Genomic DNA, 57,475 nt, shown 5'->3' on the forward strand with positions numbered 1-57,475 from the left:
AACATCCGCACCCGTTTATCGTGACGAATCCTGGGACGTGACGTCCTTTTACCGCGCCACCGCCCCCTCTTAAGCCACGAGAGGGGCGTCCGCACGTTTACCTGTTGTCAACCTTAATGCGCCCGAGCAGGGTGGCATAGGGCTGGAGCTGTGCTATTGTGCAGCGCACAACACGCGTCAACAATTGAGCAAGAGGAGAGGATAATGAGCAGCACCCCGAATTACGAGGTTCCCGCCGAGATGCGTGATTTCGCCGAGAAGAGCGTCGATCAGGCGCGCAAGGCGTTCGACACATTCATCAGCGCCGCCCGGCGCACCGCCGATACCGTGCAGGGCTCCGCCGAGATGGCGCGCACGAATGCGCAGGACGTGTCCGCCCGCGGCTTCGAATTCGCCGAGCAGAACGTCACGGCCGCCTTCGACCTCGCGCAGAAGCTGGTCCGCTCGCGCGACCTGCAGGAAGCGATGCAGCATCAGGCCGAGTTCGTGCGCAGCCAGTTCGCCGCGATCCAGGCCCAGGCCAAGGAATTCGGCGGTCTCGCCCAGTCGGCGATCCAGCAGAGCGCCGAGAAGGCCAAGGGCGCCATGCAGGAGAGCGCCGAGCACGCCCGCAAGGCGATGGAGCAGGGCACCGAGGCGGCCCGCAAGGCCGGCACCGATGCCGAGCAGGCCATGCGGAACGCGACCAACTCCTAATCCGTCATAGATCGGCGCCCACGCGGCGCCCCTCCGCAGCCCGCTCGGTTCCAGACCGAGCGGGCTGTTCTCGTTAGGGGTCCGGGAACGCGCTCGGACTTGCCGAGAGGACTTGCCGAGAGCACTGCCGGTAGGACTTGCCGAGGGCGGGCGGGTCTCCTAACCCTTACCGCCGCAGCGTGCCCGAGCTTCCCGGCACGCGGCGTCAACCAGGGCGTGAGACCATGCGACGTATCTCCCGAGGCAGTCTGATCCTCACCGTCCTCGCCGGGCTGTTCGCGGCGCAGGGCGCCAGTGCTCAATATTACGACGACAGCTACGACCGCCCGCCGCCGCGCCGCGCCTATGACGAGCGCCGTCTGCCGCCCCGCCGCGAGGTCGGACTCAACTGCGATGCGGTGCAGTCGGGCCTGACGGGCTACCAGCCCTATTCCTGTCCGCTGACGAGCCCGCGGCCCCTCGGCGCCCGCTGCTTCTGCGACATGCCGATCGCCCCCCTGAGCTCGCCGCAGACCGCGGTCGGCCGCGTGGTGCCCTGAGATCCGGCCCCGGACACGGCGCTTCGAACGACGAAGGCCGCGCCATCCTTCCGGACGGCGCGGCCTTCTCATCCCGGTTCGGGCGGAGCGACCTCAGTTCAGGACGACGACCTTCGCGCCGACCTTCACCCGCTCGTAGAGATCGGTGACATCCTCATTCGTCATCCGGATGCAGCCCGACGACACGGCCTGGCCGATCGTATCCGGCTCGTTGGAGCCGTGGATGCGGTACTCGGTGCTGCCGATATACATGGCGCGGGCACCGAGCGGATTCTCGACGCCGCCTGCCATGTAGCGCGGCAGGTCGGGACGGCGGGCGATCATGGCGGCCGGAGGCGTCCACGACGGCCATTCCTTCTTGGCGGTGACGGTCTTCACGCCGGACCAGGTAAAGCCGGGACGGCCGACGCCGACGCCGTAGCGGATGGCCTCACCGTTCGGCATCACGAAGTAGAGGCGCCGCTCGGCCGTCGAAACCACGATCGTGCCCGGCTTGTAGTTGTTGTTGAATGCTACGATCTCGCGCGGGATCGGAGCGACCTGGGCCTGGGGCGCCGCCTGGTAGCCCTGCCCAACCGTGCCGGGATAGCCGTAGGGATCATCGGTCGTCCGGCCATAACCATAGGCAGGATCGGAGGAGTAGTAATCTTCGCTGCCATTCGTGCCGAGCGGATCATAGGGAGCTGCCAGAACTGGGCTCGCGGAGAGGACGCAGACACCGAACAGGCCTGTGAGGGCGGTCGCCAAGGTCTTCATGTTGGATCCCTTACCTGTGCCGTAACCTTTGCTATACAAGCGTAAGCATGGGACAGTGGTTCCATGGGCCTCCGATGAATCCGACATATTTGCGGCGGATCCCGCCAGAGCGCCGTTAGCGCGGGTCCTCGGCGGCCCGCGCGAGGGCCGCGGCGTCGAGCTTCACCATGGTCTGCATGGCGGCGAACACCCGCGCCGCGACGGCGGGATCGGCATCTGCGAGGAGTCGCGGCAGGATCTCGGGGACGATCTGCCAGGGCACGCCCCAGCGGTCGCGCAGCCAGCCGCACATGATCTCCGATCCTCCCTCCGAGACCAGGCCGTTCCAGAGCCGATCCACCTCCGCCTGATCGGCGCAGGCCACGGAGATCGAGGCGGCCGTGCCGTAATCCGCAGGCACACCGCCGTTCAGAGCCTGGAAGCGCTGGTCACCGAGGGTGAAGCTGACCAGGATCACGTCGCCGGGCTGGCCACCGGGCCAGGGACCGGGCGAGCGCTGGATGTGGCCGATGCGGGAACCCGGCACCAGGGACACGTAGAGGCGCACGGCCTCTTCCGCGCCCCGCTCGAACCAGAGGCAGGTACTGACGTTCGACATGTTTCCGCTCCTGCTTGTCTGCATCCCTATGGCCTCCGGTAGCGACGGAGGCACCCTGTGCGCTAGAGGCGCGCGGCCAGCTCGCCGAGCTGATCGGCGCAGCGGCCCCACCCGTCGTGGAAGCCCATGGCCTCGTGGGCGGCGCAATCCTCAGCCGACCAGTGACGCACGCGCGCCGTGTAGCGGGTCGCCTCGCCGTCCGGCTCGAAGGTGATGATGCCGGTGAAGAAGGGCTTGGCCGATGGCTCCCAGGCCCGGACATAGGCGTCCGTGAAGACGATCCGGGCGTTCTCCAACAGTTCGAGATAGACGCCGGCGCTGGGAAACTCCGCGCCGTCCGGCCCTCGCATGACGATGCGGGTCGCGCCGCCGGGACGCAGATCGGTCTCCGCCTCCGTCACGACGAAGGGCTTCGGCGCGAACCAGCGCTTGATCAGGTCCGGCTCGGTCCAGCACCGGTAGAGCGCCGCCGGAGCGGCGTGGATGAGGCGTTCAAGGACGAGTTCGCGTCCGGTCGAATCGGTCATGGCGGCGTTCCAGCTCAGACGTTGCGGAAGGGGGGCGAGAGGCGGTCAGCGCTTCTGCTGGTTCATCGCCCAGAGAACCCCGAAGGGATCGCGCAGCTGGCCGTAGCGGTCGCCCCAGAACATGTCGGCCGGCGGCATCACCGCGACCGCGCCCGCCTCGACGGCCCGCGCGTAACGCTCGTCGATGTCGTCGACCATCAGCATCAGGGTGAAGGCCTGCGGAGGCTGGAGGGAATGTCCATGCTCGGGAAAGGCGTCGCTCAGCATCAGCGAGGCGCCATTGAGGTGGAGGTGGACGTGCATGGTGCGGCCCTGGTCGTCGACGGGCATCGCGGTGGCGATCTCGGCCTCGAAGGCTCGGACATAGAACTCCGCCGCCTTCATGGCGCCCGCGACGGTCAGGTAGGGCACCAGACCGCTCTTCACGGGGGCCGGGGTCGGCGGCTCGGGTTGGTTCGTGCTGCTCATCGTGGTCCTCTCCTCTCGGGCCGCCCGACACCGTTCCCGGCACGGTCCCGTGCCGATCGCACGGCCTCGTCGCAAGGACGCGTGAGCGAAGCGGTATCCGACAGGGACGACGATTTTTTTTCAAGCGCCGCGGTGCTCAGGGCGCCGGGAGGCTCAGGCGGTCGAGTTCCGCACGGATCTGCGCGGCCTCGGCCGGCGTACCGGCCAGCGCGATCGCCCGGCCCATCGCCTCGCGCGCCTCCGCGGATCGTCCGAGTTGCGCGAGGAGGGCGCCGCGCAGGCCATGGAAGTAGAAGTAGCCATCGAGCGGCCGCGCCAGGGGGTCCGCCAGGGCGAGGCCGGCCTCGGGTCCGGCGGCCCTCCCGACGGCCGCCGCCCGGTTCAGTCTCACGACCGGCGAGGGCTGCAGGCGTTCCAGCGCCTCGTAGAGGGCGGCGATCCCGGACCAGTCGGTCTCCTCGGGACGCCGCGCGCGGGCATGGAGGGCGGCGATCGCCGCCTGGATCTGGTAGGGTCCCGGGTTCCGATGCCGGATCGCCTTGTCGACGAGGGCCAGCCCTTCCGCGATCATCGGGACGCGCCAGAGGGCGCGATCCTGGTCGTCGAGGAGGACGATTCCCCCTTGCGCATCGAAGCGTGACGGCGTTCGGGCATGCTGGAGGAGCATCAGGGCGAGGAGCCCCATCACCTCCGGGTCGGTGCCGAACAGGCGCAGCAGCAGGCGGGCGAGACGGATGGCCTCATCGCAGAGCACCGCCCGCTCCGCGCCGCTGGCCGCCGAATAGCCGGCGTTGAAGACGAGGTAGAGCATCGCCGCGACCGCCGCGAGCCTCTCGACGCGCTCCGCGGCACCGGGAGCCTCGTAGGGCACGTCGCTGCGGGCGATGCGCGCCTTGGCCCGGGTGATGCGCTGCTCCATCGCGACCTCGCTGACGAGGAAGGCACGGGCGATCCGTGTGACGCTCAGGCCCGAGACGACCCGCAGGGCGATGGCGATCTGCTGCGTCGCCGACAGCTCGGGATGGCAGCAGATGAAGAGCAGGCGCAGGATATCGTCGCGGTAGGAGTCCGAATCGAGCGCCTCGACCAGGGGCACCTCGGCGTCATTGAGGTCCGACAGCGCGTCCTCCGGCGGCAAGGGCGCGAGCCGGGCAATCCGACGCTTGCCGTCGAGGCCGGCATTGCGGCCGACGAGGATCAGCCAGGCCGCGACGTCCCGCGGCGGCCCGGTGCGGGGCCAGGTCCGCAGGGCGCGAAGGGTCGCGTCCTGGACGGCTTCCTCGGCCGTGTCGAGGTCGCGGAAGACCCGCAGCAGGGCGGCCAGGACCCGCGGACGCGCGGCGGAGACGGACGCGGCGATCCAGGCCGCATCAGGGCCGGAGGCACTCATCCGCCCGTCCTCGCCGCGTCCCGCGGATCCGGATTGTACAGGAGGACGGGACGCAGTTCGTAGGCGCCACCCGGATTGGCGGCCGCGAGATCGCGGGCGACCGCCAGCGCCTCGTCGAGGTCCGCCACGTCGACGACGTAGAAGCCGAGCAGTTGTTCCTTGGTCTCCGCGAAGGGGCCGTCGATGACGAGGGGCGGGTCGCTCGCCTTGCGCAGGGTCGTGGCGGCGGTGGTCGGCAGGAGGCGCAGGGATGGCCCGAGCTTGCCCTGTTTCGCCAGTCGCTCGTGCACCGGCCCGAGCCGCGCCATGACGGCGGCGTCCTCGTCGGCGCTCCAGGCGCTGACGACGTCCTCGTCCTTGTAGCAGAGGATGGCATAGAGCATCGCGATTCCTTCTCCTCACAGGACGCACGCGGCGACCGTCAGCCGACAGCACCTGACAGAATTTTCGCGCCACCGTGAATGGTCTCGCGATCCGCGCTTCCTGCGCCGGGCCGGAGAACGACCGCGATGACGAGGCGCTCAGCCGGTCCGCTCGCCGGGGTCGAAAGGCTTGACCCCAGGCGGGACCCATGCCTTTTACCGGCGACGGCACCCCCGACTCCGTAGCTCAGCTGGATAGAGCAGCCGCCTTCTAAGCGGCAGGTCGTTGGTTCGAGCCCAACCGGGGTCGCCAGTCCCTATTCGATTAAATCAGAACCACACTGTTTCTGCCCAAGTCCTCCGACTTGGAAATTGGTCGGGCCGGAGTGTGGGACCGAAGCCGCCAGCATCTCGTATCGATCAGGCCGTCCTCCGCAGGCCGCTCCGGCCATACCGTCTTGCTGTGAAGCACGGCGGTTTCGAGGGTCAATCTGCCGAATACATCATCATTTGTTTGATTACGACTCCGTTACCGGCAGCCCGCGCAGCAGCGGCCTTCGTCAGCCGATGGGATGAGCAGTGCGGCAAGCCAGCCCGGACGCATCGTTCCTTCACGTCATTGCATCGCCGAAGCCCTGATGCCCGCGGCGCTCGTGCCGGCGTTCTCCGCTGGGCCGAGCGCGCCCTGCCGTCCGACCGGCCCGCGGGACAGCGCTCGACCATGCGCCGACGTTAACCTCAAACCCGCCCGGGGCCGATCACGACGCGTCTGCTGTTCTACGCGCGGAATCGATTGCCTTCACGATCGCCAGGATATCGCGTCAGAACCGCCAAGACCTGCGAGGCATGCGGATTTCTTGAGCATCAGGCTCAGCTTGCGGATCGCCGCGTCTCGCGCTGGGTGCCGAACCCGACAGATTACGCCTGCGACAGTGTCGCCGATCATGTGCCGCGCTTCGCTGATCCCAGAACTACTCTTCCGAGCTATCCTCGATCGCCACCTTGTAGTAACGTCTCATATAGACCGATCCAAACTCATAGCTGTGGTTGAAATTTAACAAATTTTATAAAACCAAAATCTTTGAGAGGCTGATCGATGATAAAATCTCATAAAAGATTTGCCGAAAAATCTGTTCCTATATTGATTGCGAAGCATATTTTTACAAACTGGCGGGTTGGGATGCGTTACGGGCGCGGCGACCACGCTCCGGAGTTGAGACCAAATCAAGCATTCGATCTCAGTCCGAGCGAATATCTGTCCAACATCCAGCGGGCATTCGAGTCCTATCTCCGCAACAGCGATATAAAACCGGAGACTATTCAGGGAGCCGACATTCTCGAAATTGGGCCTGGCGATAGTTTCGCGATGGCACTCAACTTCATCGCTCATGGCGCAAATCGTGTGGTTTGCCTCGATCGATTCAAGGGCATTCAGTCGAACGAGGCCGCGCGAGCCGTCTATCAAGAGATGCGCACCCGCCTTGACGGCGTCCAGAAGACGCGGTTCGACGCCGCTATCCGCCTCGACGAAGAAGTGGTGCTCAACTCGGACCGGATTACTTACATCAGCGACACCGGCATCGAGGACGGAGCGACGATCATAGCTGGAACGCGGTTCGATCTCATCGTGTCGATGGCTGTCCTAGAACATATCTATGACGGACATGCAGCCTTCGATGCGATGGACCGACTGCTGAAGCCTGGCGGCTTCATGGTTCATGGAGTCGACCTGCGCGATCACGGGATGTTCAGCCGAAAGGGACATCACGCCCTTACCTTCCTGACGATCAACGACTTCATCTACGGCATGATGTCATCGAACACCGGATTGCCCAACAGGATCTGGCTCTCGTTTTATCGGAGCAAACTGTCGGCGCTCACGTACGACTATCGGATTCTCACCGCCAGCGTCGTAGGGCGTGACGCACAGATCGATCCGCACAAGGAGCGCCTGGACTTCGGGACGGATTTCTCGCAGCACACCCTCGATATCATCGGCAAAATCCGCGGCCGGCTCAATCCCCGCTTCGAGGCGATGACGGACGAGGACCTGATGGTCACGACCTTCGTCGTCAGCGCACGGAAGACGTCAGAGGCAAGCGCCCACGCGGCCGTCCACGTCGCTTGAGGCCCTTCCCAGCAAGATCCGAAGCTGTGGCAAAGCAGTTTCCTGTCTAGCTGCCATCTTCGAGCTGATATCGTCGAACGGATTTCAGAAATAGAGCGCTTCCGGTGAACGGCTCGCGGCCCGTTCCCAGCGTGGAGGCTTCCTGCATTTGCACCTTGGCGCCCCGACCGGGGTCGCCATGCCACCGCGCCTGGCCGGGCGGTCAGGCGGCGGAGATCCGCAGCGCCTGGCGGGCGACGGTGATCGAGAGAGCGATGTTGAGCGCCGCGATGGCCAGCATCAGTTCGAGCAGCGAATCGAGTCCGAACCAGGCGCCGACATAGCCGCAGACCAGTGGAGTCGCCGCCTGTCCGAGCAGGGGCATCCGGGCGAGGCGACCCATCACGGCCGCGTAATCGTGCTGGCCGTAGAGCGCGAGGGGCAGGGTTCCGCGCACCACCGTGCGCATCCCGTTGCCGGCGCCGTAGAGCACGATCGCCAGCCAGGCAAAGCCGGGGGCGGTGGCGAGCAGCAGCAGACCCAGGCCGACGCTTCCGCTCGAGACGAGCAGCGCCCAGGCGGGGTGCGCCCGCCGGCCGAACAGGAGTTCGATGATGCGGGCGCCGACCTGCGACGGGCCGATCAGGGCGCTGAGGGCCACGGCCGCGCTCGCCGCGACGCCCTTGGCCTGGAGCAGCAGCAGCAATTGCACGGAGACGGCGGTCATGAGCACGGCTGCGCTCGTGAAGGTGACGGCGAGGATGCGTTCGCCGGGAAGCGGACCTCGTCCGGTCGGGACGTTCAAGGGGGCGGCCCCGGACGGCGCGGGCGGCACCGGCAGGGACCGGGCCCCGGCCGGGAGGGCGAATGCGAAGAGCGGGACCACGACGAGGACGGCCAGGGCCGCGTAGACGAGACAGGTGCCGCGCCAGCCGACCAGTCCCACGAGGCCGCTCGACGCCGGCCAGCACAGGGTGATGGCGAAGCCGGAGGCGATCGCGATCTGGGTCATCGCGCCCCGCGCCGAGGCGCCGTAGGCCTGCCCGATGGCGGCGAAGAGCGGATCGTAGAGGGCGCCGCCCATGCCCAGGCCGATGATCACCCAGGCGAGCAGGAAGACCGGCAGGTTCGGCGCCAGCGCCATCACCACCTGGCCGAGCGCGATGATCAGGGAGCCGGCGATGAGAACGGACCGGCCGCCATGGCTCCGGATCCTGCGCCCGACCCAGGGCGAGCACAGGCCCGAGACGAGGATCGCCAGCGACAGGGCCCCCACCACGACTCCCTGCGGCCAGCCGGTCGACTGGACGATCGGATCGGCCAGCACCGCCATCAGGAAGAACGAGCCGCCCCACAGGATGATCTGGGTGAAGCCGAGGGCGGCGTTGCCGGCGAGCGTCGGAGCACGGTGTTCGGTGGAAGGCGGCACGGTCGATGGCGTCACGCGCTGTCGCCGATCATGGGTCTGACCTCGGTGGTTTCGGACGGTGTCCCGTTCTATGAGCCTGGATGGCCGCCCCGCTCAAGGCATCGCGATGCGCGGCGGTGCTGCCCGGTGGACCTTGAGCCCGGCCGGTGACGGGCAGGCGTGATTGCGAGGCTCCCATGATTCCGCTCGTGCTCCTGCCCGGCCTCCTCAACGACGCGGACCTGTTTCGCGATCAGGTCGCGGCCCTGGCCGACATCGCGGCCTGCAGCGTCGCCGACCTGACCCGCGGGGAGACGCTCGACGCGCTGGCGGAGTCGGTTCTCGCCGAGGCGCCGGAGAGCTTTGCCCTGGCCGGCTTCTCGCTGGGCGGATACGTGGCGCAGGAAATCGTCCGGCGCGCGCCGGAGCGGGTCACGCGGCTTGCCCTGCTCGATACCTCGATCCGACCCGACGGGCAGGACTTGGCCGCCACGCGCCGCGCCCTCGACAAGGCCGTCCGCATTCCCGGCCGCTTTCACGGCTTCGGCGACCGGCTGCTGGCGACCTATCTCGACCCGGCGCATCTGGCCGATGCGGCGATCGTCGCCCGCATCCGGGGGATGACCGAGCGGCTCGGCATGGAGGTCTTCCTCCGCCAGAACGCCATCGTGCGGCGCGACGGAAGCGAGACCCTCCGCAGCCTGACCTGCCCGCTCCTCGTCCTGTGCGGCGCCAGCGATGCCGTGACGCCGCCCGCGATGCACCGGGAGATGGCCGTGCTCGCTCCGGGCGCCCGCCTCCTGATCGTGCCGGGCGCCGGACACATGAGCCCGATCGAACAGCCAGGGGCAGTCTCCGAAGCCCTGAGAGTGTGGCTCCGCGAACCGTGAGCGGTCCGGTGCTGCGCCGCCCGGTCCACATGCCGGGTTCGGACCGGTTCGCGACGGGTGGGGATGGATCTCGGTGTCCGAGGTCTCCGTATTTCGTTTCCGAAAACAACGCTGTACGCTCGAATAGGGTCTGGACGGCGCGGCGCCCCCGCCGAAGTGCCGATCGCGCAGGATTCCGGCAGGATCTGGCATGACGCGTCTGCCCGAACGAGGCGGCTTCGAGCGAAAGGCGACGGAGCGTGCCGAAGCCTCCGCGGTGGAGTCGCGCCGCCTCGCCATCGTCGCGGCGGTGCGCCAGCGCGGCTTCATGACGATCGAGGCGCTGGCGAGCCAGTTCGGCGTGACCGTCCAGACGATCCGGCGCGACCTCAACGAACTCAGCGCGGAAGGGCGCCTGGAGCGCTACCGCGGCGGCGGCGGCCTTCCGTCCAGCGTCGAGAACATCGACTATGCCGACCGTCGAGCCACGCTGCTGCCCGAGAAGACGCAGATCGGGCGCCTGGCCGCGAGCCGCATTCCCTCGCATTGCTCGGTCTTCCTCAACATCGGCACGACCACGGAGGCGGTGGCGCGCGAACTCGTGCACCACGACGACCTCAGCATCATCACCAACAACCTCAACGTCGCCATCGGCCTGGCGGCGACGACCGCCTTCCGCATCGTGGTTGCGGGCGGCACCATGCGCAATCGCGACGGCGCCGTGCTGGGCCAGCTCACCTGCGACACCCTCAGCCAGTTCCGGGTCGACGTCGCGGTCATCGGAATCAGCGGGATCGACGCCGACGGCGCGCTGCTCGATTACGATTACGAGGAGGTGCGCGCGACGCAGACCATCCTGCAGCACGCCCGCCGGACCTTCCTGGTGGCCGACCACACCAAATTCACCCGCCGCCCGATGGTCGAGGTGGGCCGTCTCGAGCAGATCGACACGGTCTTCACCGATCGGATGCCGCCGCCCGAGATCGTCGCCCTGATGGAACGCCACGGCGTTAGCCTCGCGGTGACGGATCAGGACAATCCGAAACGAACCTAAAAATTTTCGCTTGCGAACATTTTAACATGAGGCAATATTCTGCCTGACCGGCCCTCGGCCGGAGCGGGAGGCGAATCATGACGACAGTATCGACCCTGCGGGCGGTGGACGCCCCCTACGATCTGCTCGTCATCGGCGGCGGCATCAACGGCACGGGTATCGCCCGCGACGCGGCCGGGCGCGGCCTGTCGGTGCTGCTCTGCGAACGCGGGGACCTGGCGGAATTCACCTCGTCCTCCAGTACCAAGCTCATTCATGGCGGCCTGCGCTACCTGGAATACTACGAGTTCCGGCTCGTGCGGGAGGCCTTGGCCGAGCGGGAGCGCCTGCTGCGCCTGGCTCCGCACATCATCTGGCCGCTGCGCTTCGTGCTGCCCCATGACGAGGGCCTGCGGCCGGCCTGGATGCTTCGGATCGGCCTGTTCCTGTACGACCACCTGGCGCGCCTGCGCACGCTGCCGGGCTCGAAAATGGTTCGTTTGCGAACATCCCCGATGGGTGCCCCGCTGCAGGATCGTCTCGGCAAGGGCTTCGTCTATTCGGATTGCTGGGTCGAGGACAGCCGCCTCGTCGTCCTGAACGCCATGGACGCGCGGGCGCGCGGTGCCGAGATCCGAACGCGCACCGGCGTGGACACGGCACGCCGCATCGACGGGACCTGGACGGCGACGCTCCGCGACGGCGCGACGGGTCGGACCGAGACCGTTCGGGCGAGGGCGGTCGTGAACGCGGCCGGTCCCTGGGTCAGCGAGACCCTGGGAACGACGCTCGGCGTCAACAGCCGCGCGGCCGTGCGCCTGATCAAGGGCAGCCACATCGTCGTCCGCAAGCTCTACGAGGGCGACCAGGCCTACATCCTGCAGCAGCCCGACAAGCGCATCATCTTCGCGATCCCCTACGAGCACGATTTCACCCTGATCGGCACCACCGACGTGCCGTATGAGAACGAGCCCGGCCCGGTGACGATCTCCGAGGAGGAGACGCGCTACCTGTGCGACTGCATCAACCGCTCCTTCGCGAAGGCGATCGGGCCGAAGGATGTGGTCTGGAGCTACTCGGGCGTGCGACCGCTCTACGACGACGCGGCGGCCAATGCCTCGGCGGTCACGCGCGACTACGTGCTCGACCTCGACGATGCCGGCGGAGAGGCCCCGGCGCTCTCGGTCTTCGGCGGCAAGATCACGACCTACCGGCGTCTCGCCGAACACGCGATCGAGAAGATCGCGCCGCATTTCCCCGGGCTGAAAAGGGCCTGGACCGGCGATGCGGTCCTGCCGGGCGGTGCCATGCCGGATGCGGATTTCGAGACTTTCCTGGCGCAGTTCGCCCGGGAAGCCCCCTTCCTCCCCGCAGAGACCGCGCGACGGCTCGCTCGGGCCTACGGCACCGAGGCGCGGAGCATCGTCAGCGGTGCCCGCCGCCTCGCGGATCTCGGCGAAGCCTTCGACGGTGGACTGACGGCGGCCGAGGTCGATTATCTCGTTCGGGCCGAATGGGTGCGGACCGCCGAGGACATCCTGTGGCGCCGGTCCAAGCTCGGCCTGCGCACGGGTCCGGAGAGCGCCGCGCGCCTCGCCGCCTACGTGACCCGCAAGGCCGACGCCGCCTGAATCCAACGATCCCGAGACAGGCCGGAGCCGGCGCGAAGACCGGCCCGGAGACCTTCGAACCTTCCAAGGGAGGAAGCCAGCCATGACCCAGTTCGTCGGCGCCATCGACCAGGGCACCACCAGCAGCCGCTTCATCGTCTTCGATCGCGAAGGGCATATCATCTCCTGCAAGCAGCGGGAGCACGCGCAGGTCTATCCGCGACCCGGCCATGTCGAGCACGATCCGATGGAGATCTGGCGCAACACCCAGGCCGTCATGCAGGATGCCCTGGAGGCCGCCGGCCTGACCCCGAAGGATCTGCTCTCGATCGGCATCACCAACCAGCGCGAGACCACGCTGATCTGGGACCGGCGCACCGGCACCCCGCTCCACAATGCCCTCGTCTGGCAGGACACCCGCAACGACCGCCTCGTCACCGAATTCGCGCGGGACGGTGGACGCGACCGCTTCCGGGCGCTGACCGGCCTGCCGCTCGCGAGCTACTTCTCGGGTCTCAAGCTGCGCTGGCTCCTCGACCATGTGGAGGGCGCGCGGGAGAAGGCGGAAGCCGGCGACGTCCTGTTCGGCAACATCGATACCTGGCTGGTCTGGAATCTCACCGGCGGCCCGGACGGCGGGCTCCACCTCACCGACGTGACCAATGCGAGCCGCACGCAGCTCATGTCCCTCGAGACCCTGGCCTGGGACGACGGCATGCTCGCCACGTTCGGCATCCCGCGCGCGATGCTGCCGGAGATCTTCTCGTCCTCCCAGGTCTACGGTGAGACCCGCGTGCCCTTCGCCGGCGTGCCGATCGCCGGAATCCTCGGAGACCAGCAGGCGGCCCTGTTCGGACAGACCTGCTTCCAGCCCGGCGAAGCGAAGAACACCTACGGCACCGGCTGCTTCGCGCTGATGAACACCGGCGAGGCGCCCGTGCCCTCGACCTGCGGCCTCGTGACGACGCTGGCCTACAAGCTCGACGGACAGCCGGCGGTCTACGCCCTCGAAGGCTCGATCGCCATCACGGGCGCCCTGGTCCAGTGGCTGCGGGACAACCTGCACATGATCCAAGACAGCGCCGAGGTCGAGCGCCTCGCAACGACCGTGGAGGACAATGGCGGCGTCTACTTCGTGCCCGCCTTCTCGGGCCTCTACGCGCCCCATTGGAACGAGGGCGCCCGCGGCCTGATCATCGGCCTCACCCGCTACGCCAATCGCGGCCACATCGCCCGGGCCTGCCTGGAAGCGACGGCCTTCCAGACCCACGAGGTGCTGGAGGCGATGGAGAAGGATTCCGGCATCCCCGTGCGCGAGCTGCGCTCGGATGGCGGCATGGTCGCCAACGTGACCCTGATGCAGTTCCAGGCCGATATCCTGGACGTGCCGGTGGTGCGCCCGAAGGTGACCGAGACCACCGCGCTCGGGGCCGCCTACGCCGCCGGCCTCGCGACCGGCTACTGGAAGAGCACGGACGACCTCGTGCGCAACTGGGGCGTCGACCGCCGCTGGGAGCCGAACATGGATGCGACCCAGCGCCAGCGCATCACCGCGGCCTGGGGCCGGGCGGTCAAGCGCTCCTTCGACTGGGACATGCAGGACGACTGACGCCCGCGCGGGCATCGATCGATCCAGAAACGCGAAAAGACTGCGGAGGACATACCATGACGTCGCCGTTCCTGGGCGAGCTTCTGGGCACGATGGTGCTGATCATCCTCGGAAACGGCGTCGTCGCCGGGACATTGTTGCGCGGATCGAAGGCGGAGGGTGCGGGCTGGATCGCGATCACCGCCGGTTGGGCTTTCGCCGTGCTGGCCGGGATCTTCGTCGCGACCGCGGCGGGCAGCCCCGACGCGCACATCAACCCTGCGGTGACGATCGCGGCGGCGATCACCTCCGGCAGCATGGCCAAGCTCGTCGTCTACGTGCCGGCGCAGATGATCGGCGCCTTCCTGGGGGCGACCGTGGTCTGGCTGCACTACCTGCCGCACTGGGCGGTCACCGAGGACCAGGGGGCGAAGCGAGCCTGCTTCTGCACCGATCCGGCGATCCGGCAGTCCGGCGCGAACTGGCTGAGCGAGATCGTCGGCACGTTCCTGTTGATCCTCATCGTCAGCGCGCTGCTGTCGCGGACCGTGGGAGCGGCCGGCACCATCCCCACCGGACTCGCGCCCTACCTCGTCGGCATGGTGGTCTGGAGCATCGGGCTATCGCTCGGCGGCACCACGGGCTACGCGATCAATCCGGCCCGCGACCTCGGACCCCGCCTCGCCCACGCGGTCCTGCCCATCGCCGGCAAGGGCGATTCGGACTGGGGATACGCCCTGATCCCGGTCGCGGGTCCGGCCATCGGCGCGGTGCTCGCCGCACTCGCGATCCTGGCGATCGGCTTCTGAGGGCCGCGCCCGATCGCGCCCGAGGCCTGGACTTCCGGGCGCCGGCCCTACCTTGAGGGCGACGCGGCATCGCGGGCGTTCCCTGTCCGGGACCGGCGCGAGGAGCACCACGGCCGCCCATGGATCCGACTCGTCCCTCCGCTCAAACCATCGCGCTCGCCGGCATCGGAGGCGATCTCGGCGGCCGCATCGCGACGGCTCTGGTCGCGCAGGGCGCTGAGGTCCGGGCCCTGGTCCGTGCCGGCGCAGCGGGTCGGAGCCACCCGTCCGGCGTGATCCCGGTCGCCGTCGACTACGCAGATCCGGGCGCGCTCGGGCACGCATGCGAAGGGGCCGCCTGCGTGGTCTCGGCCCTGAACGGGTTGGAGCCGGTCATCCTGGAGGCGCAGGGCCGGCTGCTCGACGCGGCGGTCGCGGCCGGCGTCCCGCGCTTCATTCCGTCGGATTTCTCCCTCGACTTCACGCGCACGCGCCCGGGCGACAACCGAAACCTAGACCTGCGGCGAAGCTTCATGGCCCGGGTCGACCGGACGCCGATCCGCGCCACCTCGATCCTCAACGGCGCCTTCGCCGACCTGCTCACCGGGCAGGCGCCGATCGTCCTGCAGACGCCGCGGCGCATCCTCTACTGGGGCGATGCCGACCAGTCCCTCGACTTCACCGCCAAGGACGACGTCGCGCGATACACCGCGGCGGCCGCCCTCGATCCCGAGGCGCCGCGCATTCTGCGGATCGCCGGCGACTCCGTGACGCCGCGTGCCCTGGCGGCGATCATGACGGACCTGACCGGACGGCCCTACAGCCTGTGGCGCGCCGGGGGCCTCGGACGGCTCGGGCTGCTGATCCGGGTCGCACGTGCGGTGACGCCGGCGAGCGACGCCGTGTTTCCGGCCTGGCAGGGCATGCAGTACCTGCGCGACATGTCGAGCGGCCGGGGTCGACTCGCCCCCCTCGACAACGACCGCTACGGGCGCATGCCGTGGCGCGACGCCCGGTCGGTTCTCGCCTCCGCCACCTGAGCGCGAATCGCGTTCGGGCGATCAGGCGGAATTGCGCTGCCCGACCACGAGACGAAGCCCACCTCGCTCGGCGGGCGCCCCGGCCAGGATCGCCGCAGCCTTGCGCTCCAGCTCGCCGCCCTGGAACGGCTTCTGGACGATGCGCTCGGCGCCGACCTCGCCCGCTTGCATCAGCGCGGCGGTGTCGGCGTAGCCGGTGACGAACATCACCGGCAGGTGCGGCCAGCGCCGCCGGATCTCGCAGGCCACCTCGGCGCCGTTCATGCCCGGCATGGCGAAATCCAGGACGATCAGGTCGACGCAGGCATCTGCCTCCAGGGCGGTGAGGGCGGCGAGGCCGGAGCCCGCCTCGCGGATGCGGTAGCCGGTCTCGGACAGGATCGTCGTGGTGATCTCGCGTACCGCGCTGTCGTCGTCCACCACGAGGACCACGGGCCGGTCCCCCGCGTGCCGGAGGGCGGCGCAGTCGATCGCGGGCCGCGGAGCCTCGCGGGAGGGGGAGGCGAGCTCCGCCCGCGGCAGGTAGATCCGCACGGAGGTGCCTTCGCCGACCCTGGTGTCGATGCGGACGCCGCCGCCCGACTGCTTCACGAAGCCGTAGACCTGGGCCAGCCCGAGGCCGGAGCCCTTGTCGACGGCCTTGGTGGTGAAGAATGGCTCGAACACCCGGGTCAGCACCTCGGGCGCGATGCCGCTGCCGGTGTCGCTCACCGCCAGCATCACGTACTCGCCGGGCGCCGGCTCCTCCGGGCGGGCGGGCGCCTGGCTCAGGGCCACGTTGGCGGTCTCGATCGTGAGGCAGCCGCCCACCGCCATCGCATCGCGGGCATTGATCGCGAGATTCAGGATCACGAGCTCGATCTGGGTGGCGTCGACGAGGGCCGACCACAGGTCGGGCTGCAGCGTCATCTCGATGCGCACCGCGCCGCCGATCGAACTCTGGAGCAGGTCGCGCATGGAGGCGACGGTCTGGTTCAGCTCCACCGGCGTCGGTTCCAGGCGCTGCCGGCGGGAGAAGGCGAGGAGCTGGGCCGTGAGGCGGGCGCCCCGGTCGGCGGCCCCGCGCATCATCTGGAGGCGGCGCTTCGAGCGCTCGTCCGGGACGGCGCGCTCCAGGAACTCGATGTTGCCGGAGATCACCGTCAGCAGGTTGTTGAAATCATGGGCGACACCACTGGTGAGCTGGCCCACGGCCTCGAGGCGCTGGGCCTGGCGCAGGGCCTCCTCGACGCGCTCGCGCTCGGCGATCTGGCGGTGCAGTTCCGCATTGGCGGCGGCCAGGTCGCTCGTTCGCGCCTCGACCCGCGCCTCGAGGGTCGCGTTGAGGTCACGCAGGTCCTGGAGCGCATGCTCGCGCTCGGCATGGGCGCGCGCCTCGGCCAGCGCACGCATGATGGTCCGGGGCAGGCGATCGAGGCGCTGCTTGGTGACGTAGTCGGTGGCACCCCGCTTCAGGGCCTCGACCGCGACGTCCTCTCCGAGGGTGCCCGAGACGAAGACGAACGGGATGCCCGGGCATTGGGCACGGGCGATCGCCAGGGCGCTCAGGCCGTCGAAGGTCGGCAGCACGTAGTCGGCGAGGATGAGGTGATGCGCGCAGGAAGCGGCCGCGGCGGTGAAGTCCGGCGCGGTCATCACCCGGTCGATCGTATAGCGGTGCCCGAGGTCGTCGAGCACCGCGCCGAGGAGTTCCGTGTCGAGGTCGCTGTCTTCGAGGAGGAGGATCTTCAGCAGGGCGGAGCCGATTCCGTCCTGCAATCCCTGATCGGGCTCAGGCTGCGTCACGTGTTCGATGGCCAACCTCCTCCCCGATGCGGCGGCGGCTCGTTGAGCACCGCCCAGAACACGCCGAGATCCTGGATCGCCTCGAAGAATTCCGTGAACCCAACGGGCTTGACCACGAAAGCGTTCACACCGAGATCGTAGGAGCGCACGAGATCGGTCTCCTCCCGCGACGAGGTCAGCATCACCACGGGGATCGCCCGGGTGCGCAGGTTTCCCTTGACCTGAGCCAGCACCTCGAGGCCGTCCACCTTGGGCAGCTTGAGGTCGAGGAGCACGACCGCCGGATCGCGGGCGTCGCGGTCCTTGAAGAGGCCACGCCGATGCAGGAAATCCAGGGCCTCGGCGCCGTCGCGGCAGATCACGATCTCATTGGCGAGCTGGCTCTTCTCCAGGGCCGCGAGGGTGAGCTCGATGTCGTTCGGGTTGTCCTCGACGAGGAGGATGGGCTTCAGGTCCGGCATGGGTTCAGCGCGCGTCCCTTGGGTTTCGCGGCGACCGGGTCCGGGTCGCGGCATTCGGGTTGGGCACCGCCGTCGGGGTCGGCAGCGTGAAGTAGAAGGTCGCCCCGGCCCCGATCGCGCCCTCGGCCCAGGTCCGGCCGCCATGGCGCTCGACGATGCGGCGGACATTCGCAAGGCCGATGCCGGTGCCCTCGAACTCCTCGACCCGGTGCAGGCGCTGAAACACGCCGAACAGCTTGTCGACATAGGCCATGTCGAAGCCGACCCCGTTGTCGCGCACGAAGAACACGGCCTGCTCGGCCCCATCGCCGTCCGGGGCCTGGCCTGCGCTGCGCCCGTCGAGACGGCCGACCTCGATCACCGCTTCCGGGCGGTCGCGGCTGTACTTGACCGCGTTCGACAGCAGGTTCTCGATCACGAGCCGGAGCATCACCGGGTCGGCATTCACCCGCCCGAGCGACCCGACGGTCCAGCGGATCGTCCGCTCGGGCGGGACCTCCCGCATCACCGAGCGGCGGACCTCCTCCACCAGGGCGTTGAGGTCACCGGCGACGGGATTCAGGGCATTGCGGCCCATCTGCGAGAAGCGCAGCAGGTTGTCGACGAGCGTGCCCGCAGAAAAGGCCGCCTCGACGATCGTGTTGATGTAGTGCCGGCCCTTGTCGGAGAGGCGGCTGCCTTCGCGTGAGCGCAGCAGCTCCGCGTAGCCGACGATATGCCGGAAGGGCGCGCGAAGGTCGTGGCTCACCGAGTAGGAGAACGCCTCCAGCTCCTTGTTGGAGCGTTGGAGCTCCTCGCTCAGGGAGGCGAGCTCCTCGGCCCGCCGCAGCACGATGCCGAGCACGGAGGCGCGCAGATCCTTCACCGACTCGATCTCGGCGCGCGACCACGGCAGGGAGCGGTTCTGCAGCGTCTCCTTCCAGATCTCGAAGGATTGCCGGGGGTGCAGCCGCTCGGGGCCGCCGGCCGGATCGGGGGTCGCCGCCTTGGTCGGGTCGCCCCCCCACTTCACCGTGCGGACCACCTCGGGTCGGAACCAGAGCACGTAGCTGGCATATTTCTGCGAGATCGAGATCGCCAGGAGGCCGCTCGCCTGCTCGGCGAAGGCGCGGGCCGGCGGATAGACTTCGCTGAGCGCGTCGGTGGCGACGAGGTCGGCGCCGCCGGGCCCGGAGGAGAGCCACTGGTAGATCCCCCGCACCTCCACGTCCCGAGGGGTCGCGCCGAGGAGCCGGCAGGTGTCGGAGGTGATCACCGCCGCGCCGGAAGCGCCGGCGAGGGCCAGGACGTCGGCGGAATGCTTCAGCAGGCCGTCGAGGAAGTTCTCCTCCTCCGCCATGAAGCCGAGGAGCCGGGCCTGGATCGCCCCGAGGCGCAGGCGCTGCTCCGCCTCGGCGCCGCGTTCCTTGGCGGCGAGCTGGAGTGCGAAGATCCGGGTGAGGAAATCGCAGGCGTTGCGGGCCTGGAGCGGCACGCGGCGCGGCTCGGCGTTGTGGCAGGAGATCAGGCCCCACAGGGCGCCGTCGACGAGGATCGATACCGACATCGACGCCATCGTGCCCATGTTGCGCATGTACTCGACATGGACCGGCGAGACGCTGCGCAGGATCGACTGGCTGAGGTCGAGGGGCTCCGCGTCCTCGCCCGATTCCCGCAGGATCGGGACCGGCCGGTACCCGGCATCCGGGATGATCCGCAGGCGGTTGCGGCGATAGAGCTCGCGGGCCTGGGCCGGAATGTCGGTCGCGGGGAAGCGGAGGTCGAGGTAGGAGGGCAGGGCGCCGTTGCCGTCCTCGGCGATGACGGTGCCGTGCCAGTCCCGGTCGAAGCGGTAGACCAGGGTCCGGTCGAAGCCGGTGATGTGGCGGATGTCGACGGCCACGAGGTGGCACAGCTCGGCGACGGAAGCGGCTTCGTGCAGGCCCTCCACGAAGCGGCTCAGGCGCGGATAGAGTGCGTCGAGGCTATGGTTGGAGGCGAAGACGCTCGCCACCGCCTCGAATTCCAGGATCGTGAGAGCGCCCGAGCGATGGATCGCGAGGTCGTAGGCGAGGGGACCCTCCGGTGTGCTCAGCGACACCGTGCGCAGGTATTGCGCGCCGTCGCGCTCGGGCTCGGCCGAGTCTGCCGGGAAGAGGCCATCGAGTTCCGGAAACGCCACGTCGCAGCGTCGGCCGAGACAGGCCTCGATGCCGCCCGGCACGTTCGCGCTGGCCTGCACGATCCGGCCGTCCGGGTCCCGGAGCGCGAGGAGGAAGCCGTGCGGCTGAAGCGTTCCGAGGCGATGGATCGGCTCCCGGTCGCAGACGGTCAGCACTTCGGCGGGCGCCGAGCCCGTGTCCAACCCCCGCGAGTCCGCCTCCAAAACGTCTACTCCCCTGGCCGTCCCCGCTCCGCGCGTCACCGCGGGGTTGGTTACGCGGATCGGACGGAGGGCGCAACGCGATCCGGGGGGCGCAGTCCACAACAGACCGCGAGAACTCCCGCGCCGCGCCACGCGGGGCGCCGGCGCAATCTCCGGTCGACATCGCCGGCGTTCGCCCTAGCTTGCCGCACAGGCATGGTCCGGTCCGCCGAGGCTGGATCGGCGACAAGGGGGGACGACATGGCCGGGCGCGAGCGCATGGAACCCATTCCGCCGGAGCTGCTGAGCCCCTGGCGCACGGAGGCGCGGGCGAAGCTCCAGGCCGAGGCGCGGGAGTTCGCCCGGGACATCGTGATGCCGCTAGCGGACGAACTCGATCCGCAGAAGGCGGAGATGCCCCGGAGCCTCATCGACCAGATGGCCGCCAAGGGCTGGTTCGGCATCACCATCCCGGCCGAGCAGGGCGGCCTCGGCCTCGGCGTGTTCGAATATTGCCTCGTCTCGGAGGAGCTCGCCCGGGCCTGGCTCTCGGTGGGCAGCATCCTGGCGCGGGGCCAGGGTCTCGGCACCCAGACCCTCGACCCGGAGCGTCGGCAGGCACTGCTGGAGAGGTCAGCGAAGGGGCAATGGATCGGCGGCATCGCCCTCTCGGAGCCGACCGCCGGCTCCGACCTCGCAGGCGTGCAGACGCGGGCGGAGCGCGAGGGCGATACCTGGGTGCTGACCGGGACCAAGCGCTGGGCGGGCTTCGCCAAGGCCGCCGACTTCGTCGAGGTCCTGGCCCGGACCCGCGATCCCGAACCCGGCGAGCCGCGCTCGGCCGGGCTCGAACCCTTCCTCGTGGTCAAGGAACCGGGCACCTTTCCGCCCGGCATGACCGGCCGGGTGATCGACAAGATCGGCTATCACGGCTTCCTCACCTTCGAGCTCGACCTCGACGGGGTGCGGGTGCCGGAGAGCGATCGCCTGACCGGCCTCTACGGCGACCAGGGCGCCGACGCGGATTCCGGCGGCTTCGCCTCGGTCCAGCGCGGACTCAACATCGCGCGGGTCCACACGGCGGCCCGGGCGGTCGGGGTCGCCCGCGCGGCCCTCGAGGATTGCCAGGCCTACCTGCAGGAGCGCGAGCAGTTCGGCCATCCGATCGGCGACTTCCAGGCCCTGCGCTTCGCGCTCGCCGACATGGCGGCCGACGTCGCCCAGGCCCGCGCCTTCTGGAACCAGGTGGCGCACCTGCTCGACGCCGGCGAGCCGGCCGAGAGCGAATCGGCCATGGTCAAGCTCGTCGCCACCGAGATGGCGGTGCGGGTGACGAACCAGGCGATGCAGTTGCATGGCGGCAACGGCTACACCACCGAGCGGCGGGTGGAGCGCTACTGGCGCGACGCGCGCCTGACCACGATCTTCGAGGGGACGAGCGAGATCCAGCGCCGGATCATCAGCGACCGGATGTTGCCGAAGCCCTGACCTACGGAAACGGGCGTCAGCGCCCGCCCATCACCAGCCGCAGCTTGTCGGCGAGATCCTCGCGCCGGTAGGGCTTGCTGAGGAGCGGCAGATCGACGGGCACGCCCTGCTCGCCGAGGGCGGAACCGGTATAGCCCGAGGCGAGCAGCACCCGCAGCCCGGTGCGCAGGGCGCGGGCGTGGGTCGCGAGTTCGACTCCGTTCATACCCCCGGGCATGACCACGTCGGAGAACATGATGTCGATGCGCTCCGGTCCTTTGAGGCGTTCGAGCGCCTCGGCCGCGTGGGTGGCGGTCAAGGTGCGGTAGCCGAGCTCCGACAGGCTCTCGACGGCCATCTCCAGCACCGCCGCCTCGTCCTCGACGACGAGGACGACCTCGCCCTCCGCGGCCCGGCGCAAGGGGAGAAGCGCGTCCACCCGCGGCGCCTCGGCCGCCGGCTGGGACGAGCGCGGCAGGTCGATGGTGATCGTGGTGCCCTGACCCGGCACGCTCGCGACCCGGACCTGCCCCCCGCCCTGGCGGGCAAAGCCGTAGACCTGGCTCAGACCGAGGCCGGTGCCCTTGCCGACATCCTTGGTGGTGAAGAACGGCTCGAACGCCCGGGCCGCGGTGGCCGCATCCATGCCGAGGCCGGTATCGCTCACGGAGACCCGGACGTAGTCGCCGGGCGTCAGGTCCGGCCAGGCCGCGCGGCGCTCGGGGGTGACGGCGAGGTTCTCGGTCCGGATCGTCAGGGTGCCGCCGCCCGGCATGGCGTCGCGGGCATTGACCGCGAGGTTGAGGATGGCGCTCTCGAACTGACCGGGGTCGAGGCGCACGGGATCGAGGGCCGCGTCGAGGTCGAGGACGAGGCCGACCGTCTCGCCGACGGCCCGCTGCAGCAGTCCCTGGAAGTCCTTGAGCAGATGGTTGGGATTCACCGTCTCGGGCCGCAGCACCTGCCGGCGCGAGAACGACAGCAGCTTCTCGGTGACCTCGGCTCCGCGACGGGCCGCCGTCATCGCCGAGGTCGCCAGCCGCTCGACCCGCTGGGCGTTGTCGGGCCGGCGCACGATCATGTCGAGGTTGCCGACGATGACCGTGAGGAGGTTGTTGAAGTCGTGGGCGACGCCGCCGGTCAGTTGGCCGATCGCCTCCATCTTCTGCGCCTGGCTCAGGCGCTGCTCGGCCTCGCGCCGGTCGGTGATATCGATCACCACGCCCGCCATGGTGGCGGGCGTGCCGTCCGCGTCGCGGCGGAGCCGCCCGCGGACGTCGATCCAGCGCTCGGCGCCGTCGCCCGCCCGGGTGATGCGGCACTGGAAGCAGAGGGTGGTCTCCGCCTGCGCCCGCGTCAGCGCGGCCTCGGCGGCGCAACGGTCCTCGGCGGCGACGTGGGCGAGGAATTCGGCGAGGCCCCATCGCGGCAGCGGGCTGTCGTAGCCGAAGATCCGGTCGTGACGCGGGGTGCGCACCGACTCGCCCGTCCTCAGGTCGAGGGTCCAGTTGCCCATGTCGGCCGCCTCAAGGGCGACCGTGACGTTGTCGCGGGCGATCTCCAGCTCCGCGCGCTGGCGTTCGCTCTGGACAGCGGCGGCCTCGGCGGCGCCGTAGAGCACGTCGACCTCACGCAGGTAGACGGCCAGGACGACGATGCCGGCCGCGAGGGCTTCCAGCCGCCCGGCGAACCAGCCGACCGTGCCGCGTGCGGCCCCCGGCAGGGTGATGGCATTGTCGAAGATCAGGAGGAGCAGCGAGACCGCGAGCCAGAGCTGCAACACGCTGCGCAGGCGCGTGCGCCAGCACAGCGTGGCGAGGGCCGCAACCGTGAGGAGCACCACGGTCGGACCGACCCCGGAGGTGGTCAGCAGCCAGTAATCGTCGCCCTCCACGCTGCGCGGCAGGTACGCGACGTACACGGTGACGAGCCAGGTCAACGCGGCGACAGCGACGGTGACCGCCAGAGCCGTCAGGATTCCGACGCGGCCGACACGGGGATGCGGCACGAGACGGGGACGCCGGTCGCCTTCCATGATCGCGTAGGGCAGGGCGAAGAGCGGCGGCCCGATGTGCCACAGGGTCCAGAGCCAGGTGGTGGTGTCAGGCCCGGCGCCGACGAGGCGCCCCGGACCGAATATTCCGGGAAAGCTGAGGAGCTGTATCGCGACGATCTGGGTCGTGTAGAGGCTGCCGGCGGCCAGGACCAGGAGCGGAACCGAGCGCGTGCGCCGGTATTGCGCGAAGAACAGGTAGGTGGTGACGGCATAGACCGTGATCAGCGCGGCCTGATAACTCGGAACGAAGCCCGGCATCGCCCCGACCGGCTCGGCCACGATGGGCAGGAGCGCGAGCGTCAGCAGCCCGAAGGCGGCCGCGACGGCGACCGCGAATCGCCTCTGCGGCGCGGTGGTGCCGGCGTCCGCGAAGGTGGAAAGGCCTGGACCGCCAGCGAAATCCGGCACGATGAGGCTCCTGGCCGCGCGCCGTGGGCGGATCGCCCGGCCGACAGGACCGCCTCCGGTCTAGCATCATCCTTCCTGTCGCGACACGGTGCGCCCCGGTCCGGAGGGCATGGCGGCCGCGGAAAGCCGCGTTCCGTTGCCCCGGCGTGACAGGAGATCCTCCGCGCGAAAGCGGTGGCGTCGGCATTATCGCTCCGCCCGGTACACCATCGTACCGACGACCCCGGCCGAAGGCGCATCGAACCGGCGGACCGGTCACTGCCGCGATCGGCCCGGCCGGTCGGACCCGGCGGGTGCGGCGGCGCCCGGCGCACGCACGACGCGGGCGCAAACCAGGAACAGCGCCGCGACGCCGAGGGCGACGCTGGTCGGGGACACCGCCGCCGCGAGGCCGCCGGCGAGGGCCGAGCCGGCGACGTCGCCGAGGTTCATCGCCGCCATGTAGATCTGGAACTGCGTGGCGGAGGCGCGTCCCGCGCGGCTCGCCAGGAGCACGGTCGGCAGCAGGGCGACGTAGAGGAGGGCCGGTACGACGCTGGCCAGGCCGAGGATGAAGGGACCGGTCGCGGCCTCGAGCCCGGCGCCGATCAGCCCGGCCGCGGCCGCGAACGCCGCCGCGCAGGCGAGGAGGAGCGCGCGGAGGACCAGCCCCGGTCCGACGCGATCGACGGCGGTGCCGACGCCCGCCGCGCCGAGGGTTCCGGCGAGGAGCGCCAGCAGCGCCTGCAGCCGCGAGAGCGCGCCCGCATCCCAGCCATGGACCTGCACCAGCGCGACCCCGAAGGGCACCTGGAACAGCGCGAGGGCGAAGTCGACGGCGAAGCACAGCGCCAGCAGGATCGCCGCGTCCCGGCTCCGGAAGGCGGCGACGAGCCGGCGCACGAAGGACACCGTCTCGTCCGTCCGCGACGCCTCCGCGGCGCGCCCCGGACCGCGCCATTCCAGCGCGAAGACCCGGTCGTCGGGCGCCTCGCGCACGAGCAGAGCCGTGAGCGCCGGCGGCGTGGTCAGGCAGACGAGGGCGACGGCCGCCGCGAAGAAGCCGCCGGCGTCGAGGATCCAGGCGAAGATCGCGGTTCCGGCGGCGCTCCCGATGACGAAGCCTGCCCGCGTCCCGGCGCTGGTGCGGCCCAGCTCGCCGGGCGGGACGCTTCCCGCGATCATCCGGTCGGTGGCGGTGTCGGCGAGGGAGGCGGCCAGGCTGTGCAGCAGCAGCACGACGCTGACGGCCGTCAGGCCCGGGCTGGTCCCGAGGAGCAGCAGGCCGGCGAGGCTCACCTGGGCGCAGGCCAGGGCGAGGACGAGCCATCGGCGATACGGCCCCATGCGATAGGGCGTCTGGCGATCGATCAGCGGACCCCAGAGCAGCGGCTGCAGCACCCAGGGCAGGCCGACGATCGCGAGGTGGCGGCCGACCTCCGTCGCGGAAGCGCCGGCGGCGGCGAAGTGGTTGGCGAGCGCCGTGAGGGCGAAGCCGGCGACGATGCCCTGGTAAAGGTAGAGCAGCGTAAAGAGGATGAGCCGCCAGCGCGTATCCTGCAGGCTCGGCCGCCACGGGGTCATCGGCTCGATCCTCGTGTGCCCCTGACGCGTGTCGGTTCCCTTATCCGAAGCACCCGGCGCGCGTCACCTCGCCGGACCAGTACCCGCGAGGCGTCGGGCCGCTGGTCTCAGGCGGAGAGCCGGAAAGCGGGCTCCAGGAGGCCGCGCACGCCCACCGGCACCAGCAGGGTGCGCCCGTGCTCCGGATCGGCTTCGCGCTCCTCCGGCGTCATGCCCTCGTAGGCGCTGGTGACGAGGAGGTGGTCGAGGCCGGGGCCCGCGAAGGTCGGGCAGGACGGACGCGTCACGGGCAGGGGGACCGTCCGCAGGCGCCCACCCTCCGGGCTGTAGGCGTCGAGGCAGGACGCCCCCCAGCGGGCGCACCAGACCCGGCCCTCGGCGTCGACCGCCGCCCCGTCGAGGCCCCCCGCGCCGCCGCGATGGTCGTAGAGCGTCGCGGGCTCGCCCGCCGGCAGGCCCGTACGGGGATCGAGGGCGACGCGCTGGAGCAGGCCCGCGTCGGTGTCGGCGAAGTAGGCGGTCGCACCGTCGGGCGAGAAGCAGATGGCGTTGGGGATCGTGAGGCCCCCGTAGAGGCGGGTCACGCGCGTCCCGGCCACGTGGTAGATTGTGCCACGCCCCGGCTCGGCGGCGCGCCCCATGGTGCTGATCCAGAGGGCGCCGCAGGGATGGACCCGGCCGTCATTGGAACGGGTGCCGGCCTCCTCCGCCTCCAGCGGGCAGAAGAGGGTCAGCCCGCCGTCCTCAAGGGTGCGGAGATGGAGACCGTCCTCGGCCGCCAGGAGCTGGCGGCGCTCGTCGACGGCCGCCACCGCGCTCGCCATGACGGGCAGCGCGTAGGACCGGGCGGTTCCCCCGGCGAGGGGCGCCGCGAACAGGCGCCGCTCCAGGATGTCGACCCACCAGGCGGTGTCGGTGCGCGGATCGTAGCAGGGACCCTCGCCGAGATGGCAGCGGGGCGCATCCAGGATCGTGATGCCAACCATATCGGTTCCTCTGCGATGCGCGGCCCCGGGGCGCCGAGGCGTCGGCCGCTTCGCCGCCGTGGTACCCCGGCGGCGCCTGGTCGGCCACACGGCGCTTCCCCGCTCACGGCCCCGCCGGGGCCGCCCGGTCGCCACCGCGGGCTCCGGCGAGGACCGACGCGGTCCAGATCGCAAGCCCCCCGAGAGCCAGGGCAACGCCGACCCAGCCGGTCGCGGGCAGGCCGAACCCGGCCGTGAGGGCGAGGCCGGCGAGCCACGGCCCGAGGGCATTGGCGACGTTGAAGGCGGAGTGGTTGAGGGCGGCGGCCAGGGTCTGCGCATCCTCGGCGACATCCATCAGGCGGGTCTGCAGGATGGTGGCGAGGCCGCCCCCGCAGCCGATCAGGAAGACGACCGGTCCGAGGGTCCAGAGGCTCCCGGTGGCGAACGGATACAGGGCGAGCGCGCAGGCGCTCCAGACCAGGGTAGCCCCGGCCGCCGGCATCAGTGCACGGTCGGCGGCCCAGGCGCAGACGAGGTTGCCGACGGTGAGGCCGAGGCCGAACAGGGCGAGCACTGGCGGGATCGCGCCCGGCGACGCGTGCGTGACCTCCAGCATCGTCGAGGCGAGATAGGTGTAGACCGAGAACAGGCCGCCGAAGCCGATGGCGCCGGTGGCGAGCGTCAGCCAGACCTGGCCGCGCCGAAGGGCGCCGAGCTCCCGCAGGGCGCTGGCACCCCGTGCCGGCTCACCCAGCGGCGCGTGGATCCGCACCAGGATCGCGGTGCCCGTGGCGAGGAGGGCGACGAGACCGAAGCTCCAGCGCCAGCCGATGAGTTGGCCGATGCCGTTGGCCAGCGGCACGCCGACCACCGTCGCGACGGTCAGGCCCGCGATCACGCGCGAGACCGCCTGCGAGCGGCGCTCGCGCGGAACGAGGGATGCGGCGACCAGGGCCGCGACCCCGAAATAGGCCCCGTGCGGAAGACCGGCGAGGAAACGGAAGGCCAGCATCCAGGGGTAGCTCGGCGCCAGCGCCGAGAGTCCGTTGCCGAGGGCGAACAGCACCATCAGGGCGACGAGGAGGGTGCGCCGCGCGATCCGGGCCGCCAGCACCGCGATGATGGGTGCGCCCACCACCACCCCGAGGGCGTAGGCGCTGATGACGTGGCCCGCCGTGGCGGCATCGATCCCGAGATCGGGCGCGAAGGCCGGCAGCAGGCTCATCGCGGCGAACTCGGTGGTGCCGATGGCAAATCCCCCCGTGGCCAGCGCGACGAGGACGAGGGTCGGATTCGGCCCGGGCGCCGGCGTGACCGGTGCGCCCTCCGCGGCGCCCCCGGCATCGAGCGGAGCGGTCCCGGGGAGGTCGACCCTGGGGAGTTCCACGAGGCTCATCGGCCGGCCCCGGCGAAGGGCAATGCGTCGGCACCGGGCTGGGCGCTGCCCTGTGACAGGCCCCACTCGGGCCTCGGATAGGCGATCATGTCTCGTCGGATCCTTCGGGGGAGGCGGGTTCGAGGTCGGGCCGCGGTCAGTTCTTCGGCACCTTGTCCTTGCCCTTGCCCGGATTCGAGGTGTTGACGAGCTTGGGCGATGCCTGTGCCCGCAGGGTCTCGCGCTGGGCCTGGGTGTCGATCCGTCTGGTCCGCGTGAACGGCGCCAGCTTGACGGGTCCGCCCGTCTTCAGGGCCTCGACGATGCCCTCCAGAACCCGCACGTCCGCGTAGCCCTCCTCGCCGTCCGGCTCGGGATCCCGGCCGTTCAGGATACAGTCGGAGAAATACTTCAATTCCCCACCGAAATGGTCGGTGTTCTTGAAGCTCTCATGCGTCTTGCTTTCGCCGAGGGTGACGGTGTGCTCCAGCGGCTTGCCGTACATGTAGCCCGGATTCACCTCGACGCTGCCCTTCGTGCCCACAACCGCATAGGTGTCGAGGGTATTGCCGACGTAGGAGAGAACGAACTGCGCGAGGCGGTTGCCGGGGAAGCGCAGCGTCACCGCGACCGTGTCGTCGAAGTCGCCGAGGCCCGCCTCCGGGTGGCGCACACCGATGGCCGAGACCACCTCGGTCGGCTCTTCGCCGAAGACGTAGCGGGCGGCGTTGACCGGATAGGGACCCATGTCGAAGACCGGTCCGGCCTCGACGCCGCTCTTCGCGCGATGGTTCTCGGGCGAGACCATCTGGGTGAAGATCGAAGTGAAGGTCAGCAGGTCGCCGAGTTTCCCTGAGCGGATCAGGTCGATGGTCGCAAGGGTCGCGGGCTCGAAGTGCAGCCGGTAGGCGACCATCAGCTTCGCCCCGGACGCATTCGCGGCGTCGAGGATCTCGCGGCACCGAGCCGTGGTGACCTCCAGGGGCTTCTCGATCAGCACGTGAATGCCCGCCTTCAGGGCGGGGATCGCGAACTCCGCGTGGCGCCAGTTCGGCGTGGCGAGGTAGATCGCGTCGATCGTGCCCGAGGCCAGGAGGTCGCCGAACTGCTCGTAGGTGTAGGACCGGGCGACGCCGTACTGCTCGCCGACGCCGCGCGCCTTCTCGGAATCGCCGGTGACGAAGGCGACCACCTCGGAATTGCCGGTCTGCGCCACCCCCGGCAGCATGGCCTCCTGGGTGATGTCGCCGAGGGCCACGAAGGCGTAGCGGACCTTCCTGCCGGAGGTCAGGCCGAGGGCGGATGCGAGGCTCATGGGGTCTCCGAGCGTGCGGCGGGCGAGCGGATCGAGCCGGAAACGGATTGCCGGGACCAGACCGCTGAAGGGAAGTGTGCCCCGTCAACTGTGCGCCGCAGCGAATGTTGCATAGGGATGCAGTCCGGCGCACATGAATGCCCTGCGCCGCATGCAGGACGCGCCGGAGAACGCGACAGGTGACCAGGCAGCGTCCGCCCTCCTCGATCGCCGTCGCCCGGCTGGCGGGGGTCTCGCAATCGGCCGTGTCGCGGACGTTCACGCCGGGCGGCATCGTGTCACCGGCGACGCGCGCCAGGGTTCTCGCGGCCGCCGAGGCGCTGGGCTACCGGCCGAACCTCTTGTCGCGCTCCCTCACCACCGGACGCTCCGGGATCGTCGCCGTGGCGGTGGGCGGCCTCTCCAACCCTTTCCACGCCATGGCCCTGGAGAGCTTCGCCTCCGGACTCCAGCTGATGGGACGGCAGGTCATGCTGGTGGTCGTCGCGGACGAATGGGCCCTCGGCTCGGCCGTGGAACTGTTGTCCGGGTATCAGGTCGATGCGGTGCTCAGCTCGCTCTCGGTGAACGCGGCCGACGTCGCGGACGCCCTGACGCGCTTCGCCGTCCCGATCGTGACGATGAACTCCTCGGTGACGACCCGCTTCGTCCGCACGGTGGCGGCCGACGATCACGGGGCCGGAATCGCGATCGCGAAGCACCTGCACGCGCAGGGCGCGCGGCGCTTCGGCTACATCGCGGGCCGAGCGGGCACGCTCGCCCAGGAGCGCCGCGAAGCCGGCTTCCGGCAGGGCCTGGCGGAATTCGGCATCACGCAATGCGCACGGGCGCAGGGCGACCACCACCATGGCGGCGGCTGCGCGGCGGTGCGGGCGATGTACGGCCCGGCCCGGGGCTCGGCGACGGGACCGGACGGCCTGTTCTGCCTCAACGACCTGACGGCGATGGGCGCCATCGACACCCTCCGGGACGAGTTCGGCCTGCGCTGCCCGGAGGACGTGCTGATCGCCGGCTACGACAACGTCGCGGCCTCGGCCTGGCCGCCCTATCGCCTGACCACCGTCGATGTCGGGCTCGACCGGATCGCGGATCAGGCCTTCGCGCTGATGGAGGCGGCGGACGGCGAACCGTCCGAAGTGCTGGTGAAGCCGCACCTCGTCCTGCGGGCGAGCACCCGGCGCTGACGAAGCGCACCGTACCCCGACGACCAGCCGACGCTTATCCCGGATCGCTGGCCATCGCGAAGGGTCTGCGCCCGAGACGAGATCCGAAGGACGCCGCACTCCAGGTCTCGAGAGCCGCTCCGTCACGAGTTATGACACCCGGCTCCGGTGCGCGCGGTTCGCCATAGGAGTGGGGCTGCGGGACCTCGAACCCCCATCCTGTCGCCCGGGCGGCCGAACTTTTGGCCGCCCGGATCGTCTCAGCTCGCTTCCGACCTCGATGCCTCGGCTCACGGCATCGGGCGGAAGCCTGCTACGAGCAGCCGGTCGTCGAGCCGCAGGTGTCGCACTTCAGGCAGGTGCCGTTGCGGACGAGCGTGAAGTTCGCGCATTCCGGGCAGGCCTCACCGACATAGCCCTTCATCTTCGCCTCGGCGCGGCGGTCGGAGACCGTCCGCTCGGGCTTGATCGGATCGGGCTTGGCGAAGGGGAGGGCATTGACCAGGGCCTCGGCCTGACCGGTCTGCATCGGCTCGGCCTTCAGCGCCGTGGCACCGCGCAGGGCATGGACCACGCCGCCGGCCGGGGCGGTCTGGCCGGAGGTCGCCGCACCGACCCCGACGGTGCCGCCGGCCGGGCCGCCCTGGATCAGGGTGAGGCGGTCGGCCGAGCCGCGGAGGAGACCGCGGGAGACGACGCTGGCCGCCGTGGCCTCGGACTTGCCGGGTTCGCGGGTGGTGTCGGTCTCGCCGCCGCCGATCACGGTGCCGCCGATCTCGGACGGGTTGACGTGGGCGAGGTCGGCACGGCCGAGGTAGGACACGGCCAGCTCGCGGAACACGTAGTCGAGGAGCGAGGTCGCGTTCTTGATCGCGTCGTTGCCCTGCACGAAGCCCGCCGGCTCGAAGCGGGTGAAGGTGAAGGCCTCGACGTATTCCTCCAGCGGCACGCCGTACTGGAGCCCCAGCGAGATCGCGATGGCGAAGTTGTTCATCAGGCTGCGGAAGGTGGCGCCCTCCTTGTGCATGTCGATGAAGATCTCGCCGAGGCGGCCGTCATCGTACTCGCCGGTGCGCAGGTAGACCTTGTGGCCGCCGACGACGGCCTTCTGGGTGTAGCCCTTGCGGCGATGGGGCATCTTCTCGCGGGAGCGGATGCGTTCGACGCGCTCGATCACCCGCTCGACGATCTTCTCCGCGACCTGCGCGGCCTTGGCGGCGGCCGGAGCCGCGATCAGCGCCTCGACCATCTCCTCGGCATCGTCGTCCTCGTCGGCGATCAGGGCCGAGTTCAGGGGCTGCGACAGCTTCGAGCCGTCGCGGTAGAGGGCGTTGGCCTTGAGCGCCAGGGTCCAGGACAGCTTGTAGGCGTTCTTGCAATCCTCGACGGTGGCGTCGTTGGGCATGTTGATGGTCTTGGAGATCGCCCCCGAGATGAAGGGCTGCGCCGCCGCCATCATGCGGATGTGGCTCTCCACCGAGAGGTAGCGCTTGCCGATGCGGCCGCACGGGTTGGCGCAGTCGAACACCGCGTAGTGCTCCTGCTTGAGGAAAGGAGCTCCCTCGAGGGTCATGGCACCGCAGATATGGGTGTTGGCCGCCTCGATGTCCTTCTTCGAATAGCCGAGGAAGGGCAGGATCTCGAAGGTCGGGTCAGCGAGCTTCTCGGCCGGGACCTTGAGAACGTCCTTGAGGAAGTCGTCGCCCAGGGTCCACCGATTGAAGACGAACTTGATGTCGAAGGCCGACTTCAGGCCCGCCTCGATCACCGCGAGCTTGTCGTCGGTGAAGCCCTTGGCGCGGAGCGATCCGGGATTGATCGCCGGGGCCTGGCCCATCGAGCCGTGGCCGACCGCGTAGGCCTCGATCTCGGCGATCTCGGATTCCCGGTAGCCGAGGGTGCGCAGGGCGTCCGGCACCGCGCGGTTGATGATCTTGAAGTAGCCGCCGCCGGCCAGCTTCTTGAACTTCACCAGGGCGAAGTCGGGCTCGATGCCGGTGGTGTCGCAATCCATCACGAGGCCGATCGTGCCGGTTGGCGCGATCACGGTGGCCTGCGCGTTGCGGTAGCCGTGCTCTTCGCCGAGCTGCAGGGCGCGGTCCCAGGCCAGCTTCGCCCGCTCGGCGATGTCGGCCTGGGGCACGTTGGCGAGGTCGAGCGGCACCGGGGCGATGGAGAGGAACTCGTAGCCCTCCGCCTCGCCATAGGCGGCGCGGCGGTGGTTGCGGATCACCTTGAGCATGGCGTCCGCGTTCTCCTCGTAGGCCGGGAAGGCCCCGAGTTCGCCGGCCATCTCGGCGGAGGTGGCGTAGGCCACGCCGGTCATGATCGCGGTCAGCGCACCGGCAAGCGCCCGGCCCTTCTCGGAATCGTAGGGCAGGCCCATGCTCATCAGGAGGCCGCCGATATTGGCGTAGCCGAGGCCCAGCGTGCGGTAGCGGTACGAGAGCTCGGCGATCTCCTTCGAGGGGAACTGCGCCATCATCACCGAGATCTCGAGCACGACCGTCCAGAGACGGTTGAGATGCTCGAAGGCGGCCACGTCGAAGTGGTTCGCGGCGCGGTCGTACATCGTCAGCAGGTTGGCCGAGGCCAAGTTGCAGGCGGTGTCGTCGAGGAACATGTACTCGGAGCACGGGTTCGAGGCCCGGATCCGTCCGCCCGCCGGGCAGGTGTGCCAGTCGTTCATCGTGGTGTTGAAGTGCAGGCCCGGGTCCGCCGAGGCCCAGGCGGCCTCGCCGATCTTCTCCCAGAGCTCACGCGCCGGCAGGGTCTTCGTGGTCTTGCCGGTGGTACGAGCCTTCAGCTCCCAGGACGCATCGTTCTCGACGGCGCGCAGGAAGTCGTCGGTGAGGGAGACCGAGTTGTTCGAGTTCTGGCCGGCCACCGTGAGGTAGGCCTCAGAATCCCAGTCGGTGTCGTAGACGGGGAAGTCGATCTTGGTGAAGCCCTGGCGGGCGAACTGGATCACGCGCTTCGTGTAGGAATCCGGCACCGCGTCCTTGCGGGCGGCCTTGACGGCCTTCTTCAGGACGGGATTGCGCTCGGGGTCGAAGCAGGCGTCGCCCTCGGCCTCGCACTGGGTGCAGGCCTTCATCACGGCGGTGAGGTGCTTGGAGACGATCTTGGAACCGGTGACGAGGGCGGCGACCTTCTGCTCCTCCTTCACCTTCCAGTCGATGTACTGCTCGATATCCGGGTGGTCGATGTCGACGATGACCATCTTGGCCGCGCGCCGGGTGGTGCCGCCCGACTTGATCGCGCCGGCCGCCCGGTCGCCGATCTTGAGGAAGGACATCAGGCCGGAGGACTTGCCGCCGCCGCCGAGCTTCTCGTTCTCGCCGCGCAGCAGGGAGAAGTTCGAGCCGGTGCCCGAGCCGTACTTGAAGAGGCGCGCCTCGCGGACCCACAGGTCCATGATGCCGCCCTCGTTGACGAGGTCGTCCTGCACGCCCTGGATGAAGCAGGCATGCGGCTGCGGATGCTCGTAGGACGAGGCGGACTTCGTCAGCTCACCGGTGCGGTAATCGACGTAATAGTGACCCTGCGCCGGGCCGTCGATGCCGTAGGCCCAGTGCAGGCCGGTGTTGAACCATTGCGGCGAGTTCGGCGCCACCATCTGCCGGGCGAGCATGAAGCGCAGCTCGTCGAGGAACGCCGAGGCGTCCTCCTCGGAGGTGAAGTAGCCGCCCTTCCAGCCCCAGTAGGTCCAGCAGCCGGCGAGGCGGTCGAAGACCTGCGTCGAGGAGATCTCGGAGACGTAGCGCTCGGCCTCGGGCAGCTCGGCCAGGGCGGCGAGATCCGCCTCGGAGCGCCACAGGAACGACGGCACGTCGTTCTCCTCGACCTTCTTCAGGGCCGCCGGCACGCCGGCCTTGCGGAAGTACTTCTGCGCGAGCACGTCGCTGGCCACCTGGGACCAGCTCTCGGGAACCTCGATGCCGTCGAGGCGGAAGACCGTCGAGCCGTCCGGGTTGCGGATCTCGCTCAGGGTCTTGCGAAAGGGGATCGTCGCGTAGGGGGATTGTCCGGCCGTGGTATGGCGCCGCTCGAACCGCATGGAACCTGTCTCCCGAGCCGCCTGAAGAAGCGCGGCGCCGTGTCGAAGAATGCTGAAGGCACACGTCCGCGAACGCCGCGAAGCGCTGGAACGGGTATCGAAAATTCGGTGATCCGCCGGTGACGCGACAGCCTCGGCGATGATCCGAAGGTATGCCAGCCGGCGGCCTCACGTCAATAACTAGTGTGCCGGCTGCGTGTTCCTTGCTAGATGTAGTGGGTCACGCCTTAATCCTGTGGATATCGCCGGGCGGTTCGTAAGTGCCCTTTCGGCATGAGGGATTCCGACGCGAAAAATTTTCTCCCCACAGGGTGCACCCGCCGCTGCACCGGTTGAGCCATGGTTAATGCCGGCGGTGTGGGATTTCCGCCGCATTCGCCGCCGGCCCGTCGCGTCGCGGGCGTCGCCTCGCGACTGGACTTCGGAGATGCGCCTCACCATAGTCCGCGCCGACACTCGATGGCGGGGCGCGGGCGCCCCATTCAGGCGAACGCGATGGCTCTCAAGGACACGCTTCTGCGGATCTTCACCTGGTGGAACGGGCAGACGATGTCGCTCGCGCTCTACACGGCGCGCAGCGGACAGCGCGTCGGCACCGACGATCTCGGCAACGTCTATTACCGCGCGCAGGGACCGCTGATCGACCGCTCGGTGGGCACCGAGCGGCGCTGGGTGGTCTATAACGGGTACGCCGATGCCTCGAAGGTGCCGCCGGGCTGGCGCGCCTGGCTCTGCCACAACGGCGACGTGCCCCCGAGCGAGCAGGACTACGTCCCGCGTGCCTGGCAGAAGCCCCACGTGGAGAATCTCACCGGCACCAGCGGCGCCTACCGGCCGCGCGGCTCGCAGCTGAACGTCGGCCAGCGCCCCGCCGCCACCGGCGACTACGTGCCCTGGAGCCCGGGCAACTGAGGGCAGGGCTCCCGATCGGAGCCGGCCCTTTTTCCACCAATCTTCGCGCGCTTAAGAAGACCTCGCGTCGTCGTGCCCGCCCGGGGCGCCAGCGAGGAGGGTCGCCCGTGAGCCGCAGCACAGCAGGATCGTCTCGCTCCGTGATCAAGCGCCTCCTCCTCGCGTCGGTCGCGATCGGCCTGTGCAGCCTCCCGGCGGCCGCCGACAAGATCAAGAACCCGACCGCGGTGTTCTCGGGCCTCGACAAGATCACCGGCCGCATCGTCTCCTTCGAGGTGGCGGTGGACGAGACGGTCCAGTTCGGCGCCCTGCAACTGACACCGCGGGTCTGCTACAGCCGCCCGCCGACCGAGAGCCCGAAGACCACCGGCTTCCTCGAGGTCGACGAGGTCACCCTCGACAACAAGTACCGCCGCATCTTCACCGGGTGGATGTTCGCCTCCAGCCCGGGCCTGCACGCGATCGAGCATCCGATCTACGACGTCTGGCTCGTCGATTGTAAGGGTGGTTCCGACGTCATCGCCGAGGCCCGCGAGCAGGAGGACATGCCCGCCATGGCCGCGAAGCCGGAGAAGACCCGGCGCCCCAAGAGCGGCCAGGACGCGACGCGCACCGCCCAGCAGGTCAACCCGAACGGCCAGGTGGATGTCGAGGCGCCCCGCGGCGTCCCGGTCCAGCCCAAGCAGAAGCCTTCGCGCAAGTTCTTCCCGTCGAACGAGGGACCAGCCCCGGCTCCGCCGCCGCAGCAGCCGCAATCGCTGTTCGACGCGCTGTTCCGCTAGAACGGGCCGGCGGGACCTTCTAGTTCTGGGAGAGCGCGTCCAGGGCCTGCTGCCCGCGCACGGACCCGTCGCCCGGCCACACGTTCCAGTCCGCCGGCAGGACGATCGCCTCGGCCAGACGTCGCTTGTAGACGTGGCGCGGCAGTTCCTCGGCCCCGAACTGCATCAGGTGGTCGGTCACGAACTGCGTATCGGCGAGGCGGTAGCCGCCCGCGCGCAGGCGGGCCACCAGATGCACCAGGGCGACCTTCGAGGCGTCGCGCACGGTGTGGAACATGCTTTCCCCGAAGAAGGCGGCCCCGAGGGAGACGCCGTAGAGGCCGCCGACCCGGTGTCCGTCGAGGAACACCTCCACCGTGTGGGCGTGCCCGGCATCGAAGAGGGCTCCGTAGAGCTCGCGAATCCGGCCGTTGATCCAAGTCCGTTCGGCATCGCCCCGCGGCGCGGCGCAGCCGGCGATGACCGCATCGAAATCCTGGTCGGTCCGCACCTCGAACACGTCGGAGCGCACGGTGCGGGCAAGCCGCTTGGAGACGTGGAAGTCATCGAGGGGCAGGATGCCCCGCGCCCGCGGCTCGACCCAGTAGATGGCCGGGTCGTCGGCATCCTCCGCCATGGGAAAGATGCCGGCCGCATACGCCTTCAGCAGGATCTCGGGCGTGATCTCGACGCGGTCGCCATCGTACATGGTCCGATTTTGAAGCGGCGCCGCACGGAAGGCCAGAGGCAGGCGGGTCGCATGGCCGTCCGAAGACATGAAAAAGGCGAGACGTGAACAAGGGCGAGGCCTCGCGGCCCCGCCCTCGCATCCCGGATCTGGATACCGCTCAAAAGTTCGGGCCACCCGAGGTGGTGCCGAGGTTCGGAACGATCCGGTTCGGCTGCTCGGCATTGCCGCCCTTCGCCGAGTCCTCGAAGATCGCCTCGCGGTTGGTGGTGTAGGGTGCCTCGACCACGGAGCCCGTGACGTCCATGTCGAGCCCGCCGGCGGCATTGCGATAGGCGCCGTAGACCGACGGGTTGTCGATCGGGCCACGGGTCGTGCCGCCGGCCTGCGGGAAGGCCCGCTCGGGCTGGCCGACATTGCCGGACGGCGACTGGGCGAAGGCGGCCGAGGCGATCAGGGACGCGGCAACGAAGGTGAGCGTGAAGGTGCGCATGGAAGTCTTTCGGACGTTCGATCGTTAGGAAAATTCGGTCGCTGGTGGAGAGAGGGCTCGCTGGGTCGCGAGGCCGAAACCGTCTCCGCCCGACCGACGTGGTGGAAGAAGTCCTGACCGAACAAAGCGTTCCGGAGGGTCCTTTGCTGGCAATCGGTCGCAGCGTGACGCCCTGGAAGACTCTGAGATCATTCCCACGCGCCCGGCGATCGCCCTCGAAAAGCTCAGTTTGGAACCGCGTGACCGAGGCTTGACCGCAAAAAGGTACCGCTCAGCTCACGGTCGCAGTCATTCACGCGCAACTCGGTTGTGCGCAATCGCACATCCGGTATCCGGCATGGGCCATTGAGACAGTGAGGCCATGAAAAAAGCCGGCCCGTTTCCGGGCCGGCTTCGTGGGTTCGTCGATCGTGGCAGGGTCGATCGTGGCAAGGTCGATCGTGGCAGGCCGGAACCGGCCCTGCGCTCAGCGGGCGGGGCCGCCGGAAGTGCTGCCGGTGTTCGGTACGCCGCGGTTGGTATCGTTGGCGTTGCCGCCCTTGGCAGAGTCGATCGCGCCGGCGCCGGGGGCCATGCCGCGCTCGCCGACCGGCGCCGTCGCGGCACCCGGGTTCGGAGCCATGTCGCGGGTCGACGGATTGTCGATCGGACCGCGGGTGGTCCCGCCGGCCTGCGGCACGGCCCGCTCGGGCTGGCCGACATTGCCGGACGGCGACTGAGCGAGGGCGGGACCGGCGAGGAGAAGGCCGGCGAGGAGAGGAAGCGTCAGGCGCACGGGAGAGTCGTTCCTTCGAATGCGGCTCGGCCGATGCGGAACACACCGCCGAGCCTGTGAGAACGCAGGGAAACGGGCGTGCGCCCGCCCTGTTCCCACCCCCCGGTGACGCTCAGGGCTCGTCGAGGCCGCCGTCGGCGAGGAATCCCTCGAGCCAGTGAATGTCGTAGTCCCCGTTCTGCACATCCGGGTTGCGCACGAGTGTTCGGAACAGCGGCAGCGTGGTGTCGACGCCGTCGACCACGAACTCGTCCAGCGCCCGGCGCAGGCGCATCAGGCATTCGTTGCGGGTGCGCCCATGCACGATGAGCTTGCCGATCAGCGAATCGTAGTTCGGCGGGATCCGGTAGCCCTGGAACACCGCCGAATCGACCCGGACACCGAGGCCGCCTGGCGGATGGAAGTAGGTGATCAGGCCGGGCGACGGACGGAAGGTCGCCGGATGCTCGGCATTGATCCGGCACTCGATGGCGTGCCCCTCGACCTTGATCTCGTCCTGCGTCATCGACAACGGCAGCCCGGCGGCGACGCGGATCTGCTCGTTCACGAGGTCGATCCCGGTGATCATCTCGGTGACCGGATGCTCGACCTGAATTCGGGTGTTCATCTCGATGAAGTAGAAGTTCCCGTCCTCGTAGAGGAACTCCACGGTGCCGGCGCCGAGATATTGCAACTCCTGCATCGCGCGGGCGCAGATGCCGCCGATCTCGGCACGCATGTCGGCGTTGAGGGCCGGCGAACCGCCTTCCTCCCAGACCTTCTGGTGCCGGCGCTGGAGCGAGCAGTCGCGCTCGGCGAGGTGCACCGCGTTGCCGCGCCCGTCGCCGAGAACCTGCACCTCGATGTGGCGCGGCTTCTCCAGGTACTTCTCCAGGTAGACCGCATCGTCGCCGAAGGCCGCCTTGGCCTCGGTGCGTGCCATGCCGAGGGCCTGCTCCAAATCGGCCTCGCTGCGGGCCACCTTCATGCCGCGGCCGCCGCCGCCGGAGGCCGCCTTGACCAGGACCGGGTAGCCGATCTCGGCGGCGATCCGCTTGGCCTCCTCGGGATCCTCGACGCCGCCCTCGGAGCCGGGCACGCAGGGGATCCCCAGGCGCTTGGCGGTGCGCTTGGCCTCGATCTTGTCGCCCATGATGCGGATGTGCTCCGCCTTGGGACCGATGAAGCCGATGTTGTGGTGTGCCAGCACCTCGGCGAACCGGGCGTTCTCGGAGAGGAAGCCGTAGCCCGGATGGACCGCGTCGGCGCCGGTGATCTCGCAGGCGGCGATGATCGAGGGGATGTTGAGGTAGCTGTCGCGGGCCGCCGGCGGCCCGATGCAGACGCTCTCGTCGGCGAGGCGCACATGCATGGCATCGGCATCGGCGGTGGAGTGGACCGCCACCGTGGCGATCCCGAGTTCCTTGGCCGCACGCAGGATGCGCAGGGCGATCTCGCCCCGGTTGGCAATCAGGATCTTGTCGAACATGGGTGCGGCCCTGCTCACTCGATGACGAGGAGGGGTTCGCCGAACTCGACGGGCTGGCCGTCCTCGACGAAGACGGCGGTGACGGTACCGGCGCGGGGCGCGAGGATCTCGTTGAAGGTCTTCATCGCCTCGATGAGCAGGAGCTTGTCGCCCGCCGCGACCGTCGAGCCGACATCGACGAACAGCTTCGCCTCCGGCGACGGCCGGCGATAGGCGGTGCCCACCATCGGGGAGGGGACCGATCCGGGATGTCCGGCGCCGGCCTTGCGGTCGAGGCCGCCGCCGGGACCGGGGACCGGGGCAGCGACGGCGGCCATCGCGGGAGCCGGAGCCGGCGCGGGAGCCGCCACCTGCACCTGGACCGCCTCGATGCGGCGGGCGACGCGGATGCGCAGATCCCCCTTCTCGACCTCGATCTCGCTGAGATCGGTCTCGTTGATGAGCTTGGCGAGCTCGCGGACGAGCTCCGGATCGAAGGGGTCGTTCTTGGACATCGGCTCCTTGGGCATCGGCTCGGTCGTCTTCAGGTCAGGCGCAGGGTGCGCCTCGTGTCGCTCGGAGATGTCGACGCCGCGCGGAACACGCAAGGCGGCGTCGGCTCGGATCTTCGGTGGAGGGTCGGCTCAGCAGCTGGCGTGGCCGCACTGGCGGACGTCGGTGATCGTCTTGCGGATCGGCTCGATGCCGACGGCGCCGGGGATGATCTCGTCGCCGATGATGAAGGCGGGCGTGCCCGACAGGCCGAGCTTGTCGCCGAGGCCGACATTCTCGGAGAGGGCGGCCTTCACCTCGGGACCCTGCGCGTCCTTCGTCAGGCGGGCGACGTCGAGGCCCATCTCCTTGCCGACGGCCAGCGCCCGCTCGCCGTTCACCCGGCCCTTCGACTCGAGGAGCTTGGTGTGGAATTCGAAGATCTTGTCGCCCTTGAGCTGCTGCTTGGCGGCGAGGGCGATCTTGCTCGCCTCGAGGGATTCGGCGCCGAGCACGGGGAAGTCCTTGAGCACCACGCGCAGCTTCGGGTCGCCCTTGATCAGGGCCTGGATGTCCGTGAGCGCCTTGCGGCAATAGCCACAATTGTAGTCGAAGAACTCGACCAGCGTGACGTCGCCGTTCGGGTTGCCCGCGACGACGCCGTGGGGCGAGTTGACCAGCGCCTCGCGGGATTCCTTGAGGGCCGCCGACTGCGCCAGCTTCTGGGTCTCCTGCTGGCGGCGCTCGCCCTCGGCGATCGCCTCCTGCAGCACCTCGGGGTTCTTGACGAGGTAATCCTTGATGATCCCCTCGATCGCCTGGCGCTGCGGATCCGAGAAGGCGGCGGCCGGGGCGGTCTGGCTCGGCGTCGTCTGGGTCGGGGTGGTCTGCGCCACCGCGGCGCCGAGGGTGCCGGCGAGGATCGTCGCGGAGAGCAGGGAACGGAAGAGAGGCATACGTCCTCGCGGGGCGGGACCGGTCAGGCGTAGGCCGGCCATCAGGGATCGTCGTCGGTGCGACATGCGGTTAGCGGCCGGGTTAGGCGTTTTCGCGGCGGCCGGTCAATCACCGAATGGTGGGTTTGGCCCCGGCCCGGCGCAGCGGCTATGACGGAGCCGATGAACCAGCCGCCGATCCTCTCCCCGAACCTGTCCTCCGAGCGTGCGGCCCGCGTCGCCCCGTTCCTCGCCATGGACGTGATGTCCGCCGCCGCCGCCCGCGAGGCGCGCGGGGAGGGCGTCGTCCACATGGAGGTCGGACAGCCCTCCGCGCCGGCACCACGCGCCGTGATCGCATCGGCGCAGGCGGCCCTCGCGACCGGCGCCCTGCCTTACACCCAGGCCCTCGGGCTTCCGGCCCTGCGCGAGCGCATCGCGCGCCACTATGCCGAAACCTACGGGGTCACGGTCTCACCGAGCCGGATCGTCGTGACCACCGGCTCCTCGGCGGGGTTCGTGCTCGCCTTCCTCGGCCTGTTCGACGCCGGCGCCCGCATCGCGATCCCGCAGCCGGGCTATCCGGCCTATCGGAGCCTGCTCAACGCCCTCGACCTCGTGCCCGCCCCCCTGATGCTGCAGGACGCCGACCGCTTCGCCCCGACCGGCGCCGCCCTCCGGGCCCTGCACGAACGGGAGGGCCTGTCCGGCATCCTGGTGATGAGCCCGGCCAACCCGTCCGGCACCGTGATCGAGCCGGCGCGCCTCGCCGACCTCTGCGCCACGGCCCGCGCCCTCAACCTGCGCTTCATCTCGGACGAGATCTATCACGGGCTCGCCTACGGGGTGCCGACCGAGACGGCCCTGCGCTGCGACGACGAAGCGATCGTCATCAACTCGTTCTCGAAGACCTGGTGCATGACCGGCTGGCGCATCGGCTGGATGGTGGTGCCGGACTGGCTGGTCCGGCCCGTCGAGCGGCTCGCGCAGAACCTCTACATCTCGGCGCCCTACCTCTCGCAGGTGGCCGCCCTCGCGGCCTTCGACGCGGTGGAGGAGGTCGAGGCCGTGCGGGCCGGCTACGCCGCCAACCGGGCCCTGCTCCTCGATGCCTTCCCGGCCCTCGGCCTCGGGCGGACGCACCCGGCCGACGGGGCCTTCTACCTCTACGCCGACGTCTCCAACCTCACCGACGACTCCGTCGCCTTCTGCCGGCGCATGCTCGACGAGGCGGGCGTCGCGGCGACGCCGGGCCTCGATTTCGACGGCCGGGACGGCGGCCACCACGTTCGGTTCTCGTTCGCCGGCTCGAAGGCCGATTGCGTCGACGCGGTCCGGCGCCTCAAGGGCTGGCTGCGCTGAAAACGCGAAACGGGGCGGGCGCGACGCCCACCCCGCTTCCTGTCGATCCCTCAGGGACGATCACTCACCCGTCAGGGCCGCCTTGGTCCGCGACCACCAGCCGGCACGCTTCGGGCGATCCGGATCGGAAGGCGGCGTCAGCACCACCGCGACCGGCTCGGGCTTCGGCGCCGGCTCAGCAGCCTGCGGCGCCTCGGCCCGGGGCTCTGGATTCACGGGCAGTTCCATCGCCACCGGCGCGGTGCTCTCGGGGGCGGTGGGCGCCACGGCCTCGGACACCGCCTCGGCGCTCACCGGCTCCTCGCCGCCGAGGAAGGCGGACGGCGCGTCGGCCGCCCCCTCGTCGCCCTCGACCGAAGCGACCGGCCGGTCGCCGTGAGCTTCGTCACCGAAGGTCTGCTGGTCTGGATCCTGACGCGCGGCCTCCGGATTGGCACCCTCGCCGTCGCGGCCACGACCGTCGCGGTCGCGACCCCGGCCGCCACGGCGGCCCCGGCGGCGGCGGCGACCGCTGCCATCGTCCTCGCCGGAGGCCGGCATCTCGGCCGAGGCGACGGTCTCGTCGCCCTCCGCCTGCGCAGCGATGTCATCGGACTCCTCGCCCTCACCGTCCTCGTCGTTCTCGGAGGCCGACCCTTCGCCGCCGGCCTGCTCACCGGTCTCGTGGCGACCGCCGCGACGCCGACGCCGACGACGGCGACCGCCGCGGCCCTCGCCGCCATCGGCCGCCTTCTCGTGGGACTCGTCGGCGGGCGCGCCGGCCTCGATCTCCTCGGATTCGGCCTCGACGGCCTCCTCCTCGATCTCCGGATCGAAATCCTCTTCCGGCTCCAGGGCGGAGTTGATCGCCACGGCGCGGACGCCGGTCACCGGACCCTCGGCGCGCACCGCCGGCTCGCCGCGGTCGAGCTGGAAGGCGGAGGTGGCGGCCAGGCGCTCGTCGGCCGCGATGGTCAGGGAGACGCCGAAGCGCACCTCCAGCTCGCGCAGATGCGCGCGCTTCTGGTTGAGGATGTAGAGCGCGACCTCGGTGCGGGTGCGCAGGACGAGGTTGTGGGTCGTGCTCTTGAGGAGCGATTCCTCGATGGCGCGCAGGATCTGCAGAGCCACCGAAGCGGTCGCCCGGACGTAGCCGGACCCGCCGCAATGGACGCAGGGCAGGGACGAGCTCTCCAGCATGCCGGTGCGGATGCGCTGGCGGCTCATCTCGAGCAGGCCGAAGGGGGAGATCCGCCCGACCTGGATGCGCGCGCGATCGTTCTTCAGGCAGTCGTTGAGCTTCTTCTCGACGGCGCGATTGTTGCGCTTCTCTTCCATGTCGATGAAGTCGATCACGACGAGGCCGGCGAGGTCGCGCAGGCGCAGCTGGCGGGCGACCTCCTCGGCCGCCTCCAGATTGGTTCGGAGCGCCGTGTCCTCGATGTCGTGCTCGCGGGTCGAGCGACCCGAGTTCACGTCGATGGAGACGAGGGCCTCCGTCGGGTTGATGACGAGGTAGCCGCCCGACTTCAGGGTGACGTGGGTGGAGAACATCGCGTCGAGCTGCTGCTCGACCCCGTAGCGCGCGAAGATCGGCGTCGAATCGCGATAGGGCTGCACGACCTTGGACTGACCGGGCATCAGCATGCGCATGAAGTCGCGCGCCTCGCGATAGGCCTCGTCGCCCGCCACCAGGATGTCGTCGATGTCCTTGTTGTACAGGTCGCGGATGGCACGCTTGATCAGCGAGCCCTCTTCGTAGACCAGGGCCGGGGCCGAGGAGGACAGCGTCAGCTCGCGCACGCTCTCCCACAGGCGCATCAGGTACTCGAAGTCGCGCTTGATCTCGGGCTTGGTGCGCGAGGCGCCGGCCGTGCGCAGGATCACGCCCATCCCCTCGGGCACCTCCAGGTCCTGGGCGACCTCCTTCAGGCGCTTGCGATCGGCGGCCGACGTGATCTTGCGGGAGATGCCGCCGCCACGGCCGGTGTTCGGCATCAGCACCGAGTAGCGCCCGGCCAGGGACAGGTAGGTGGTCAGCGCCGCCCCCTTGGTGCCGCGCTCCTCCTTGACGACCTGCACCAGGATGATCTGGCGGCGCTTGATCACTTCCTGGATCTTGTAGTGCCGACGGTAGGTGCGCGGGCGCTCCGGGATCTCGGCCAGGGCATCGCCGCCGACCTGCGCGATCTTCTGCGGACGCTCGCCGTCCTCGCCCTCGCTCTCCTCCTCGTCGTCGTCCTCGTCGTCCTCGTCCGAATCGTCGTCGTCATCCTCGGACTCGTCGTCCGACTCGTCCTCGTCCGAATCCTCGTCGCTCTCGTCCGAATCGTCCTCGTCCGACTCGTCCTCGGAGGTGGATTCTGCGACGGGCGCCGCGCCGGCCTCGGTGGCAACGGCGTCACCCATGGGCGCAGCTTCGAGCGCGAGCTCGGCGGCCGGCTCCACAGGCGCCTCGGCGGTGGCGCCGGCGGGGGCCGCCTCGTCGGACGACGGCGCGTCCGACCTGGACGCCTCGGATGCCTCCGAGGTCTCGCCGCTGGACGGGGCGGCCTGCGGCAGGTCGGCGGATTCGTCGCTGCCGGGCAGGACCGACGGCGGCGCGTTGCCGAGGCCGCCTTCGAGCAGCGCGTCGGCGACGCCGATCGCCGGATCGTTCGAGGAATCCGGATTGTCGAAGGTCCCAACGGCCGACAGGTCGACGACGTCCTCGGACGTCACCGTCTCGGACGTACGCGCCTTCTTGGCCGAGGTGCCGTCGCGACGGCCGCGCGAGCGGCGGCGGGGCTTGCGCTCCTCGCGCTCCCGGTGCTCCTCGGCCTCGCGGGCCTCGTCCTCGAGCAGGGCCTGACGGTCCGCGAGGGGGATCTGGTAATAGTCCGGGTGGATCTCGCTGAAGGCGAGGAAGCCGTGGCGGTTGCCGCCGTACTCGATGAAGGCGGCCTGGAGCGAGGGCTCCACGCGGGTCACCTTGGCGAGATAGATGTTGCCGCGAAGCTGGCGCCGGTTGGCCGCCTCGAAATCGAATTCCTCGACCCTAGAACCGTGGACCGTGACGACCCGGGTCTCCTCCGGGTGCATCGCGTCGATGAGCATCTTGTTGTTGTTGGCCATGACGAACTTTCGACATGGCGGTCGACGTCGTTCTCCTCGAACCGCGCGGTCCCGATGGGGCGCCGTCCGGTCCGGGCTCGTCGGCCAGGAGGATCGGCGCCCGTGACGACCCGGGGAAGGGGGTCGCGGAAGCTGTGGGGAAGGGATTGCCGCCAACCGCCGTTGGGCGCCGGATCTCGGCGCGCGTGGGGTTGATCCTGGCCAGGGCCGACGAGAAGGCGGCGCCACGCGAAACGCGCAGGCGTTGAACACGAGCAACGGCAACCGATGCTGTGTGTCCGCTCATTCTCTCCCTGACCTCGCGAAGACTGTATGGGCCCGTCCGAGGACAGGCCGGCATGTGCAGAACGGTGCGGCGGCCGAAAAAGGCCACCGAATGAACCGACTCCCACCCGGCCTTGGTATGCCGTCATGTCTGACGCGGGGAACCGACTGCGAAGGCGATCCGGCGCGAAGCCGGGCCGCGCCCGCGGGCCGCGGAGCAAACCGCACGGCACCGGGAAGGGGACCGCATCATTACAGAGCGTCGCGACGTTTTGGCAAGGTCCTTAATCTTGGACAGGCATCTCGGCGGCGCGAACGCACCGGGCCGGCGCGGCGATCCACGCCCCGCTCCGGCGATCTGTCGCCGCCGGGACACTACGCGCCCGGAAGTGAAGCGGGGCCTTTGAGGAACGGTTAACCATCCCATCGGTATCCCGTAGAGGCAGGCTGACGCCACAGCCCGCTCGCGAGCACGCCCCGATGGGGCGCGCCCGTCCTCACGGGGATGATTGCCGGAACGATGCCGAGACGCGCCCGCCTTCTCCGCTCCGTCCTCCTCGCCCTGGCCTGCGCCGGCGCGCTCTCGGCTGCCGGCTCCGGCAGCCTCGCCCAGGACACCGACAAGCTGCGCGGTGCGGGCTCTCAGGCGGCGGTCGCCATCGCGGCCGATCTCGCGACCAGCAACGCCACCACCAAGCTCACCCTGACGCTCTCGAAGGCGATCGACGCCAAGGCCTTCGTGATGGAACGGCCCGACCGGGCGGTGATCGATCTCGCAGAAGTGAACTTCCAGCTCGGGCCCGAGACCGGACGCAAGCGCGACGGCGTCGTCGCGTCGTTCCGCTACGGGCTGTTCGCGCCGGGCCGCTCGCGCATCGTCGTCGACCTCGCCCAACCCGCCACCGTGGGGCGGATCGAGACGGTCACGCGTCCGCGCGACGGCGCCGTGCTGCTCAGCATCGAGTTCCAGCGCTCCGACCGCGAGGGCTTCCGCCGCGCCGCCGTGGCGAGCGATCCGGCCCCGGCCCAGCGCAAGGTCGCGGCCGCGCCGGAAGCGACGGATGCCCGCCCGCTCATCATGGTCGATGCCGGTCACGGCGGCACCGATCCCGGCGCCATCGCGGCCACCGGCGTGTTCGAGAAGGACATCGTGTTTGGCTTCGCTCAGGCCCTGGTGACCCGGCTCGAAGCGAACGGCCGCTACCGGGTGCGGATGACCCGGGATCGCGACGTGTTCGTGCCGCTCTCCGAGCGCGTGCGCCTCGCCCGCGAGGCGAAGGCGGACCTGTTCGTCTCGATCCATGCCGACTCGATCTCGTCGGCCCCGCAGGTGCGCGGCGCCACCATCTACACCGGCTCCGAAAAGGCCACCGACGCCGAATCGGCCAGGCTCGCCGAGCGCGAGAACCGCGCCGATGCGGCCGCCGGCACCGAATCGAACGAAGGCCCGGGCCACGTCGCGGACATCCTCCAGGAGCTCACCCTGCGCGAGACCCGAACCTTCTCGTCCAGCTTCGCCAGGGGGCTGATGAGCCATCTCAACCCGGTGATGGAGATGAGCGCCAAGCCGCACCGCGAGGCCGGCTTCCAGGTGCTGCGCTCGCCCGACGTGCCCTCTGTCCTGGTGGAGCTCGGCTACCTGTCGAGCAAGCACGACCTCGACCTGCTGCAGTCGGAAGGCTGGCGCGCCGAGGTGACCGGCGGCATGGCCAAGGCGATCGACGCGTTCTTCGGCAACCGGACCTCGCTGACCCGGCCGCAGCCGCCCCGCCGATCGGCGGCAATCGCCCCAGTTTCACCATAGAATGCGTGTGAAACCGGGGCTCACAGCGCTCCGGTCGAACCGCTGCCGATCGTCTCGGCGGACTTGATCGCGGCGCTCTCGAGCGAACGCCGCCGACATCGTGGGCTCGACCGCATTTCTCGCGGCGGGACTCTTGCATTTCGGGATGGGACACGGTCGGAGGAGGCACGCGCCATCGTGGCGTGTGTCCTCGCGGCCGGCCGGCGGCGATGGATCATCGACGGACGGGACCCGGATGCGCTTCATCCTTCGTTTCTTCGGCTTCCTGTTCAGCGTCGGCGCGATGGTCTTCGTGATCGCCGCCGCCGCGGCCGCGTTCTTCTACTGGAAGTTCAGCCAGGACCTGCCGGACCACGCCGCGCTCGCCAATTACGAGCCGCCGGTGATGAGCCGCGTCCACGCCGCGGACGGCTCTCTGCTGGCCGAGTACGCCAGCGAACGCCGGCTCTACCTGCCGATCCAGGCGATGCCGAAGATCGTCGTCGCGGCCTTCCTCTCGGCCGAGGACAAGAACTTCTACAAGCACGGCGGCGTCGACCCGGAGGGTCTCGTGCGCGCCGCGCTGACGAACTTCAAGAGCGGCAAGAAGCAGGGCGCCTCGACCATCACCCAGCAGGTGGCCAAGAACTTCCTCCTGTCTCCCGAGCAGACCTTCGAGCGCAAGGCCAAGGAGGCGCTGATCGCCTTCCGGATCGAGGCGGCCTACTCGAAGGACAAGATCCTCGAGCTCTACCTCAACGAGATCTTCCTCGGCACCATCGTGCCCGGCCGCAACCTGCACGGCGTCGCGGCGGCCGCGCTCGACTATTTCGGCAAGTCGGTCCACGAGCTGACGATCAACGAGGCGGCCTACCTCGCCGCCCTGCCGAAGGGGCCGAACAACTATCACCCCTACCGGCAGACCCAGAAGGCGCTGGACCGGCGCAACGAGATCATCGGTCTGATGGCCCAGAACGGGTACATCACCAAGGAGGAGGCCGAGGCCGCCCGCAAGATGCCCCTCGGCGTGAATCCCCGCGTCGCCTTCGCCAACGCCGCGAACGCCAATTACTTCACCGAGGAGGTCCGGCGCGAGATCGCCGAGCGCTACGGCGAGAAGAAGCTCTACGAGGGCGGCCTCTCGGTGCGTGCGACCCTCGACCCGAAGATGCAGTCCTGGGCGCGCAAGGCCCTGGTGGACGGCCTGATCCGCTACGACCAGTCCCATGGCTGGCGCGGCGCCCAGGCCAAGGTCGACCTCGTCGGCCGCGACTGGGGCCTGGCCGTCGCCGAAGTGCCCGGCCTCGGCGACGTCGCCCCGTGGCGCCTCGCCGTCGTGCTGAACACCACTGGCGGCTCCGCGCAGATCGGCCTGCAGCCGCGTCGCGAGGCCTCCGGCCAGGTGTCGAAGGACCGCGAGACCGGCACGATCACCGCCGAGGGCACCCGCTGGACCGGGCGCTCGCCCGCCGCGGCGCTGAATCCCGGTGACGTCGTCTATGTCGAGGCGACGGATACCAGCCGCAACCAGTACCGCCTGCGCCAGCGGCCCGAGGTCTCGGGCGCCATCGTGGCGATGGATCCCTATACCGGCCGCGTGCACGCGATGGTCGGGGGCTTCTCCTATGACGAGAGCCAGTTCAACCGCGCCACCCAGGCGATGCGCCAGCCGGGTTCCTCGTTCAAGCCGATCGTCTACTCGGCGGCCCTCGACAACGGCTACACCCCGTCGTCGATCGTTCAGGACTCGCCGATCACCATCGAGGCCGGTCCCGGCCAGGAGGCCTGGACGCCCTCGAACTACGACGGCAAGTCCGGCGGTCCGCACACCCTGCGCTACGGCATCGAGCACTCGAAGAACCTGATGACGGTGCGCCTCGCCAAGGACGTCGGCATGCCGCTCATCGCCGAGTATGCCCGCCGCTTCGGCGTCTACGACGACATGCTCCCGGTGCTGCCGATGTCGCTGGGCGCCGGCGAGACCACGGTCATGCGCATGGTCACCGCCTACTCGATGCTCGCCAATGGCGGCCGGCGCATCCGCCCGACCCTGATCGACCGCATCCAGGACCGCGTCGGCGAGACCATCTACAAGCACGACAATCGCAAGTGCCTCGGCTGCGACGCGGACAAGTGGTCCGGCCAGGACGAGCCCAAGCTCGTCGACGAATCCGAGCAGGTCCTCGACCCGCTGACCGCCTACCAGATGGTCTCGATCATGGAGGGCGTGGTCCAGCGCGGCACCGCCACCATCCTGAAGCAGATCGGCAAGCCCCTGGCCGGCAAGACCGGGACGACGAACGACGCCAAGGACGCCTGGTTCGTCGGCTTCTCGCCCGACCTCGCGGTGGGCGTCTATCTCGGCTTCGACAAGCCGCGCTCCCTCGGCGACCGGGCCACTGGCGGCGGCCTCGCCGCCCCCATCGCCCTCGACTTCCTGAAGCAGGCGCTCAAGGACAAGCCGCCGACGCCGTTCCGCGTGCCCCCGGGCATCAAGCTGATCCGCGTCTCGGCCTCCTCCGGCATGCGCGCCGGTTCGGGCGAGGGCGGCGGCACCATCCTCGAGGCATTCAAGCCCGGCACTGCCCCGCCCGATGCCTATGTCGCCGCACCGGCGCAGCAATCGAGCGGTCCGGCCGCGGTTCCGCCCGACGCCGACCGCGCCGCCCAGGCCGGCGGCCTCTACTAGGCTCACGTCCCCATCGACCCCGCGCCCCGGAGCCAGCTCCGGGGCGTTCGTCGTTTCAGACCGGCTTCCGCGCGAGCGCGAGGTCCGCGAGCTTCTCGATATCGAAGCCCCTCTGCGGCAGCTCGATCATGAAGCGCTCGGCGATCTCCGCGACCACGAAATCCGGCCTCACCCGCGCGACGTAGCCCCAGTCGATGCTGGTGGACCACAGGACGTGGACCTCGCGGAAGGTGTCGGCCAGGAGCGGCGTCAGGCTCCCCGTATGCGGGGTGGACGCGTGATGGCCGTAGGAATCCGCGAACATCACCAGCCGGCGCGGGTCGGCCTCGGCCGAATCGTTCCGGTAGACGACGTGGGCGCCGATATGCGCCTCCTGGCCCCGGCCCTCCGCCTCGAAGGCCGCGACCAGGCTGTTGGCGTAGATGCGCCGCGCCGCCGTCTCGAACCGGCAGGCCTCCGCCATCTCGGTGCGGACGGGGTCGAACTTCAGGCCGAGGTCGCCCGCGTAGGGCCCGGCGCCGCCGATGCGGCGCCGGGCGATGTCCTGGCGCGGGGCGAGGCCGAGATGGCGACAGATCTCGCCATAGGCGAGGAGGTACCCGGCGAAGGTCCAGTGGCTGTCCGTCCGGCAATAGAGCGGCGTCTCGGCGGCGCGGGCCCGGAACGGCCGCACGAGGTCGATCCAGTGGCGCCGGGCCGGTGAGAGGCGGAGCCAGCGCTCCAGGCGCAGCACCGGGGCGCGCCCAGGGTCGAAGGCCAGTCCGTCGCAGGCCTCCGGATAGATCGTGAGCTTCTCCGGCGCCACCACGTGGGCGTAGCGCGTGCCGAGCCCGGCGCAGCGCCGCGCCCGCGCCTCCAGGATGCGGCGCCAGCGCCAGAGGGTGGCGCGCGGCAGCCCCGGCTCGCCATACTGCGCGAGGACGGAGTTGGTGCCGCCGGTCAGGAAGAGCCAGCCGTCGCGGCCGACATGCACATCCGGGTGTCGGTCCGGCGCGCGAACGCCGGACGGGGGTGCGATGGTGGAACCCTCGGTCATCGCGCGGTTCTAGCGGGCGCGCGGGAAAGGCGCACCCTCATCCGGCTGGCTGCGCCACCCGATCAGAACCCGGCGCGGATGCCACCGAAGATGCTGCGCCCGACGCCCGGATAGAACGCCACCGGTCCGCCCGCGACCGTACGCGCATCGGTCACGACGGAGATGTCCGAGACGTAGCGGGTGTCGGTCAGGTTACGCGCATCGACGAACACCGAGACGCCGTTCTGGAAGTCGTATCCGGCGGCGATGTTGAGGAGGGCGTAGCCCGACACCTTCAGGGTGTTGGCGTGGTCGGCGAAGGCCCCCTGCGGAACCCAGTCGACGGAGGGGCTGACGTGGAAGCCGTCGCGGTTCCGGTAGGTCAGCACCGTGCGCAGCACGTCGCGCGGGATGCCGGCGATCTGATTGTCGCGGAAGACCGGGTCGGCGATGAAGCGGAAGTCGTTGTGGGTCCAGACCTGCGAGACCACGAGGCCGTCGCCGGCACCGATCAGGTCCCGTGCGAGGTCGAGGGAGACCGCCGCCTCCACGCCCTGGTGGCGGGTGCGGGGCGCGTTGAAGGTCGCGGCCGGGATATTGAGGCCAGGATTGATCGAGAAGTTGATCAGCTCGTCGCGGATCTCCGAGCGGTAGAGGGTCACGTCCCAGGACAGCCGGTCGATCCGGCCGCGGGTGCCGGCCTCGTAGGTCACGGCGCGCTGCGCCCGCAGGGGCACGAAGGTGCTGTTGAGCGAATTCATCTGCACGAGGTCGGAGAAGTCCGGAACGTCGCGCGATCCGGTGATGTCGCCGAAGACCTGGATGTCGGGCAGCGGCTGCCAGAGGAGGCCGACCTTCGGGTTGATCCCCGCATAGGTCTCGTTGGCCGAGGACGGGAATGCGTTGGCGCCCGAGAAGCCGCCCTTGTTGCTGTAGGTCCGGTTGGACGAGAACGCCTTGGCGCCGGCCATCAGCGCCACGTCCGGGAGGAACCAGAACCGGTTCTCGCCATAGGCCTCGTAGTTCGAGGCGCTCTGCACCGAGCGCAGGGTCTGGGCCCCGCGCTGGCCGCCATTGTTGACGAACTGCAGCGCCGAGTTCTGGCCGGCGAAGGCCCGCAGGCCGAGGATCAGGTCGTTGCGATAGCCGGCGACGTCGAAGGTCCCGGCCCAGTGCGGGGCGATCCCGTAGGTCCAGCCGTCCTGGTCGATGACCTGGAAGATCGGGTGGTAGAGCGACTTGTGGATCGCCCAGGTGTCGATATCGAGCTTGCCGACATCGAGCAGGAACGAGGTGCGGTTGGCGATCCGCTCGGTCTCGACCTTGCGCGACTGGTTGCCGGCGATCGCCGACGGGTTGGCCAGGGTCGGGTTGTTGAGGGCGTTGAAGAGGCTCAGCGTGCCGGGGAGCTTCTGGTCCGTCAGGTAGACACCGGCGTAGAAGCGCGTCTCCACGCCCGGAGCGAGCCGATAGCCGAGGTTGGCGTTGAAGTTCTGCGTCCGCTGGGTCTCGTGGTTCCGGTAGCTGTCGGAGTTCGTGATGGTGCCGTTGACCAGGAAATCGACCGGTCCGGAGATCCGCGAGACCTGGAAGTTCTCGCGGATGGTGTTGAAGGCGCCGCCGTCGATGCGCAGGATGTTGGGCGCGTACGCGGTCTGGGCCGTGGGCGTGACGACGTTGATGGCCCCGCCGAGGGTCGTCGCCCCGAAGGTGAGGGCATTTCCGCCCTTGTAGACCTCGATCGAGCGCAGCCCGAGGGGGTCGACCTGGTAGAAGTCTCCGCTGCCGTCGGCGAGGTTCAGCGGGATTCCATCCTGAAGCAGTTCGAGGCCGCGCAGGTGGAAGCCGCGCGAGATGCCGGAGCCGCGCACCGAGAGGCGCAATTCCTGGCCGTAGCGCTCCTGCACGTAGACGCCGGGCACGTCCTTGAGCGTGTCGCGCAGGGTGTTGGCGTAGCGATTCTGGAAGTCCTTGGCATCGACGAAGGCGACCGAGCCGACGGTGGCGTTCACCGCGGCGCGCTGGGCCGCGACGCTCGGCACCGTCAGGGAACCGGCGGAGGCACCCTCGATGCTGAGTTCGGACAGCGTCGCGGCGGCCGTCTCCTCTGCGCGGGACGGTGTGGCGGCGAGGAGCAGGGGCAGGAGGGAAGAAGCGCCGCCCAGAAGGGCGAAGGCGCGGGCGGTGGGGCGGCGGGGCTGGGGCGCGGACATCGGACAGGCTCCGGATCAGGGGCCCGCGCTTCGCGACGACGCGACGGGGCCGGGCATGATCCCGGTGGGAAGGAGGGCGAGGGGAAAGCCGCGTGGAGGCTCGCGCGGCGGATCGTTCGATCGGACGAACCCGAGAGCCTGCGGATCACGGCCCGAGCCGACCCTGCGCGGAGGCGAGGGCGGTGGATCGGGTCGGTCTTGGGCGGGTCGGTCTTGGGCGCGGTCAGGCCTGGGCGCCGAGCGCGGGGGCGCGCGGCGTCAGTGTTCGTGGTGACCTGGTGCCGACGGAGCGGCCGCGGGCGCGCCCGGCTTCATCGCGCCGATGGGCGCCACGCTGAAGCTGACCGGCACGGTGCCGGCGCGCTCGAAGCGCAGCGTGCCCTGGATCATCTCGCCAGCTTTCGGGCCGCTCGCGAGATCCTCGAACATGAGGTGCAGGCCACCGGGCTTCAGTTCCACCGTCTCGCCCGGCTTGATGACGAGGCCGCCCTCGATCGGCGCCATCTTCATCACGCCGCCCTCCATGCTCATGGAGTGGATCGAGGTACGTCCCGCGAGGGGGATCGCGGCGCCGACGAGGCGGTCGGGCTGCGTGCCGGTGTTGGTCACGCGGACGTAGCCACCCGCCACCTTGGCGCCGCCGGGGGTCGCGCGCATCCAGGGCGTCTCGATGCTGAGGTCGCCGGCCTTCACGCTCGAGGCCTCGGCCCGGGCCGGACCCGAGGCGGCGGCCACGATCCGGACGCCGGGGGCAGGGGATTTCAGCGCGTGCGCATCCTGCCCGGCCGCCGGGATCTCACGCCAGCGATACTGGCCGGTGGCGCAATCCTGCTCGACGGGGAAGTAGACCGTGCTGCCGGGCGCGAAGGCATCGCTGACGCGGGCGAGGAAGGTGAACTCGTCGACCTGATCGTCGGGCAGGCTGCCGCCGGTCCAGGTGATGGTCTTCACGCCCTCACGGATGTCGCCGTGATAGTAAGGATAGGCACGGGCATAGGCGCCCTTCTCGGTCGTCACGGTCCAGCCGGGCTTCGGCATCGGCTTGGCGCCGATGACGCCCTCCGGAATCGTGACGCTGACGCGGTTGGTGGGCTGGCCGTCGCAGCCATGGGTGACCTGCACGACGCCGCGGTAGCCGGCGTTCGGGCTCGCTTCCTTGCGCTCCAGGGTGGCGTGCGCGAGGGCGGCGGTGGCGGACAGGGTGAGGGCGAGGCCCGCGAAGAGCTCGGCCCGGGGAATGCGGTTCATCGGATGGGTCCGTGTCTGATGGGATCGGGAAACGGCGATCGGATCAGACGGCGGGCGGACCTCGGGGATGGGGGATCGTGCCCGGCGGCCCGCGGGCGGAAACGGACGCCTCGCGAGACCAGGTGACACGGCTCGTCGCGCGGGCCGGCCAGACGATGGTGCGGGCCGAGACATCCGGCAGCGCCGCCTGCAGCATCGGGCCGGCCACGGTGCAGCAGGGCTGGTGATGGGCGTGGGTCGAATCGGGTAGGCCCGGGCCGCCATCGTCGTTCAGCCCAAGGCACAGGATGCCGTGCGACGCGGAGACGGGCAGGGGCACGAGGCCGCTCATGACGGCATGCAGGACGAACGCATAGAGCGCGATCACCGCGGTGATCGCGCGCAGCGGGGCCCACCCTTCGTGGCCAGCCTGGTTCGCAGGAAGCTTCATCGTCGTTCGGCTTACGTCATCGGCCATCGTTTCGCCATGCCGATCGAACGGCAGAACACAGTGCTGTGGCACACGGGCCGCAGTCGAGAGGATGTGTCCGGGGATCTCGGGGATAAGCCGGGCCGTGCCACAATGTGGCCGGGTCCCCATGAGTTCTTAACCCTACCCCGACACGGTCGTGACAGGGGGTGTTCCAAGACCTCGGCGCGCGACGCCGGGACCGACGACACCGCATGTCGCTTCGTAAATCAGATCAGAGTTCACGTCCGATGCTGAATCAGGCTTTCCACACCCGCGCCCTCGGCTTTGCACTGCTCGCATCGGCGGCCGTCATCGGCCAGTCGGCGACGGCGCGCGAGGCCGGCGGCTTCGCCCAGGCCGAGTGGGCGCAGGACTACGCCTCGCCGGCCACCATGCAGGTGCAGCGCTCCTCGACGCCGATCCTGTCGCCGCAGACCGTGGCCGCCACCGAGCAGATGATCGAGCGCTACCGGGACATCGTCAATCGCGGCGGCTGGAAGCCGGTCTCGGGTGCCGACCGCCTGCGCGTCGGCGCCAAGGGTCCGGCCGTGGCCGCCCTGCGCCAGCGCCTGATCATCACGGGCGACCTCGACCCGGCCTCCGGCGGTTCGGGCGTCTACGATTCCTACGTCTCGGCCGGCGTGAAGCGCTTCCAGGCCCGGCACGGCCTGAGCCAGACCGGCGCCATGAGCCAGACCACGCAGGCGGCCATGAACGTGCCGGCCGACGTGCGCCTGCACCAGCTCGAGATCAACGTGGTGCGCCTGCGCTCCTATGCCGGCAACCTCGGCAACCGCTTCGTCATCACCAACATCCCCGCCGCCCTGGTCCAGACGGTGGAGAACGGCCAGGTCGTGACCCTGCACGCCGCCGGCGTCGGCAAGATCGACCGCCAGTCGCCGATCATGAACACCAAGGCGACGCAGATCAATTTCAACCCCTTCTGGACGGTCCCGGCTTCCATCGTGAAGAAGGACCTCATCCCCAAGATGCAGAAGGACCCGACCTACCTCACCGAGAACAAGATCCGCATCTTTTCGGGTGAGGCCGAGATCTCGCCGTCTTCGGTGAACTGGAACTCGGACGAGGGCACCCGCTACCGCTACCGCCAGGATTCGGGCGCCGACTTCAACTCGATGGGCATCGTGCGCATCAACATTCCGAACCCCTACGGCGTGTTCATGCACGACACGAACTCGAAGGGCATCTACGGCGACGACTTCCGCTTCATCTCCTCGGGCTGCGTTCGCGTGCAGAACGTGCGCGAGTACATCACCTGGCTGCTCAAGGACACGCCCGGCTGGGGCCGCGAGCAGGTCGAGCAGGCCATCGAGAGCGGCAAGCGCGTCGACGCCACCCTGTCGAGCCCGGTGCCGGTCTACTGGACCTACATCACCGCCTGGTCGACCCCGGACGGCCTCGTCCAGTTCCGCGACGACATCTACAAGCGCGACGGCGTGAACGTGCCCTCGACCCTCTCGGCCCCGACCCCGGTCGCCAGCGCCGAGCAGGTCCAGAGCTTCGAGCCGGGCGACGAGGAGAACTGAGGCGAGAACGCGGGACAGCGAGAGGGGCTATCCTCCCGCTGTCCCGGCCCAGTCCGGGATGAGCACTTCGAGCCGCATCCCGGACGTTCGAACACGGCAGATCATCGTTCAGGCCGGATCGGCGTCAGTGCCGCAGTGAGGCTTCGATTTTGGGCAAGAGCCGTTCGGTTTCCCGGGCCATGTGCAACGCCTCCTGATCCCTCATGATAAGACTGTCCTGCGGATCGAAGACAATTCCATCACGCATCTGTGCGAGCGCGACTGCGGCAATGCAGGCCGCGACGCAGTCAGGCAATCCTGAAAAATAGAACGCATAAACCGTGTCCCACTTCTGTCCAAAGTCGATATCGTCGTAGGTCTCGATCAACGTTTCGAAATCCCTGCTCCAGCATTCGAAACTCACATCGCGTCCTTTCCAGGCCGCTCTGACCATTGTCCCTTCAAGTGGCATCGTCTGCCCCGGTAAGAACGACATTTCAAATTGCAGCCGATCGACGTTTTTCTGCCATTCGATCAGGGAAAAGGGGGCGCCGTCGTACAAGACATAGAGGTCCATGCTCATA

General features: G+C 69.5%; 46 protein-coding genes and 1 tRNA gene (1 of these 47 running past the window's edge). 18 read left to right on the forward strand and 29 right to left on the reverse strand.

Translation table 11 applies throughout. The features are described 5' to 3' along the window. On the reverse strand, positions 1-5 hold the 5' end (the start) of the coding sequence (locus AC0IWM_RS12340) for an ATP-binding protein (RefSeq protein ID WP_471755337.1). The gene continues 2,590 nt to the left of window position 1, outside the view; 5 of the gene's 2,595 nt are visible here — the first part of the coding sequence; its start codon is at positions 3-5; the stop codon falls past the left edge of the window. Positions 6-204: 199 nt separating this feature from the next. Between AC0IWM_RS12340 and AC0IWM_RS12345 the strand changes: the two genes are divergently transcribed. Continuing rightward, the gene (locus tag AC0IWM_RS12345) at positions 205-696 is read left to right on the forward strand and encodes a phasin (protein WP_056473597.1); all 492 of its coding nucleotides are present in this window, start codon (positions 205-207) and stop codon (positions 694-696) included. Between the two features lie 224 nt (positions 697-920). Further along, positions 921-1,235 carry a hypothetical protein gene (locus AC0IWM_RS12350; protein ID WP_471755339.1) on the forward strand — a complete coding sequence of 105 codons (315 nt, stop codon included), beginning with the start codon at positions 921-923 and terminating at the stop codon, positions 1,233-1,235. Between the two features lie 93 nt (positions 1,236-1,328). On the opposite strand, the gene AC0IWM_RS12355 is transcribed toward AC0IWM_RS12350, so the two are convergent. The 6 genes from AC0IWM_RS12355 to AC0IWM_RS12380 all read right to left on the reverse strand — a co-directional run bounded on the left by AC0IWM_RS12355 (position 1,329) and on the right by AC0IWM_RS12380 (position 5,357). After that, complete coding sequence (locus AC0IWM_RS12355) at positions 1,329-1,991, reverse strand: L,D-transpeptidase (protein WP_471755341.1); 663 nt, start codon at positions 1,989-1,991, stop codon at positions 1,329-1,331. Positions 1,992-2,106: 115 nt separating this feature from the next. Next, positions 2,107-2,589, reverse strand: coding sequence for a VOC family protein (locus tag AC0IWM_RS12360; RefSeq protein WP_471755343.1), 483 nt, complete (start codon positions 2,587-2,589; stop codon positions 2,107-2,109). A gap of 62 nt (positions 2,590-2,651) precedes the next feature. Then, a complete protein-coding gene (locus AC0IWM_RS12365) occupies positions 2,652-3,116 on the reverse strand; it encodes an SRPBCC family protein (protein WP_471755345.1) in 465 nt (154 codons plus the stop codon). Between the two features lie 45 nt (positions 3,117-3,161). Next, a complete protein-coding gene (locus AC0IWM_RS12370) occupies positions 3,162-3,584 on the reverse strand; it encodes a VOC family protein (RefSeq protein WP_471755347.1) in 423 nt (140 codons plus the stop codon). A gap of 136 nt (positions 3,585-3,720) precedes the next feature. Beyond that, the gene (locus AC0IWM_RS12375) at positions 3,721-4,974 is read right to left on the reverse strand and encodes an RNA polymerase sigma factor (protein ID WP_471755349.1); all 1,254 of its coding nucleotides are present in this window, start codon (positions 4,972-4,974) and stop codon (positions 3,721-3,723) included. After that, positions 4,971-5,357 (reverse strand): YciI family protein, encoded by a 387-nt coding sequence (locus AC0IWM_RS12380; RefSeq protein WP_471755351.1) that lies wholly within the window; start codon positions 5,355-5,357, stop codon positions 4,971-4,973. The genes AC0IWM_RS12375 and AC0IWM_RS12380 overlap by 4 nt, the downstream gene beginning before the upstream one ends. Before the next feature lie 215 nt (positions 5,358-5,572). Between AC0IWM_RS12380 and AC0IWM_RS12385 the strand changes: the two genes are divergently transcribed. Both AC0IWM_RS12385 and AC0IWM_RS12390 read left to right on the forward strand, forming a co-directional pair. Further along, positions 5,573-5,649: transfer RNA gene (locus AC0IWM_RS12385), tRNA-Arg, on the forward strand. 867 nt (positions 5,650-6,516) lie between these two features. Further along, positions 6,517-7,464 (forward strand): class I SAM-dependent methyltransferase, encoded by a 948-nt coding sequence (locus AC0IWM_RS12390; RefSeq protein WP_471755353.1) that lies wholly within the window; start codon positions 6,517-6,519, stop codon positions 7,462-7,464. A 202-nt stretch (positions 7,465-7,666) separates the two neighbouring features. Here AC0IWM_RS12390 and AC0IWM_RS12395 read toward each other — a convergent pair whose 3' ends face one another. Continuing rightward, on the reverse strand, positions 7,667-8,887 hold the full coding sequence (locus AC0IWM_RS12395) for an MFS transporter (RefSeq protein ID WP_471755355.1): 1,221 nt from the start codon (positions 8,885-8,887) through the stop codon (positions 7,667-7,669). Positions 8,888-9,048: 161 nt separating this feature from the next. Between AC0IWM_RS12395 and AC0IWM_RS12400 the strand changes: the two genes are divergently transcribed. From AC0IWM_RS12400 to AC0IWM_RS12425, 6 genes are all read left to right on the forward strand, one after another. Further along, on the forward strand, positions 9,049-9,741 hold the full coding sequence (locus AC0IWM_RS12400; RefSeq protein WP_471755357.1) for an alpha/beta fold hydrolase: 693 nt from the start codon (positions 9,049-9,051) through the stop codon (positions 9,739-9,741). Between the two features lie 190 nt (positions 9,742-9,931). Next, the gene (locus tag AC0IWM_RS12405) at positions 9,932-10,774 is read left to right on the forward strand and encodes a DeoR/GlpR family DNA-binding transcription regulator (protein ID WP_056473617.1); all 843 of its coding nucleotides are present in this window, start codon (positions 9,932-9,934) and stop codon (positions 10,772-10,774) included. 77 nt (positions 10,775-10,851) lie between these two features. Then, positions 10,852-12,384 (forward strand): glycerol-3-phosphate dehydrogenase, encoded by a 1,533-nt coding sequence (gene glpD / locus AC0IWM_RS12410; protein WP_471755359.1) that lies wholly within the window; start codon positions 10,852-10,854, stop codon positions 12,382-12,384. A gap of 82 nt (positions 12,385-12,466) precedes the next feature. After that, entirely contained in the window at positions 12,467-13,972 is a 1,506-nt protein-coding gene (gene glpK / locus AC0IWM_RS12415; RefSeq protein ID WP_471755361.1) for a glycerol kinase GlpK, read from the forward strand. Between the two features lie 56 nt (positions 13,973-14,028). After that, positions 14,029-14,760, forward strand: a complete 732-nt coding sequence (locus AC0IWM_RS12420; RefSeq protein ID WP_471755363.1) for an MIP/aquaporin family protein — start codon at positions 14,029-14,031, stop codon at positions 14,758-14,760. 119 nt (positions 14,761-14,879) lie between these two features. Next, on the forward strand, positions 14,880-15,779 hold the full coding sequence (locus AC0IWM_RS12425; protein WP_471755365.1) for an NmrA family NAD(P)-binding protein: 900 nt from the start codon (positions 14,880-14,882) through the stop codon (positions 15,777-15,779). A 21-nt stretch (positions 15,780-15,800) separates the two neighbouring features. Here the strand turns inward: AC0IWM_RS12425 and AC0IWM_RS12430 are convergent, their stop codons facing one another. From AC0IWM_RS12430 to AC0IWM_RS12440, 3 genes are read right to left on the reverse strand one after another with little or no spacing between them, the layout of a single operon-like run. Continuing rightward, complete coding sequence (locus AC0IWM_RS12430; RefSeq protein ID WP_471755367.1) at positions 15,801-17,579, reverse strand: response regulator; 1,779 nt, start codon at positions 17,577-17,579, stop codon at positions 15,801-15,803. Further along, positions 17,561-18,025, reverse strand: a complete 465-nt coding sequence (locus AC0IWM_RS12435) for a response regulator (protein WP_056473629.1) — start codon at positions 18,023-18,025, stop codon at positions 17,561-17,563. Before AC0IWM_RS12435 ends, AC0IWM_RS12430 begins: the two co-directional genes overlap by 19 nt. Positions 18,026-18,029: 4 nt before the next feature. Continuing rightward, a complete protein-coding gene (locus AC0IWM_RS12440; protein WP_471755369.1) occupies positions 18,030-20,369 on the reverse strand; it encodes an ATP-binding protein in 2,340 nt (779 codons plus the stop codon). A gap of 279 nt (positions 20,370-20,648) precedes the next feature. Here AC0IWM_RS12440 and AC0IWM_RS12445 point away from each other — a divergent pair, with 279 nt between their 5' ends. Next, positions 20,649-21,857 (forward strand): acyl-CoA dehydrogenase family protein, encoded by a 1,209-nt coding sequence (locus AC0IWM_RS12445; protein WP_471755371.1) that lies wholly within the window; start codon positions 20,649-20,651, stop codon positions 21,855-21,857. A gap of 16 nt (positions 21,858-21,873) precedes the next feature. Here AC0IWM_RS12445 and AC0IWM_RS12450 read toward each other — a convergent pair whose 3' ends face one another. From AC0IWM_RS12450 to AC0IWM_RS12470, 5 genes are all read right to left on the reverse strand, one after another. Beyond that, complete coding sequence (locus tag AC0IWM_RS12450) at positions 21,874-24,300, reverse strand: MASE4 domain-containing protein (protein ID WP_471755373.1); 2,427 nt, start codon at positions 24,298-24,300, stop codon at positions 21,874-21,876. Between the two features lie 255 nt (positions 24,301-24,555). Then, a complete protein-coding gene (locus AC0IWM_RS12455; RefSeq protein ID WP_471755375.1) occupies positions 24,556-25,863 on the reverse strand; it encodes an MFS transporter in 1,308 nt (435 codons plus the stop codon). 107 nt (positions 25,864-25,970) lie between these two features. Then, positions 25,971-26,849 (reverse strand): SMP-30/gluconolactonase/LRE family protein, encoded by an 879-nt coding sequence (locus AC0IWM_RS12460; RefSeq protein ID WP_471755377.1) that lies wholly within the window; start codon positions 26,847-26,849, stop codon positions 25,971-25,973. Positions 26,850-26,952: 103 nt separating this feature from the next. Further along, on the reverse strand, positions 26,953-28,227 hold the full coding sequence (locus tag AC0IWM_RS12465) for an MFS transporter (protein ID WP_471755379.1): 1,275 nt from the start codon (positions 28,225-28,227) through the stop codon (positions 26,953-26,955). A gap of 136 nt (positions 28,228-28,363) precedes the next feature. After that, complete coding sequence (locus tag AC0IWM_RS12470) at positions 28,364-29,521, reverse strand: Gfo/Idh/MocA family protein (protein ID WP_471755381.1); 1,158 nt, start codon at positions 29,519-29,521, stop codon at positions 28,364-28,366. 179 nt (positions 29,522-29,700) lie between these two features. Between AC0IWM_RS12470 and AC0IWM_RS12475 the strand changes: the two genes are divergently transcribed. Continuing rightward, positions 29,701-30,705, forward strand: a complete 1,005-nt coding sequence (locus AC0IWM_RS12475) for a LacI family DNA-binding transcriptional regulator (protein ID WP_471755383.1) — start codon at positions 29,701-29,703, stop codon at positions 30,703-30,705. A 292-nt stretch (positions 30,706-30,997) separates the two neighbouring features. Here AC0IWM_RS12475 and AC0IWM_RS12480 read toward each other — a convergent pair whose 3' ends face one another. Further along, on the reverse strand, positions 30,998-34,744 hold the full coding sequence (locus tag AC0IWM_RS12480) for a vitamin B12-dependent ribonucleotide reductase (protein ID WP_471755385.1): 3,747 nt from the start codon (positions 34,742-34,744) through the stop codon (positions 30,998-31,000). A gap of 495 nt (positions 34,745-35,239) precedes the next feature. Here AC0IWM_RS12480 and AC0IWM_RS12485 point away from each other — a divergent pair, with 495 nt between their 5' ends. Further along, positions 35,240-35,656 (forward strand): NADH:ubiquinone oxidoreductase subunit NDUFA12, encoded by a 417-nt coding sequence (locus AC0IWM_RS12485; protein ID WP_082511312.1) that lies wholly within the window; start codon positions 35,240-35,242, stop codon positions 35,654-35,656. A gap of 140 nt (positions 35,657-35,796) precedes the next feature. Next, positions 35,797-36,438, forward strand: a complete 642-nt coding sequence (locus AC0IWM_RS12490; RefSeq protein WP_471755387.1) for a DUF2155 domain-containing protein — start codon at positions 35,797-35,799, stop codon at positions 36,436-36,438. A gap of 19 nt (positions 36,439-36,457) precedes the next feature. Here AC0IWM_RS12490 and aat read toward each other — a convergent pair whose 3' ends face one another. The 6 genes from aat to AC0IWM_RS12520 form a co-directional block, all read right to left on the reverse strand. After that, a complete protein-coding gene (gene aat / locus AC0IWM_RS12495) occupies positions 36,458-37,126 on the reverse strand; it encodes a leucyl/phenylalanyl-tRNA--protein transferase (RefSeq protein WP_471755389.1) in 669 nt (222 codons plus the stop codon). 139 nt (positions 37,127-37,265) lie between these two features. Continuing rightward, positions 37,266-37,598, reverse strand: coding sequence for a hypothetical protein (locus AC0IWM_RS12500; RefSeq protein WP_471755391.1), 333 nt, complete (start codon positions 37,596-37,598; stop codon positions 37,266-37,268). A gap of 466 nt (positions 37,599-38,064) precedes the next feature. Then, the gene (locus AC0IWM_RS12505; protein WP_471755393.1) at positions 38,065-38,373 is read right to left on the reverse strand and encodes a hypothetical protein; all 309 of its coding nucleotides are present in this window, start codon (positions 38,371-38,373) and stop codon (positions 38,065-38,067) included. A 112-nt stretch (positions 38,374-38,485) separates the two neighbouring features. Further along, a complete protein-coding gene (gene accC, locus AC0IWM_RS12510) occupies positions 38,486-39,841 on the reverse strand; it encodes an acetyl-CoA carboxylase biotin carboxylase subunit (RefSeq protein WP_471755395.1) in 1,356 nt (451 codons plus the stop codon). Positions 39,842-39,855: 14 nt separating this feature from the next. After that, complete coding sequence (gene accB / locus AC0IWM_RS12515; protein ID WP_056474388.1) at positions 39,856-40,335, reverse strand: acetyl-CoA carboxylase biotin carboxyl carrier protein; 480 nt, start codon at positions 40,333-40,335, stop codon at positions 39,856-39,858. 129 nt (positions 40,336-40,464) lie between these two features. Further along, entirely contained in the window at positions 40,465-41,268 is an 804-nt protein-coding gene (locus AC0IWM_RS12520) for a DsbA family protein (protein WP_471755397.1), read from the reverse strand. Positions 41,269-41,430: 162 nt separating this feature from the next. On the opposite strand from AC0IWM_RS12520, the gene AC0IWM_RS12525 reads away from it, so the two are divergent. Beyond that, positions 41,431-42,609, forward strand: a complete 1,179-nt coding sequence (locus tag AC0IWM_RS12525) for a pyridoxal phosphate-dependent aminotransferase (RefSeq protein ID WP_471755399.1) — start codon at positions 41,431-41,433, stop codon at positions 42,607-42,609. 60 nt (positions 42,610-42,669) lie between these two features. Here the strand turns inward: AC0IWM_RS12525 and AC0IWM_RS12530 are convergent, their stop codons facing one another. Next, complete coding sequence (locus tag AC0IWM_RS12530) at positions 42,670-45,702, reverse strand: Rne/Rng family ribonuclease (protein WP_471755401.1); 3,033 nt, start codon at positions 45,700-45,702, stop codon at positions 42,670-42,672. A gap of 784 nt (positions 45,703-46,486) precedes the next feature. Between AC0IWM_RS12530 and AC0IWM_RS12535 the strand changes: the two genes are divergently transcribed. Continuing rightward, complete coding sequence (locus tag AC0IWM_RS12535; RefSeq protein ID WP_471755403.1) at positions 46,487-47,770, forward strand: N-acetylmuramoyl-L-alanine amidase; 1,284 nt, start codon at positions 46,487-46,489, stop codon at positions 47,768-47,770. Positions 47,771-48,005: 235 nt separating this feature from the next. Next, complete coding sequence (locus AC0IWM_RS12540) at positions 48,006-50,438, forward strand: penicillin-binding protein 1A (RefSeq protein ID WP_056473664.1); 2,433 nt, start codon at positions 48,006-48,008, stop codon at positions 50,436-50,438. Between the two features lie 55 nt (positions 50,439-50,493). On the opposite strand, the gene AC0IWM_RS12545 is transcribed toward AC0IWM_RS12540, so the two are convergent. From AC0IWM_RS12545 to AC0IWM_RS12560, 4 genes are all read right to left on the reverse strand, one after another. Then, entirely contained in the window at positions 50,494-51,474 is a 981-nt protein-coding gene (locus AC0IWM_RS12545) for an alginate O-acetyltransferase AlgX-related protein (protein WP_471755405.1), read from the reverse strand. A 62-nt stretch (positions 51,475-51,536) separates the two neighbouring features. Then, a complete protein-coding gene (locus AC0IWM_RS12550) occupies positions 51,537-53,666 on the reverse strand; it encodes a TonB-dependent receptor family protein (protein WP_471755407.1) in 2,130 nt (709 codons plus the stop codon). Positions 53,667-53,924: 258 nt separating this feature from the next. Next, entirely contained in the window at positions 53,925-54,914 is a 990-nt protein-coding gene (locus AC0IWM_RS12555; protein WP_471755409.1) for a DUF1775 domain-containing protein, read from the reverse strand. Positions 54,915-54,957: 43 nt separating this feature from the next. Further along, positions 54,958-55,344 carry a hypothetical protein gene (locus AC0IWM_RS12560; RefSeq protein ID WP_471755411.1) on the reverse strand — a complete coding sequence of 129 codons (387 nt, stop codon included), beginning with the start codon at positions 55,342-55,344 and terminating at the stop codon, positions 54,958-54,960. Positions 55,345-55,613: 269 nt separating this feature from the next. Here AC0IWM_RS12560 and AC0IWM_RS12565 point away from each other — a divergent pair, with 269 nt between their 5' ends. Then, positions 55,614-56,912: a L,D-transpeptidase family protein gene (locus AC0IWM_RS12565; RefSeq protein ID WP_471755413.1), complete on the forward strand. Its 1,299-nt coding sequence runs from the start codon at positions 55,614-55,616 to the stop codon at positions 56,910-56,912. 124 nt (positions 56,913-57,036) lie between these two features. On the opposite strand, the gene AC0IWM_RS12570 is transcribed toward AC0IWM_RS12565, so the two are convergent. Continuing rightward, positions 57,037-57,468 carry a hypothetical protein gene (locus AC0IWM_RS12570; protein ID WP_471755415.1) on the reverse strand — a complete coding sequence of 144 codons (432 nt, stop codon included), beginning with the start codon at positions 57,466-57,468 and terminating at the stop codon, positions 57,037-57,039. Positions 57,469-57,475: the final 7 nt, after the last annotated feature.

Source organism: Methylobacterium sp. AC433 (genome assembly GCF_979253015.1).

Bases quoted from the DNA above. Each gene is read 5' to 3' on its own strand.
- aat (WP_471755389.1), bottom strand. From the start codon at position 37,126: ATGTACGATGGCGACCGCGTCGAGATCACGCCCGAGATCCTGCTGAAG.
- AC0IWM_RS12570 (WP_471755415.1), bottom strand. From the start codon at position 57,468: ATGGACCTCTATGTCTTGTACGACGGCGCCCCCTTTTCCCTGATCGAA.
- AC0IWM_RS12380 (WP_471755351.1), bottom strand. From the start codon at position 5,357: ATGCTCTATGCCATCCTCTGCTACAAGGACGAGGACGTCGTCAGCGCC.
- AC0IWM_RS12460 (WP_471755377.1), bottom strand. From the start codon at position 26,849: ATGGTTGGCATCACGATCCTGGATGCGCCCCGCTGCCATCTCGGCGAG.
- AC0IWM_RS12435 (WP_056473629.1), bottom strand. From the start codon at position 18,025: ATGCCGGACCTGAAGCCCATCCTCCTCGTCGAGGACAACCCGAACGAC.
- AC0IWM_RS12355 (WP_471755341.1), bottom strand. From the start codon at position 1,991: ATGAAGACCTTGGCGACCGCCCTCACAGGCCTGTTCGGTGTCTGCGTC.
- glpD (WP_471755359.1), top strand. From the start codon at position 10,852: ATGACGACAGTATCGACCCTGCGGGCGGTGGACGCCCCCTACGATCTG.
- AC0IWM_RS12465 (WP_471755379.1), bottom strand. From the start codon at position 28,227: ATGAGCCTCGTGGAACTCCCCAGGGTCGACCTCCCCGGGACCGCTCCG.
- AC0IWM_RS12365 (WP_471755345.1), bottom strand. From the start codon at position 3,116: ATGACCGATTCGACCGGACGCGAACTCGTCCTTGAACGCCTCATCCAC.
- accB (WP_056474388.1), bottom strand. From the start codon at position 40,335: ATGTCCAAGAACGACCCCTTCGATCCGGAGCTCGTCCGCGAGCTCGCC.
- AC0IWM_RS12565 (WP_471755413.1), top strand. From the start codon at position 55,614: ATGCTGAATCAGGCTTTCCACACCCGCGCCCTCGGCTTTGCACTGCTC.
- AC0IWM_RS12420 (WP_471755363.1), top strand. From the start codon at position 14,029: ATGACGTCGCCGTTCCTGGGCGAGCTTCTGGGCACGATGGTGCTGATC.
- glpK (WP_471755361.1), top strand. From the start codon at position 12,467: ATGACCCAGTTCGTCGGCGCCATCGACCAGGGCACCACCAGCAGCCGC.
- AC0IWM_RS12485 (WP_082511312.1), top strand. From the start codon at position 35,240: ATGGCTCTCAAGGACACGCTTCTGCGGATCTTCACCTGGTGGAACGGG.
- AC0IWM_RS12390 (WP_471755353.1), top strand. From the start codon at position 6,517: ATGCGTTACGGGCGCGGCGACCACGCTCCGGAGTTGAGACCAAATCAA.
- AC0IWM_RS12370 (WP_471755347.1), bottom strand. From the start codon at position 3,584: ATGAGCAGCACGAACCAACCCGAGCCGCCGACCCCGGCCCCCGTGAAG.
- AC0IWM_RS12350 (WP_471755339.1), top strand. From the start codon at position 921: ATGCGACGTATCTCCCGAGGCAGTCTGATCCTCACCGTCCTCGCCGGG.
- AC0IWM_RS12425 (WP_471755365.1), top strand. From the start codon at position 14,880: ATGGATCCGACTCGTCCCTCCGCTCAAACCATCGCGCTCGCCGGCATC.
- AC0IWM_RS12405 (WP_056473617.1), top strand. From the start codon at position 9,932: ATGACGCGTCTGCCCGAACGAGGCGGCTTCGAGCGAAAGGCGACGGAG.
- accC (WP_471755395.1), bottom strand. From the start codon at position 39,841: ATGTTCGACAAGATCCTGATTGCCAACCGGGGCGAGATCGCCCTGCGC.
- AC0IWM_RS12400 (WP_471755357.1), top strand. From the start codon at position 9,049: ATGATTCCGCTCGTGCTCCTGCCCGGCCTCCTCAACGACGCGGACCTG.
- AC0IWM_RS12345 (WP_056473597.1), top strand. From the start codon at position 205: ATGAGCAGCACCCCGAATTACGAGGTTCCCGCCGAGATGCGTGATTTC.
- AC0IWM_RS12525 (WP_471755399.1), top strand. From the start codon at position 41,431: ATGAACCAGCCGCCGATCCTCTCCCCGAACCTGTCCTCCGAGCGTGCG.
- AC0IWM_RS12470 (WP_471755381.1), bottom strand. From the start codon at position 29,521: ATGAGCCTCGCATCCGCCCTCGGCCTGACCTCCGGCAGGAAGGTCCGC.
- AC0IWM_RS12455 (WP_471755375.1), bottom strand. From the start codon at position 25,863: ATGACCCCGTGGCGGCCGAGCCTGCAGGATACGCGCTGGCGGCTCATC.
- AC0IWM_RS12480 (WP_471755385.1), bottom strand. From the start codon at position 34,744: ATGCGGTTCGAGCGGCGCCATACCACGGCCGGACAATCCCCCTACGCG.
- AC0IWM_RS12555 (WP_471755409.1), bottom strand. From the start codon at position 54,914: ATGAACCGCATTCCCCGGGCCGAGCTCTTCGCGGGCCTCGCCCTCACC.
- AC0IWM_RS12360 (WP_471755343.1), bottom strand. From the start codon at position 2,589: ATGTCGAACGTCAGTACCTGCCTCTGGTTCGAGCGGGGCGCGGAAGAG.
- AC0IWM_RS12560 (WP_471755411.1), bottom strand. From the start codon at position 55,344: ATGAAGCTTCCTGCGAACCAGGCTGGCCACGAAGGGTGGGCCCCGCTG.
- AC0IWM_RS12550 (WP_471755407.1), bottom strand. From the start codon at position 53,666: ATGTCCGCGCCCCAGCCCCGCCGCCCCACCGCCCGCGCCTTCGCCCTT.
- AC0IWM_RS12445 (WP_471755371.1), top strand. From the start codon at position 20,649: ATGGAACCCATTCCGCCGGAGCTGCTGAGCCCCTGGCGCACGGAGGCG.
- AC0IWM_RS12375 (WP_471755349.1), bottom strand. From the start codon at position 4,974: ATGAGTGCCTCCGGCCCTGATGCGGCCTGGATCGCCGCGTCCGTCTCC.
- AC0IWM_RS12500 (WP_471755391.1), bottom strand. From the start codon at position 37,598: ATGCGCACCTTCACGCTCACCTTCGTTGCCGCGTCCCTGATCGCCTCG.
- AC0IWM_RS12540 (WP_056473664.1), top strand. From the start codon at position 48,006: ATGCGCTTCATCCTTCGTTTCTTCGGCTTCCTGTTCAGCGTCGGCGCG.
- AC0IWM_RS12520 (WP_471755397.1), bottom strand. From the start codon at position 41,268: ATGCCTCTCTTCCGTTCCCTGCTCTCCGCGACGATCCTCGCCGGCACC.
- AC0IWM_RS12530 (WP_471755401.1), bottom strand. From the start codon at position 45,702: ATGGCCAACAACAACAAGATGCTCATCGACGCGATGCACCCGGAGGAG.
- AC0IWM_RS12535 (WP_471755403.1), top strand. From the start codon at position 46,487: ATGCCGAGACGCGCCCGCCTTCTCCGCTCCGTCCTCCTCGCCCTGGCC.
- AC0IWM_RS12545 (WP_471755405.1), bottom strand. From the start codon at position 51,474: ATGACCGAGGGTTCCACCATCGCACCCCCGTCCGGCGTTCGCGCGCCG.